Raw genomic sequence first — 57,671 nt, 5'->3', positions numbered from 1 at the left:
GATGTTTTGAGATTGGTTAATACAAATGGGAAAACGTTTCGGTACGAACAATCGCCTTCCTATCAAGCCACTATTAGCCCATGTAAAAAAGAACACGAGGCCAAGTGCCATTATATTTTTTCGGCAGAAAGTTTAGATGCGCAAGAGGATAGGGTTGTTCCCTTTTGGAAGCCCGGAAACAACCCCTTCAATCTGGATGAAACACCACATGTCTATTCTTCTCCGCTCTTTAATGAAGACAATTATGAGAAAGATATCACTGGTAACATTGTCATTAACATGCTATGGATTTCTATTACCCATTTTGGTAGAACAAGGGTCAATCTACACAACATAGATCAAAACATGGTGGATTTTTATCGCTCGCAATCCCAACAGCAGCAGCAATTTGGGCGTTTTGGGCCAGGAGAAATGCCCAATGCTATTACGCATCTGGCGGGTGGTGTAGGGATATTTGGAAGTTATAGCACCCTGACCAATGTCATTGAAGTTCATCCATAATAAATCAGATTATGAATCTTAAAAAAAGATTAATAAATCTTTTGTTTGAAAAAGATTGTATGGCATTATGGGGGAAAATAATATTCCCTAAAGATAATAATTTTGTTTTGTTGAAAAATGTAATAATTTCTACAACATGTATGCTTGTGGTTATTACAATTATAGATTATAGTTTATTAAATATTTCTATTTATGCAGTTATTTTATTGTCATTTGTGACATACACAATTGCTATTTTAGCAGGAGTTGTTAATAGTCTAGTATTGTTTTCTAAATATTATTATAAACATAAGTCATTAATATTGTATGTTCTTGGGGTAATTATTCTATTATGTGTTTCACTGTCTTTATTAGTTAGTATAAATAGTTATATTGCAAAAAAATTTTCATTAGATATTGTTGATTATTTTTATTCTAATCGTTATATCTTGTTAAGATTTATTACAATATTGATTACTGTTTTGATAACTTTTTTTTATGATATGATGGCAGTTTTTATCAATAAAGTGCTTGTATCAAATGAACAGAATATACAATCATTGTCTTTGTTAAGAACACAATTAAATCCACATTTCTTCTTTAATGCTCTAAACAATATATATTCGTTCTCTTTTGTTGGAGATTCTCGTGCACCTCAATTAATTCTTCAACTATCTGATTTAATGCGTTATATATTATATGAATCGAATACTAGTTTGATAACTTTGGAAAAAGATATTGATTTTCTGAAAAAATTTTGTGCATTGCAGCTTGTTAAATATGATTATTCAAATTTTGATTTTACTGTAAATACAACTTCAGCAGGTTTGATGGTTCCACCATTGCTTATACTACCGCTCATCGAAAATATGTTTATACACGGGACGGCTGGTGTTAAGAGCCCTTTTTTTAAAATAGAGATAAAAGAACAGAATGGACAAGTTGAGGTAACAACTGAAAATTTTATAGGGCGATCAAAGAGTACCAATTCTTCAGGAGTAGGCCTGGATAATTTACGAAAACGACTTGAATTGTTATTCCCAGGTAGATATGTTCTCTCGTTAGATAATAACAATAACGCCTTGTTTCATGCAAAACTTTCATTCTCTATAAATATATGAATGCAACTTGTGTCATCATTGAAGATGAATTCCCTGCTACACAACTTTTGATTAAATATATTGAAATAACGCAAGGTTTAACCTTGCTATCTATGTTCTCAAATGCCGATTTAGCATTGACATATTTGCAAAAGAATCAACCAGATATCGTGTTTCTGGATATTAATCTTCCTGAAATGAGTGGCTTAGATTTGTATAGAAATTTAAATATAAAACCTTACACAATTTTAACAACTGCATATAACCAATTTGCGATAGAGGGGTTTGATTTAGGGGTTGTTGATTATTTGTTGAAACCCTTTAGCTACGACCGTTTCTTGATGGCTATAACTAGAGCAAAGGAACGTATGGGTAATAAGGTCAATGGACGTGTACCAGTAGAAGATGATTTGTTTTGGGTAAAATCTGGTTATAAAACTGTTAAGATTAAATATAATGATATTCTTTACATAGAGGGTTTAAGGGAATATGTAATGTATCACCTTGAAAATGGAGAACAAGTTATTTCCTTAAACGCCCTGAAATCCCTTGAAGAATTATTAGCAGAAAGACATTTCATTCGAATTCATAAATCATATTTGGTTAATGTAAAGAAGATATCTATGGTTGAAAAAAAAATGTTAAAAATTGGTATGAAAAGCCTGCCGGTAGGGAGTACATATCGCGATAACTTAACAAAAGTTATTAGGGATAATAAATAACTTTTTAAAATGCTTTTTTAAAATGAAGTTAAATTGCGGAAACAGTTATAAAAAAGCGAAATCTACATAAGTAGATTTCGCTTTTACAGCTTATTTAATTATTATATTTATTCATTCATTTGTTAAATACTGTCGAATAAACTGGATGGTGGAATAGAACTGAAAGTCCACATTGTTCTTTTTTCGGAAGCCATGTCCTTCATCTTTGGCTTCGAGGTACCAAACGGGGCTATTATTTTTGCGGACGGTTTGTACCATTTGTGTCGCTTCGGTGCGTGGCACGCGTGGGTCGTTTCCACCTTGTACCACAAAAAGCGGCTTGGTGATTTTTCCGGCGTTGTTCAGCGGGGCCATTTCCTCGAAAAACGCGGCAATGGCAGGGTCTCGTTCATCGCCATACTCGGCGCGTCGGAGGTCTCGGCGGTAGCTTTCGGTGTTTTGGAGGAAGGTTCTGAAGTGCGAAATCCCCACCACATCGAGCGCACAACGGATTCGGTCGTTATAATCTACGGCAACAGCGAGCGTCATATATCCGCCATAACTTCCGCCTGTCACCATAACACGGTCTTTGTCTAAGTCCGGCTGAGTGGCGATCCAATCCAAAAGCGCCCCAATGTCTTTCACCGAGTCTTTCCGTTTTAGTCCATTATCCAGTTGGACAAAGTTCTTGCCATAACCTGTTGATCCTCTTACGTTTGGATAAATAATGGTGATGCCCATTTCATTCAGGAAATAATTATTCCTCCCTAAAAATGAAGGAAAAGATTGGCCTTCCGGCCCGCCATGAATATTGATAATTACGGGTCGTTTTCCGGTAAAGCGGGCGGATGGTTTGTAATAAAAACCGGAAATTTCTAAGCCGTCAAAACTTTTCCATTTGATCAGGGACGGCTCGGAAAGATCGGTAGCCACCAGGCCACCCAGCTCACTTTCGGTCCAGCGTGTGAGCTTGCTGGTTGTGGTATTCAAGGAATAGACATCCGAGGTAGAGCGTGCAGAATTCAGGCTTATGGCCAAATCGGTATTGTTTCGATGCCAACTCAAGCCGCCAATAATGCCCACAGGAATACCAGTAATGGGTTTGTAGGAACGGTTTGCGGTTTGCAGAAGGTAAAGCTTAAAAACCCCCGCTTCGTTGGTTACAAAAGCCAGCTTTTTGCCATCGTGCGAGAGATCGAACCCTGATACATCCCATTTTAATCCTTTGGTGAGATACGTTATTTCTTTGGTGGTCAAGTCCATATATGCCAGACGCTGAAAGTCGTAATCCTTGTCGGTAGTCAGAAAAACCCCTTTTCCATCTTTACTAAAAGCCACTCCGCCATACGAAATGCCCTTTTCCGAACGTGGTGTGAGTTCGCGTTTTTGCCCAGTAGCCACATCCACCAACCATAAATGGCTTTCATTGACCGAGATATACTCACTCAGTAATAAGGATTTGCCGTCCGGACTCCAATCGGCCACGCCCCACCCACCACCGGTAACTTCCAAAATCCGTTTGTCGGAGGCCGGATTCATCGGATCCATCATATATACATCGCGGTCGCCCCCATTCCGACGGGTGGAACCATACACAATTTTGTCTCCCGTCGGACTCCACACCATGCCGCCGTTTTGCGACCTTCCACCGTCTGTGAGCATCGTCACCCGACCATCGGCGACATCGTAGCGATAAATTTGTCCAAATTCATTCCCGCCGACATCTTTGGTGAAAAGAAAATACTTTCCCGTTTTGGGTTCATAGCTTGCACCCCCCACGGGTTCATCAAAAAACGTGATTTGTGTCCGTGCCCCTAAAGGCGTAGCAATGCGGTGCAATTGGTTGGTATTGCCAAATCGGGTACTGATCAGCATTTCCTTTTTAGTGGGATGCCAAGCCGAAAATCCGGCAGAGCGGCTTTCGGTATAACGCCGAACTTCGGTGGCGAGCGAGGCAGGGATTTCGGGAACACCTTCTACAATAAGGTTGTCTCCAGGACGTATGATGCTTGAAGGTTGTGCCTGTAAGAAAGACGCAACCCAAAACAAACTCCAAAGCAGTAATATTCTGGATTTCATTGATTTAGGATTTGGGTGAAAAGAAGTTTGAAAAATACATATTCTTTGTCGGGAAAAACAGGTCGTACACGCATTGGGGCGACAATAATGCCGTTTTTCGTATCGAAGTTTGTTTAACCATAAGAACTTATTTGGTTTTTATAGCTCCTAAGTCATTGAGCGTGTTTAGGAGGTGTGCTCTTTGGTGATCTATGTTGTAGATTTGGTGCGCTAAACGAGGCTGTTTGCATGGAACGGATGCAAAATGAATTGCTCAATACAGAATGTGTTTTTGAACCATTTTATTCCATCCATAGATTTTTCTCGGATATTGTGGGGAACAGTCCCTGCTCGGAGGCGATGGGAAAAATGGGTAGCGTAGGGCTTATATTTCAGCTGCTTGATGCAGTTGAAATACTATTGCTGTGTTAGTTGTATAGTGCCTTATGCACGGGGTGTTTGTACCTATCCAAGAACGTACATAGCCGCAAAAAGGAGCATTGAAGCTATACGTCGGAAGTAAAATGGCTTATCTTATGGAGGTCTATTACCCCTTGAACGAGAAAACGCTCATACAAACGGTCCTATGCCTGGAGAAATCACCCGCTTGGTTTTGCAAAAGAAGAATACAGAACGTGTTTCGGTGTTTATTGAGGGTGAATTTGCATTAGGTCTTTACAAAGAGACCGTATTGAAACATGGGCTACGGAAAGGAAAAGTGCTTTCTGGTGCAGAAATAGCACAGTTACAGGATGAAGATGGTTTTTTGGCGGCCCGCGCATATGCCTTCCGATTGTTAAACATGCGGGCACAAACCACTGCTGGCTTACGAAAAAAAATCTTGGGAAAAGGGTTTCCGGAAGACGCCGCAAATCAGATTGTTGCTCAGTTGGAGGAACGGGGGTTTCTCAATGACGCCACTTATGCCCAACAATTTGTGACAGAGAGAAGCCGCCTCAAAAAGCATGGCGCAGCCCGAATCCGGATGGACTTACTGAAAAAAGGGGTTCGTCGGGAGGTGATTGAAGAGGCCCTTCAAAAAATGCTCCAACCAGACGAGTCGCTGGAGGCCGCGTGCGCATTGGCGCGCAAGCAGTGGAAAAAAACGATGCGCGAACCCGATAAGCAAAAACGTCGTAAACGCTTGTTTGATTTTTTGATCCGCCGTGGGTACGATGCCCATATTGCGGGAAAAATTCTCCGAGAAGGGCCTCCGGAAGACGAAGAACCAAACATATAGCATACAAACCAAACACGTAGTCGGCAAACCTGTGAACGATAATCCATATCAGCCCCTTGCTTGTGGGCTATACGATCAATTAGAACATTTGGCAGTGCGGGGTAAGAGCGTAGATCTGGTTTTCCTCGAAAACGAATCGCCTGTAGTCCTTCATGCCTGCATCACCGACCTGTTCTCGGAGGCCGAGGCCGAGTACTTAGGTACCGATACCGGAGAGGTAATTCGGCTGGATGCCTTGTACATGGTGGACGCAATACCCTTTCGATGAAAGGGGTCACTAAGGTTTTGGTGGCCAATTTTCGGCGAGAAAGGCAGCGGTTTCGGCAAAAGGCCGTGCAAGATACCCCAAGGCGGTTTCTGCTTTCTGGGTGCTGTATCGGTATGTGCCAATAGAGGCGCGGGCACTTTCGCGTGTGAGTAAGGGCTGTGTGCCTGTTAGGGTTCCAATGGTCTCGGTGATGGTGGCGGCAATCAGAGAAAGGGTAGGGTGAAGCCTACGTGTGGGGGCTTTAACGCCAAAAGCTGTTGCTAGGTGGGCCACAATTTCGTTCCACATCAGGTTTTCGCCGCCCAAGAAATAGCGCTCGCCAGTTTTGCCGTGTTGACGGGCCAAAAGGTGTCCGGCAGCCACGTCACGTACATCCACCACATTCGTTGCACCCCAAGGAACAGCGGGCAATTTGCCACTTTTAACCTGATGCACAATTTTCATGGTTCCCTCGCCTAGGCGCCCAATCCCAAAAATAAGGGCTGGATTTACGATAACAGCGTCCAAGCCTTCGGCAATTCCCCGATAGACCTCCAATTCTGCGTCGTATTTAGAAAGGGCATATCGGGTGTTAAGCTTGGAAGGCATCCATAGCAGGTCTTCCGTTATTTCCTCGCTTTGATTAGCCGGGCGGCCAAAAGCCGCCATGCTGGATGTAAGTACCAAACGTTTTACCCGCTGGTCGAGGGCACTATTAACCACATTGGCGGTTCCTAGCACATTCACCTCACGGAGTTTTTCGGCATCTTTTTGCCCTCCAAAACTCACAAAAGCGGCTGCATGATACACAGTTTGGATGTCCTTCAAGGCATCCCGCACCGAGAGTGGATCAGTAACGTCTCCGGTTGCAATCTCAAATTGCCCAGCAACCTCGTTCAAGAGATCAAATTTAGCAGATTTACGTGCCAAAACCCGGACCGATTGCCCTTGTGCGAGTAATTGGCGTACCAATTCTGAGCCAAGAAAACCCGTCGCACCGGTCACCAAGACTTTTTCTGCACCCATTTTTAAAAGTGTTTCATTAAAAGAGGCGATCCTTATATATGCAGTACCGCCCCTTCAAAAATCATGCATTAGAACAGAATTCCAGCGACGGTTGCCGAAAGACACGTGGCCATTGCACCCGCCAAGACGGCCCGGAACCCCAGATTCGCAATCTCGGAACGGCGTTCGGGGGCAAGTCCACCAATCCCGCCAATCTGAATGGCAATGGAAGAGATGTTGGCAAAACCACAGAGGGCATAGGTAGCCATAAGGATTGATCGTTCGGTCATTTGGGCCTTAATCCCGACCAAAGAAGAATAGGCCACGAACTCATTAAGGATAATCTTCTCGCCCAGTAGCCGACCAAACTGTAAAATATCCCTTGACTCCACGCCCATCAACCAAGCGAAAGGCGCAAAGAGGAATCCCAGTACAGACTGCATGGAAAGAGCATCAAAACTACCCCAAGAAACGTTCTTGATCCAAGCATTTAGGTTGTACAATTGAAAGGTTCCAAAAGTAGGAGCACCCAACCAGCCAAGCAGTTCATTGGCCATAGCAATAAGAGCAATAAATGCCAGTAGCATCCCTGCCACATTTGCGGCCAATTTGAGACCATCTGCAGCCCCACCAGCCGCTGCTTCGATCACGCTCTCGGCATTTTTGGCCATTTCTGGCTTAAAATTTGCACCTGTTAGTGGGGTCTCTGTTTCTGGAATGAGCATTTTGGAGAAAAGAATGGCTGCTGGGGCATTCATCATAGAAGCCGAGAGCAGGTGGACCGCAAATTTGGTTTGCTCGGCAGGGGTATCACCGCCCAACATGCCCACATAAGCCGCCAATACGCCACCAGCAAGGGTAGCCATTCCACCCGTCATCAAAGTTAGTAACTCGGAACGTGTCATGCCCGCCACATACGGACGGATAATCAACGGGGCCTCGGTCTGTCCTACAAAGATGTTCGAGGCCGTTGCGAGTGACTCTGCGCCGGATATTCGCATCACTTTGGCCATAAACCATCCGATCCCTTTTACCACAGGTTGCATAAGACCCAAGTAATATAGAACGGCCATTAGCGAAGCAATAAAGATGATGGTTGGTAAGATTTGAAAGGCAAAAATAAACCCGATACCATCCGCTTTTGAGAGTGGTCCGAAGACAAATTCGGCACCAGACGCCGTATAAGACAACAACCGCGTGAACATTTGTCCGACTAATTCAAAGAAATAATAGACGGGTGTTCTTTTGATGATCAGAATGGCCAAGGCCAATTGTAACCCTATGCCAATTCCCACCAAGCGCCAATTAATGGCTTTGCGGTTCGAGGAAAAGGTGTATCCAATCGCGAGAATGGTGGCCACACCAAGCAGCCCGCGCAAAAGGTGCATTGCAAAATCCATAAAATTGCAGGGTTCAGGTTAATGGAAAAACGGTGGAGGCGCAATATACAAAGGAACCACGGGATTTATTCTGGAGTGCTCCGATCTTTTTTGCCACATTTCAGCCGTAGGGTGGTGACGGGCTTCTGAAACAAAATACCTTTCCCTTTTTGACCCCGAACACGCACCAATTGACCGTGATACATTTGTACGGTTGGGCGTGCGGTTTCATCCACCAATAGTTGAATCAGATTGCCTTCTTCGGTCCGTAAAATCCATTCAGAAAACGGTTCATTTCCAACCACTTCCAACATCCCAACATACTGCGTGGTTTTGCATCCTTGAAGGAAGAGCAGCGGTAGAAGCGATAAAAGCAGGATTCGGATGGTTCGTTGCATGATGTTGTAAAATTATGGATGGACTCCTTTGTGTGTGGGCTGTTGAGAGGCTGAGCAACGGAGGGATTTGGGCAGTCACAAGCCATTGCGAGGCATAGATTTTAAAGGTACGAAAAACCAAACACCTTTTGAGAACTTTGCCCGATTCTTGTGTTTGCATGAGAAAAAAAGCGTCATCAGAGGTTAGATGACGCTTTTGCTGTGCTGTTTTACATTACATATTGATGGCGTGGCCATATGCAGCGCGTGCGGCTTCCATAATGGCTTCGGAAAGCGTGGGATGTGGATGAACGGCTTCCTGAACCTCATGATAGGTCGCTTCTGCTTTGCGGGCGGTAACAATCTCGGCAATCATCTCGGTAGCGTCCACCCCAATGATATGACAGCCTAAGATTTCACCGTATTTGGCATCAAAAATAATTTTGACAAAGCCTTCGTTATGGCCAATGGCGGATGCTTTTCCAGAAGCGGTAAAGGGGAATTTACCTACTTTTACCTCGTATCCGGCCTCTTTGGCCTTTGCTTCGGTGAATCCAACCGATGCGATTTGGGGCTGGCAATAGGTACAGCCGGGAACATTGCCGTAATCAAACGCTTCCGGATGATGGCCAGCAATCTTTTCTACGCACAAAACCCCTTCGTGCGAGGCCGCATGTGCCAGCCAGGGCGGGCCATTGATGTCGCCAATCGCATAAATACCAGGTACATTTGTGGCATAAGATGCGTCGTCGCGGCGGGCAACAATCCAGCCTCGATCCATTTGAATGCCTAATTTTTCTAAGCCCAAATTTTCGGTATTGGGTTGTACCCCAACCGCTGAAAGCACCTGATCCACCTCTAAAACTTCTACGCCTTTTTTCGTTTTAACGTGTACTTTACAGCCCGCACCACTGGTGGTATCCACCGACTCCACCACCGATCCGGTTAGAATTCCAATTCCTTGCTTCTTGAAATTACGTTCTAGTTCTTTAGACACTTCGGCATCTTCAATGGGCACAAGGCGATCCATCATTTCTACAATGGTAACTTCGGTTCCCATTTGGTTGTAAAAATAGGCAAACTCCACTCCAATGGCGCCTGCACCCACAATCAGCAATTTTTTGGGTTGCTCGGTTTGAATAAGGGCCTCCGTGGAACCGATAATTTTCTTCCCATCTATCGGAAGGTTAGGCAGGATGCGGGTTCTTGCACCCGTGGCAATGATGATGTGTGCTGCTTCTATGGCTTGAACAGTGCCTTGCTCTTTACCATCCATGTTGACAGCGGGCGCAATAGATACTTTTCCCACAGCCTCGATGGTTCCGTGGCCATATAAAACGTCAATCTTGTTCTTTTTCATCAGAAACTCGACGCCTTTGTTCATCTTGTCTGCCACTCCTCGGCTACGTGCAATCACTTTCGGGAAGTTAATCCCAATCGTTCCCGAAAATTCAATGCCAAAATCAGCCATGTGTTTGGTATAATCCAATACTTCGGCAGATTTTAAAAGGGCTTTGGTGGGAATACAGCCCACATTCAGACAAACACCGCCAAGTTTGTTCTTTTCGATAATGGCGGTTTTAAGTCCTAATTGAGAAGCCCGGATGGCACATTCGTAGCCGCCCGGACCCGATCCGATGACCACGACGTCGTATTTGTTCTGAGCCATAAGGTTAAATCGTTGAAATGAAACAAGCTTAGGTTAAAAATGAAAAGTTAGGGTCATGCTTCCAAATTTCCAATCAAGGGCGCGTGAACTTTCTTGCATTAACAGGGTCTTCTAAGGTGCGTTTCGGATTTGCAAACCATCTTACATGCCCCTATATTCCCATAAAGCGGAGCAGGTCTTTCTTGCAACGGCTTATATGGGGGTATTGAATTACCCATTCATCTTTAGCTCGAAAAGTAATATGATCCAAAAAAAGGTTTGCATGCTCGGTTCATTTGCCGTCGGTAAAACCAGTCTTGTTAAGAGGTTTGTGAACAGCATCTTCTCGGAAGAATACTTGACAACGGTTGGGGTAAAAGTGGATAAGCGTCTTGTGAAACTGAATGAAACCGAGGTCAATCTGATGCTCTGGGACTTACATGGGGAAGACGAATTCCAAAAATTGCGTCTCTCTTATCTAAGGGGGATGTCTGGATATATTTTGGTTGTGGATGGTACACGAAAGATTACATTAGACCGTGCCCTTGCCTTGCAACGAAATACCGAAGCAACGTTTGGTCCGGTCCCTTTTATTTTGGTCCTTAATAAAGCCGACCTTGCGGGCGAGTGGCAACTTTCCGAAGAACAGATAGAAGGCCTTTTGTCTCAGGGGTGGTTAATCAAAAAAACCAGTGCGCTCACTGGCGAAGCAGTGGTCGAGATCTTTGAACTATTGACCGAACGCATGCTCCAAGAGACCTCATGAACCTATTGCCTGTCTCCGTTAAAACTTATCTGGAATCCATTTCCATCGAACGGTTCCGACCAGCGTTTGTTCAGGCCGATCCTGCCGGAAATATCGTTTTGGTTGGCGGAGATTGGTTCAACCTGGGTATCCCTGAACCTTTGCCAAACACCATTCTTGAGATGGTGCCCCTCTTGGTGGGATTGTTGCCGCTGAATGGGGAGTCTTTTCTGATTTCAGATGTACACATGAATAATGGTCGCATTGCAGATGCACACTTTTTTCATGAGCCAGATGGAGATTGGGTAGTGTTTGTGGATGTCACCCTGCAACACATCGAGAAGCAACAATTGTTTCAACAGGCAAATGAACTCCAGTTGATCAAGCAAAATCTTGGAAAACTCCGAATAAATGGTCATGGACGGATGGCCAGTGCCCTACAACAGGAGTTGATTCATCGCTACCGAGAGGGTGCCCAAGCGCAAGTGGTGGTATTAGAGGTGGTGTTCGATGTTGATACTGCGGTAAAAGATCCACAAACCATACAAGTGGCTTTGGGAGGCATAGGGGTGTTGCTTCAACAGATCGAGAAACTCCTCGGCGAAGCCTTGGCATGGCCTGTTTTTGTTGCTGCTGCCGGATTTCAGGCCGTATTAGGGATCATTCCTACCGATAAAGACTTGCAAGAAGTGACGGGGGAACTTACCGAAAAACTGCTCGCTTTGATGCCCTTGGCCCCTACCTATTTTGATGCAAAAAGTGGCCTACGCCCCGTCATATTTTTGCGTGGTGGAATCTCACGAGGGGGCGCATGGATTGCCAATGTATCCATTTATGGCCAAAACCGACTTATGATTCTGGGGGAAGCAATAGACAAAGCACGTGAATTAACTTCAAAAGCCAAACCAGGTCAAATTTTAAGCGAATTCTTAGTACATTAATCCCTCTTGTGGGCTTATTTTTCAGTGCTATCCTGTTACGTGTGCCTTCACGCAACCAGTTCCAAATCACTATCCGCCATGAAACAAGAAATAACTGCCCATAAAGCACCCCCGATAGACCAAACCTTGCTGCCAGCCTTGCTAAAAGCGATGGATACGGTAGTTTTTGAACGAAGAAAGTTGGGAAATTTTGTGGTTGTAAGCGAGGTCCCTGAATGGTTTCCTCGGTTGTACCCCAACTTCGAACAATATTTGCAGAATCACCAGCTCGGACAACTTTCTCCGGTTTTGGACAACTTCCTGATTGATGCGGAGCGGCTGTGGCAAACCCATACCCACCAACAACTGCAATCTGGCGTTTGGGAAGAAACAGATGGGCAAGACGACGACTATTTTTTGGAAGCAACGGCCCTATTTGTACAAAACCGACGTATCCTACTGTTGAGGTCTATGGGGAGTACCTTTGCCGAACGCCAAATGTTGCTCCAAAAAGCACGCGAACACACGCTGGAATATCGTCGGGTGCGCGATGAAATGGAGCAGAAAGATGTATTATTACATACCATCGTACATGATATGTCTGGGCCTCTTGCGGGCCTAAAAGGTTATCTGGATCTGTTGGGGAAAGAAAGTCTGAGTGCAAATGGCCGCGAGTTTATTGAAATCTGTCAGAGACAAGCGGCACGTCTTGATAAATTGGTGTTGGAGATTTTAGACTCATTTTCTGCGGAACTGGATTCCGGAGATTTTGCTGCACCGACGCCCAATGAAGCGCCAGATATGCTGGTTATCACGTTGGATGTTATTAAGTCTGTTTTATCCACAGCCCTACTTAACAAAGTAAACTTACTGTTGGATCCTGAAACAGACCAAGAAATCAACTGGAAGGTAAATGCAGATAAATTGCGGTTGGAACGGGTAATGTTTAACCTAATTGGAAATGCCTTGTGGCATAGTAGTGAAGGCGGAACAGTTCTGGTACGCATGACCGACGTGGGAAAAAACATTCGCGTTCAGATAGAAGATGAAGGGCCGGGTATTCGTCCGGATTTGGTAGAGGTGGTCTTTCAAAAATTCCAGCAAGGCAAAGAACGTCGTGGAAAGTTGGGTTTAGGGCTGTATTTCTGTAAGATAACCGTAGAACATTGGGGCGGGAAGATTGGATATCTGCCACGCGAGGGCGGCGGCTCGGTATTCTGGTTCGAGTTGCCCCGCCCAGCCCTGTTTTGAAACTGTTGCTGAAACAAGATGGCTGTTGATCATTCGCTGACGTACCGCACCTTGCGCTTTCGGAACTTGGGTCATCGGAGTCGCTAGGACAGGCTTCGTGGGTTTGTTGTCTCGAAACTTTAGGGCACACGGGCAATCTGGAAAATGCCCTCCGCAATTGTACTTTTGCATGTCGCGCCAAGTGGCGTGGCGCTTCTGTCAGTCCCCATCGAAATTGGGGTGATTGGTCTGATAAAGTTCCTTTTAAAAACATTGGTCTATCGCGACTCGTTGGACGAGTTGCCGGCTGTTTCTTGGAGTAGATACATGCGCCAGTTGTTGTCTGGCTAGTCAATTGCTGTTTTTCGAGACCAAAGAACGGCTTGGAGTACCCATTTGGGCTTGGATTGGCATGGAGTGGCCGGCTTACTCCAGACGTGGGGTATCAACTTTCAGGCAAAAAATAAGGGAACGGCGCGTATTTACACCATTCCCGGCACTTCTATCCAACCCTTGCAAGAACCCGTTATCGTGTGACGGTCATCAGTGAAGTAGCCTGTGCCAAACTGCCAAAAACACCTGTTCCACCCACAACATTGGTGACGGCATTTGGAATTTCGCCGGGTGAGAGGGTGGAACCGCCTAATTGAACCGATTGTGTGCGGAAGAAGTTGTAGGTCGCATCGTCTAATACGGTGGTTGTAACGCGGTTTCTCCCAAAATACACCACCGTTAACCAAGGCAGTTGTACCAGTAGATTGCCTTCGGGCGTGCGGTAGTTGGCTTCATTCAAAATGGGCGAAGCATACACCTTAGGGGGCTTGCGGTCTCCGCCAAAACCATTCTCCGGATCCCAGAAAGGTACCAGATTGGCCGTAGAGGGGGTTAGACCCTCTACCGAGAAGATAAAATATGCCTGACGATTGGGGTTTAAGCTGGGACTAATCAGTTGCTCAAATTGGGGCTGCTGCTGATACTTAAACGTGTCTCCATTGGTTCGGATTACACGCATGGTATCAGGAACCAAAGTTTTTGCACTGATCACTTCAGGGTGGTCTGGAAAGGTAATACGTAGTGAATAGGTGCGATTGGGCATTACCAAGGATGTGGTATCTAAAGGCTTGAACATACTCACCGAGTCTGGATCGGCCACATAAATAAACGTTTTTTCCGGCTGGCCCTGTGTATTTAATAGCTGCACCTCCACTGTTGCATTTTTTACCGCTGTCGCTTCTAAACTATATACTTCATTGAGCGGTACGGTAGCAGAGACCGAGATAGGACTCAACGGCTCAAGCGCGATGAGATACCCCTGTACCACATATTGTTTTTTATAGGCGTCTTGCTGGTAGGTGTCGCATCCGTTCACCAAACCGATGAGCAAGAGGAGAGATATGATTTTTACTGGACGAAAAAAGGTATTCATAAGAAAAAATGATTTAGAACCGGATGGTGTAGGCTATATTAGGAAGGATCGGTAGTTGAAGGGTGTCTATACGCTTGACTGGGTTCGCCTCGAAGTCATATTGATAAAACCAGATGTTTCGGTGCGAATATGCATTGATCAATTGTAGCTGTAACTCCGATTTCCCCCAGCTACCTACGTTGCCTTTACGGGTAAAACCCACATCCAGACGATGGTAGGCAGGTAAACGGCTTGCATTGAGTTTACCTACCGTCAGCACATCCCCGCCGATATTGGCAGAGCCTTCCCCAAATGGGCTATTGATATAGGTTCGTCCCAAAGGCTCGGTATAGGCTTGACCAGTGGCATAAGAAAAAACAGCCGTTGCCGTCCATTTGGAAGACAAGTCGTAGTTGGCGGTCACATTTAGGTCGTGTGTTCGGTCGTACTTGGGTGGGTAATACGCGCCATTGTTGATATTGGGAAACTTTCGCCAAGTTCGTCCAAAGGTATAGCCTACAAAACCATTCAACCGACCCGCATATTTTTCCAAGAAGAACTCGGTTCCCCACGCATATCCTTGTCCAAATCGGAAGAGTTTGTTATAGGGCAATCCGGCGGTGTCACTCAAAAAGGGGTCTAAGTCGAAGAGGTCGTTCATATTGCGATAATACCCTTCTACATCCAAATTCCATCCCTTGAAAGGTTTGGTTTTAATTCCCAATAAAAACTGGTCGCCCCATGCAGGCTTAACGCCGTCGTCTGCCGTTACCCAAACATCAAACCCAGAGAAGGCTTCGTTGGTGATAAGCGATAAAAATTGGTAATAACGTCCATAGGCGGCTTGGATGCGAAGCCATTCGCTATATGTAAAATCGGCAGAAAGGCGTGGTTCGAGGCGTAAATAATTCCCATCGCCAAAATAATTGGCCCGTAGTCCAGCCTTTAAAGACCACTGGATATTAGGACGCCATGTTTCTTGTGCGTAGCCCGATACATAAGGCGTTTGGATGTCTAGCACCTCATTTGTGATCTCATTAAACGAGTCTTGCAGGAAAATGGTCATACGCCCGGCCCAAAACCCCACTTGCACTTGATGTGCCGGATTAGGAATATATTCAAAATCTCCTTTGGCAGACCATTCCGTCACCTCATTCCGGCGTTTGAATTCGGTGGAGGCAATTTTTCCACTCGGACTACTAAAGTAGCGGGATCCAGTAAACGTAAAGTTGGAAAAAAGTTGGGGGGAGAAAATATGCGTCCAATTCGTATTGCCCGTTACGTTCCCGTACCGTACCCTAAACGCCGTTTGCTCGCCAACCGGAATGCTCACATTATCTTGTCCGGCATAAAAACCTAAGCTCACCTTGTCTTTGGGTGTAGAGTCATAGGTAAACTTCCCATTAAAGTCGTAGAAATAAAAATTGTCCGGAATGCCTTGGAACCGTGGCTTGCCGTCTTCATCTTTCAGGTTGCGCAAGACGGCCAAAACAGGCTCGGTTGTAGAGCGCCGCGCAGCCAGCATCCAACTGCTCTTCTCTTGTTGAAGGGGCCCCTCTAACGCAATGCGGGAGGATAATAAACCCAAACTCGCGACGCCTTGCACCTGCTTGCGGTTCCCCTCTTTATTGTAGATATCCACCACCGAGCCCAGACGCCCGCCATACTCTGCCGGATAGCCGCCTTTGTAGAGTTTTACATCCTTAATGGCGTCGGGGTTGAAGGTGGAGAAAAACCCGAAGATATGGGTGGGGTTATAGACCGTTGTTCGGTCTAACATAATCAAGGTTTGATCGGGACTGCCACCCCGAATGTACAAACCGCTGGAGAAATCCGAAGAACTCTTAATCCCCGGTAATAATTGCAAAGACCGGAAAACATCTGCCTGCAAAACCGATGGCAAACGGGTGATCGTAGAGACCGACATTTGGGTAACTCCCACATTGCGTTGTTCCGCCTCTTCGCGGTCTGAGGTTACGGTTACTTCCACCGAGGTATCTTCCGGTTCTAGACGAATGTCTAAAGTAAGGGCTTGCCCTTCAGATAAAATCACAGAAAAGCGGTTCGTTTTGTAACCTATATAGGAGCAGGAAACGGTATAAGTGCCTGCTTTGAGTCGGCTAAGGGTATAGTATCCACTGGTATTGGTAACCGTGCCAGTGGTTGTGCCTTGTATCAGAACGGTAGCTTGAATCAATGTTTCGCCCGATGAGGCGTCTCGCACATATCCGCTTAGAGAAGCATTTTGGGCGTATGTTGGCGCCAAGGAACAAAGGAATAGGAGGATAACAAAACCCAAAAAACGATGTAGCATACAAGAAGGGGTTGATGACAGGGCCGCTGCATTGGCCTAAGATGTCTTGTTAAACGTATCCGCTTCTCTGGTTGTTTCTGAACATGCCATGAAGTATCCAGAAAATATTGGGTGAAAAGGTTTTGCTCATACAATATTCTTACCATCTCTTTAATAAAAACAGGATGGTTTATGAAGGGGAGGAATGTATTTTTTACTATTATGCAAATTCATTTTTTCTTGTTCTACTTAAACCTGCATCACCATGAAAACCTACCACCATTCGGTGCTGCTGGCCCTTTTCTTGCCACTATGGGCCTTTGCACAGCAGTCATCTCCAAACGTTCCATGTAAGCCGGGAACACCTACGGAACAAGCCCGGTGTCTCTTGCGTCCTGTGGGCAAATATGGCTTGCTCGGACCCACCCGCATTGCCTTGCCCGATCCACTGGAAAATCTTGTCGGAAAACGGGTTGGGCTTACTGCGCGTGAATTGCGGGCTTATCTCGCCAAGCAGAAAATGGATGAAGCAGATCTGGGCGGCTCTGTCTTTGCAAAGGTTTCGCAAAACGACCAAAAAATCCCAGCACGCTATTTTGTTATCCACGATACAGGCACGCCTACTTTAGAGAAAGACAGTTCTTTTCCTGTGGATATGAATGAAGCCGGATGGTCTTACAATGATTTTGGATTTTATCCGACTCTTGCACATGTTATCATTAACCGAGTAGGGGCATCAGCCACAAAAGCGACCTTTGATATACCACTGGCCACGACCCAATATGAAAAGGAAAAAGAAGATCGCGTGGGGCTTTTTTTAAGTGTCTCTTTGATACAACCTCGGATGCGCGATGAAACAGGCTTGGATGCCCTTGCGCCAGAAGAAGGGTTTACCTTGGCACAATATGATCGTTTGGCACTGGTCTATATAGCTGCAAGTGTGCGGAAGGGCTATTGGCTGGTTCCTGCTTTTCGTGCATCGGTGGATGCAGGTTTGAGCGAAGCCCATGATGCCCCCCAACGCTTTGACCTTAGCCTCTGGGCGGAGCGAATGGCGCAATTGGCAAATGAACTCAAAATCAATACGAAAGCTACTCCACGAAATACAAACCGGACGAGGCCCAGAAGCACTTCCTCTACCAAAACACAGATGAATGAACGAAAAAAGCCACAGACCCCAAAAAGCACACGTTCGTCTTCCGGAAACACCCTCTCTAATCCCAAAAACAAACCTTCTAATGTTCAAAACCAGAACAGCAAAAAACCAGCGGCCCGCACCAACAATCGGTAAAATCGGGAACCATTTGCTGTTTGGGCGATTAAGAGGGTTAATATATACTTTAATCCATTCCGTTCATATTCATTCAGACCTTTGGGCTATGCGTAAAATAATTCTGCTGCTACTGGTTTTTTTGGGTACCTTTGTAGGTGCTGCTCAGGCGCAATTGCGCAAAGATACCGCCAAGTTACGCCCCACCAGTTCCGTTTTTAATTCGCAGGGTCTTTTGTCTAAAGTCTTTGCGCCAGATAAGTTTCGGCTTTCTCATAGCTACGAACTCAGTACGGGCGCTTATGGAGGCTTGGGGTTAACGACTGGTATGTACACTGCCAGTATGAACTGGAATTTGGGGCAAAAATTAGATGCGAATGTGGATGTAAGCGCCTTGCACGCGCCTTTTGGAAAAACCACACTCGCCCAGCAATTAATGGGGCAAGACAATGTTAAAGTCTTTGTACGGAATGCCTCCTTGTCGTATCGTCCCGCTAAAAACCTAATGCTAAATCTCTCCTTTCAACAAAACCCGTATGCACCTTATGGTTATTATGGATATGGCTATGAAGATGCTTCGCGATTTGGATACACCCCGCCCTTTGGAAATCGTGTGGGACTACGCGTTGGAACAGGTTCTTTAGGGGATGGAAATTGGTGATTACACTGGTAATTCTCTATGTGGGCGCAGGGACAACTGGAACTTGCGCCTATTTTGTTTTAAACTTGTCAATAGACCTGCAAAATAAACTATCTTCCGACAAAAAATGCGCCCACGGACATCAGGCTCGTCCGAAATTGATTTGACTCGAAACATTACTTAACCAGCCACCTTTCTGACTTGGGAATGGAACCTTCCGCTTTACAGTCGTTTTGGCGAGACCAAAAATTAAATATCGGTCTGGTATTGGCCATTCTTTTGATGCTCGTCTTGATATGGGCATTGCTTTCACGGCTAATCACGCCCAGTACCAGCCCCGAACGTGTTGCCAATCCGCTAAATCTGATGGGGCAACGTATTCAATTGGAAATACGGAATGCTACACAAGTAAAAGATGTGGCTGCAAATGTTCGGACTTATCTGGAAAACTATGGTTTTGATGTGGTAGAAAGCGGGAACGCAGAAAAAAAAGGCGAAGCCTATACAGTGGTCATAGATCGGTCTGGGGTGAAGGAACATGCCGAACGCATTGCCTATTTATTGGGCGTCCCCACTAATCGTATTCGGCAAGAAGTGGTGCCGGATGCCTTTTTAGATGTAACGGTCGTGCTTGGCGACGACTACCGAAACCTAAAACCCTTCCAACCGAAATAGAAGAATAAGGCATCCAATGCTTGAAATAAGTTGCCCCACAAGGGAATGGAAACGATTCATACACAGGCATAATTTTTACGAAGTTAGAACTGACGATAACTGAATGGAAACATTGAATGATTTATCCGGGCAACCGGAGCGTAAAAAAATGGAAAATGCAGCCCCGGCAAAAGATATTGCACGAGAGGCGATTTTTGCGGCCTTCGGAAAAAAAGCAACCGATGTCGTGGTCATGGACATTCGTGAGGTAAGTGGCATTGCGGATTATTTTGTGGTCTGTACAGGCGATTCACCGCGCCAGATCAAGGCCATTGCCGATGGTATCCGTGAAGAAGTACGGGAAGTACTGGATGAAAGGCCTTGGCGTAGTGAAGGATACAAACAGCAGGAGTGGATATTGCTCGATTACGTTGATGTGGTCGTACATGTCTTTAATGAGGAAAAACGGACCTATTTTGGGTTGGAACGCTTGTGGGGAGATGCGCCCAAAGAAGCAGTGCAGGATGGGACAACGCATATTGCTCTCCTGAGTTAAGGGTACTTCCGTACAGCCATATTTTTTGCCTGTTCAAGAGGGAAAAGAAGCCATTCGCCCGATCGTCGTGCCTCTTTAACGCGCTATTTGTTAGGTTCCTTTAAAATATAACCTTAACACGTTTGCGTCATGTTTCTCCGTTTTATCAGTTGGTTGAGTATGGGCTTTATGGCGGTCTTGATTGCCGCTTGTAGTGGACTTCAGCCCACCGCATTAATACCCGCTTCAGGGCGTCCGGCGGAAGAGGCTTCCCAAATCGCCACTATCAAGCCGATTTCTCCAGATGCAGCCTCTGCCTATCGGATAGGACCCGCACCCGTAGATACAGTTCAAGTGCGGGCCGAAGATGCCAGCAGCCAAGGAGCCGCCGTAGAAGTGTTGGTCAAAGGGTATCTGGCAGACGGCTGTACCGAACTCCATGAGGTTGCACAGACACGAGATTCCGCAACCATCCGGGTGGACTTGCTTGTACGCCGCAAAACCCAAGTCATGTGTACCATGGCCGTTCGTCCGTATAGGTTCTATCTTAAATTGAATGACCGACTGACTTCCGGCGCCTACCAATTGGCCTTAAACAACCAAGTGTACTCGTTTCGGGTAAAATAATACCGTTTGCCATGCCCATTCGCCTCTTGATAGCAGATGATCATCCTTTGATGCGGCATGGAATTCGTAACCGAATGGCCGAGGAAAAAGACATTGAGGTGGTGGCAGAGGCAAAAGATGGTATAGAAACCATCCAACTCGTTATGGAGCATGAACCGGATGTTTTGTTGCTTGATTTGGACATGCCGGAAGCTAATGGTATGGAAGTACTCGAAAAATTGTTTCAGCTGCGGTTCAAAACCAGAATTTTGATCTTAAGCGCTTATATAAGTCCCCATTATGTGAAGCGGGTACTTACTTTTGGGGTAACAGGCTATCTAAGTAAACGGGAATCCCTTGATACGATTGTTGAAGCGGTACGGGGCGTGGCATCAGACAATAACGGGTGGTCTCGTCCCGATATTGCCCAACATCCGGCAAGCCAAATCCGAAATAACTATACAACGCCAGAAAATTCGTATAATGTATTAACAGGCCGTGAGCGCGATGTTCTGATTGCCGCAGCCAAAGGCTTGTCTATAGAAGCGATGGCCGATGCACTCTGCATCTCTGTTCATACCATTCGCAAACACTTGTCTAATATTTATGAAAAAATTGGCGTTTCGGATAGATCCGAAGCTGTGGCGTGGGCTTGGAAGATCAAACTGATGGAAACTTGAATGAAGAAAAAGTTCCGATACTTTTTTTGTAGCTATAGACTTGCGATATGCCCAATACAACTGTATATTATGAATCCATTTAAGCCCGAATGGCGGAATTGGTAGACGCGACGGACTCAAAATCCGTTGGCAGCGATGTCGTGGGGGTTCGAGTCCCTCTTCGGGCACAATAATAAAAACCGAGTAAATGCTATTTTTTACTCGGTTTTTTGTGTTTCGATAGAGCATTGAGGGATAAAACTTCTTAGAATAAGTGTCAATCCCAAATCTGACAAAGAAAAAAGCCCACTTCGCATGAAGTAGGCTTTTGAATCCGGAACAGAGTAAGCCTCTTTACTTTGCCGCCTCGGTTGGCATTGCTTTAACGAAGCCATCGAAGCCTTTCAGTTGTAAAAATGCTAGGGCGATCTTGGCTTCTTTTTCTGATTCGTAGCGATTGTAGTTCACCCGATTCATGGTGCTGCTCCCCACAATCGCGGTTTCTAGCCAAAAACCTTCTTGAAAGGTAAGGGCCCGTTGCGCCAATTGGGGGTCTTTCAGGTTAAAAACTTGTATCGTGTAAACCCCGTCGGGTTTGTGTGGAGGCTCAATAACCGGATGGCCATCGAAGGTTTCTTCCACCTCGACCACCTCTTTTCGGTCTAAGCGATACAAGTGTACTGTCCCTACACCGCCAATACCTAGTTTGCGGGCTGCAGCGGCAGAGAGGTCTATGACCCGTCCGCGGACAAAAGGACCGCGGTCATTGATGCGAACCACAACCGATCGGCCATTTCGGGGGTTAACCACACGGACCATCGTTCCGAAAGGCAGGGAACGATGTGCAGCAGTGAAGGCTGTGTTATTGAATCGTTGACCACTGGCGGTACGCCTGCCATTAAATTTGTTGCCATAAAAACTGGCACCGCCCGTCTGAAACGCCTTTCCGGCCGTTTTTCCAACGGCTTCGTAGGTTTTTCGTCGGGGGGCGGAAACCAATTTGTCTGTTTCGATTGGCTTATATATGTCTTCGGCTATAACATGTAGAATAGTTGTTTTTTTTACCCTTAGTCTTTCCGAAACAGCCGGGGTAACCCAATAGTCAAGTTCGGATTGTGAAGACACTCGGTCATTTACCACGACCTGTAACGTATCTTTGGTTGCTGGGTTTACCAATCGCAGTTTGGTCTGAAAGGGATATATGCGATGGGCAACAGTAAAAGCATTGGGGTTATAAGCAATGCCGCTGGCGGTGGACTTTCCGTTTACGGAGTCTGGATAAACAATGGCCCGTCCTTTTTCAATAACAGCATATTGTTTAGATGCGGACTGGGCAGTTGCAACAGGTGCAGGATGGAGGAAAGTGAGGAGGGCTTGGAGGATAAATATGTTGAATAAGCTCATATATAAAGGGTTGGTTGAACATAGGGGACCCCAGTAGGTGCCCTTGGTGTGGGACATAGATGCGCACGCCCGAAAGGGTGGTTGGCCCATTCTTTGTTTGCATAGGAAGTGCCCCAGATCAAAAAAACTACACATAGGAATATTGTTTCATCTGATTCTTGTTGTAGTCTTCAAGCAGACCACATGGTTTCTTTGCAGACGAAGGAAAATGTGCAGACTCTTGATAGTTCTTGCGATAAAAATTCATTTTAGGCGCAAGTGCAATGCGTTTTGGGTGGAAAGTCAGGAGGGCTGGCGGAGCAACAGGGTGGGTATAGAGAATATATCAAATAATCTGTGGTACCGCAAGTAGCTGATTTTATTACCCATTTCGGCCTTGTTTGGGGCATACACACACCCTTAAGGATGTGATTGTCGTATTTTTGGATGGAGACTTGGGATGGATTGTTTAATTTGGGTAACAGCAGGCCCGACATGTTATATTTATCCCGTAAAAAACCGACTTGTTTATCCTTTGAAACTTTTCGTCTCTCGGTGACGAAATATTGTTTGTTTACGATTTTTCTATTGAACAGCCACCGATAAATAAGTATCATTCGGATTAGATGCACGTAAACTTCAATTCATTATGCAAGATACATCCCGTCGCCCCAGTGCCCAAGAAATTGTGGATACGGTTGCCGAAGCCATGAAAAATGGTGCAGAACCTTTTGATAAGGAGGCTTATTTGGTTCCCATTCACTTTCAAGTATTGCTGCATCCTACGGCGTATAAAGAAATTGCGCCCACTTTTTCGTATTTGAATGAGCGTATTCGGGCGCGGTTAGACAAAGAACTGCGGGCCATGAACCTGCGCCAAAACAAAACACCTCTTTTGAGGATGGCACGATGGATTAGTCGCTTCTGGGGAAAGCCCGAACCTGCAACCATTGGGAACGTCAAGGAGGTGTATCAGCGCACGGTGGCAGCATGGTACTTGGATATTCATCCGGTGTACGATGCGGATACCCCATTGGGCTATATTGGCGTAAAAGCGAGCCTTCATCGAGACAAAGCAGAGGAACGTTTGGGAGAGATGGCCCATCAACCTACCCGTAATATTGTAGCTCCTTTAATGGCACCAGCCCGTTCTTCGGGCAATACAACGCCCTCCGCACAAGCTATGCTTGCTTCACCTGCCATCCCCTCTGCATTTTTAGAGTATGCCGATCTTGCAGGAAGGCAAACCTACCAAATTGTAAAACAAGATTTTATTATTGGTCGTTTAGATCCCGGAAGCCGTCGAGTAGATTTGGCCCTTCAAACGAATGGAGAGGTCTCTCGAGAGCATATACGGGTTCACTTTACGCCCGAGACCAATACGTTTTACGTTAAAGATACGAGCCGTTTTGGCACGTATCTTAACCATCATCGCATGGAACCGGGGCATTGGCACCCCCTCCAATCTGGCGATGAATTATCTCTTGCAGGTCAGGTACAACTCATCTTTCGGATGTAGTTTTATCCTTTAGGTCTTATGTTTAAGTTGTTATTTTTATTCTTTTTTGTTTTGTTTGCGGTTTGGTTGTTTATCCAGCAAATCCGGGACTCGAACGCATAGCCCATGTCAACCTTTACAGAGCGCACGGTTACGAACGCAAAAATGCCCTTTCGTCATGAACTGCGGAGCCAAGAGGCTCTTTGGCTGGCTTTTGCAACCCTGGCCATGGTTTTTGGTTTTGCCGCCTTGTTTTTTACCAAAACAGAAGCATTTGGCGAGACAGAACAGCTAATGGTCCAAAAAAAGGTGATTAACCTAAATGCGATGAACAATCCGGCTGAATTGCGAGATGTAATGCGAAGCCTGTATCCGGATGCAAAAGACCAGCGTTTTGTTGCAGATGCCATCTTTAACCGCGCACAGACAGGTGAAATCCCGAATGTAGGAACGCTGAACAAGTTAAAAGTGCCTGCACGCGAAATTGAACAGAAAGGAGGTGAAAGCCTAAAAGCGCGGTTAGAAAATTCTTGGAAACAAATAGGTCTCTCCGCCAAATTGGTTGCACAGGAACGGGGACGCCCCAAATCATATCCATCCGTTGTCCGACACCGAGGAGGCCCCTTTCGTATTTCCGGCTCTGTTCGCGATGCGACGGGCAATCCACTTTCAGGGACATTGGTTACCTTGGATTCCGAAGTGCGTCGTGATACCGTCCGGACCGATGCATCAGGCGAATTCGTTTTCGAGGGCTTAGGTGCCAATCGCGACTACTACGTGCTGGCCATGAAGCCGGATATGGAGTTTCGCCGTGTCCGTCATCTAACCCTTCGAGACCATGAAGAAGCACATTTTACGGCCCAACCCCATACCATAAGATTGATTGAAGCTGCTGTTTTTTCAAGGCTTAAGCCCCAAGTTGTTGTCCGACACCCTAACGATTTTACCTATGCCCTTTTTCTATTTGGAGGCTTGTTTCTGGCCTTGTTCTGGCTTGTGCATGTGGTATGGCGTTTTCGGCAGTTTAATGGGGATCCTTATATATTGTCCGTTTTAATGATGTTAACAGGGCTGGGGTTGTTGATGATGTTTGCCATTCCGGATCCTCTGCGGGATTTGTTGAGGGGGTGGGATACTGTTCTGGCCATCGGGGCAGGGTTGGTTTTCTTTACGGCCTTGTCCCTAATAGATATCCAGCATTGGGGGTATGATTATAGCGAAACGGGGAATCGGAGTTTTTGGTGGTTAGGGGGGGCTGCGCTGATTTCTCTTCTGCTACTCACCATTGGTTTTGGGCCAGAAGGGAGTACGGCCAAAGTGAATTTGCGGTTGTTCCTGTTTTTTGGGCCAGAGATCCAGCCTGTCGAAATCATTAAATTGTTCTTGTTAATCTTTTTTGCGGGGTATTTGGCCAGAAAATGGCAGTTTATCCGCCAATTAGATGCGCACCTACCGATATGGGTGGAGTGGGCCGGCATCCGCTTGCCCAATCTAAAGGCGATGTTGCCCATCTTGTTTGGTGTAGCGTTTGCCCTTTTGTTTTTCTATTTACAAAAAGACCTTGGTCCGGCCCTGGTTATTTGTACCACCTTCTTGGTACTCTATGCTTTTACTCGGCATCATTGGGCGGCATTAGGGCTTGGTTTAGTTTTGCTTATCGCCGGATTTTGGGTGATGTATCAGTTAAATCCAACGGTGGGTTCGCGAATTGAGATGTGGCTTTCTCCTTGGGATAACGAAGCAGACGGCGGAGATCATTTGGCATATTCATTCTGGTCACTGGCTGCGGGTGGCTGGTTGGGGCAGGGTTTAGGGGATGGCTCTCCAGCAGATACACCCGCTGCCCATACAGATATGATCCTTTCTGCGATTGGCGAGGAATTGGGGTACTTTGGTTTGGTGGCGGTGGTTTTGCTTTATGCCATATATTTTCATCGTGGTTTAGCGATTGCTTTAAGGACCGATGCCCGCTTTAGTCTTTTTCTAGGATTGGGTATTGTGGCTTCAACGATGATCCAATTGGTGTTGATTGCGGGAGGGGTTTTTGGATTGTTGCCCCTAACAGGTGTTGTGTCACCCTTTCTCAGTTATGGAAAGGTGGCTGTGATCATGCACTTGGTTTTTGCGGGATTGTTGATGAGCCTTTCCAATCAAAACCCGTCGGAGCAATTTCGGCAAATTCAGGAAAAGGATTTCGGAAAACCGATACAAACTTTACGGTATGCGTTCTTGGTGCTGGGGTTGCTGGTCTTGGGACGTGTTGGGTATCTTCAATTAATTCAAGCAGATGAGGTTTCGCTTAAGCAAGCACTCGTCATACAATCCGATGGCCTTAAAAGTTATACGTATAACCCACGTATGCTGCGCATTCGCGACGCCCTGCCTTTAGGGAATATATATGACCGGAATGGGATCCCGCTTGCTGCCTCGGATACGAGTGCTTTTACTTCTTTTAAAAAAATATATCGGGAACTTGGATTTCCACTAAGTAAAAATGAGTTGCTTTCACCTAAGCGTCATTATCCTTTTGAGGCACTCACCTTTTATTTACTGGGGGACCTCAATAATCGGGTAAAGTGGAATGCTCCGAATGGCCTGTATGCCGAAAATAGATACCTTTCTACCTTGAGAGGGTATGATAACAAGCCCGTGGCCCGGAGGATCACCCATCGGCTGGCAGATGGCACCGATACGACCTATACGGTGGTTAAGTTCGATTATTCGCCGTTATTACCTTTCTTGCGGGGAGCGGATCCGAAAAATGCAGATAAAATTCTGAATACAAAGCGTGACCTAAAGCTGACCATTGATGTACGGCTTCAGCAAAAAGTGGCGGAAGTCTTGCGGCTTAAAACTGCTCAAATGGGGTTGCAGAAGAAAAATCAGATTGTTTCGGCCGTGGTGTTGGATGCCAAAAAGGGCGACTTGCTGGCTTCGGTATCGTACCCATTGCCCCACGAAGTCTTTATTTCCCCCAGTCTGGCCCAGTCTAAGGTGTCACTCTTCGATCATGCACTCTATGCGTCTAAGCCTCCAGGCTCTACCCTCAAAGTGGCGACAGCCATGGCGGCCTTCCGAAGAGGAGGTGATGGTGCTGCGAATTGGACGGTGTTGGTAGATCAACGGAACCGTTGGGGACGATATTTTAGGTCAGGAGAGCCAAGTGGTGTGGTGGATATGGAAAAAGCGGTTGTATATTCCGGAAATGTCTATTTTGCAAGTTTGGCAGCCGATCGTGTGGGACCTGAAGGAATGTTATATGTTTTGGATGCGTTTGGTTTTGTGGTTCGAAACAGCGCATTTGAAAAACAACAAAAATTAGAACGACTGTATGCAAACAGCCTTCATAACTTGGCACAGGCTGGATTTGGACAAGGGGAAGTTGTGGGGGCACCTATTAATGTGGCGCGGATGGCGGCGGCTGTTGCCAATGAAGGCAAAGCAGTAGAACCGCGATTTTTTCTTGAAGAGACCACGTTTGTAGGAGCGCCGAAGACCATTTTGACAACTGGTCAGGCGGCTTTGCTTAAAAACATGATGCGAAAGGTGGTAACTACGGGAACGGCAAAGTCCATTGCCGGAAACCGTTCGCCCATTTCTGGAAAAACCGGAACAGCCCAACAAACCGGACATCTTGATCATGCTTGGTTTGTCGGCTTTGTTCCCGACGGCAAAGGAAGCCATCTGGTGGTGGCAGTGCTCGCCGAAGATTCCGGAAAACATGGAGGGGATGTTGCACCCATCGCAGGTGCCATCATAGATGCTGCCCGTAATTTGGGCCTAATTAAATAAGCCTATTATCCCACCCAATAGCGTGTACTGAGCCATGATGAATGAGCCTAAATCTAATCAAGATGAATCCTTAGACGAAGAGCCTGAGACCTTGGTTCTGAATCCGGCAAGTGAGCCACCGACAGACGAAATAAAGGCGGACGAAGGAAAGAGGCCAGAGCAGGTCCCTGCTGCCGTTGTGATGAACCCATTGGAACCGCCTATACCTCTCACGCCGAAAAGCCAAGAAGAAGGTGGTTCACTTTTTAAACGGTTGTTTGGGAAGTTAAGCAAACCAAAAGATGTGGTGGAAGCCATCGAGAACTTAATTCCTCAAGAAAAATCTACGCTTGAGATTCGGTACGAAATGGTAGAATTGGTGGAGCAGACATTGCGGCCACATCGCAGGCGTGGTGTGGTGTTACCATATAACTTGGCCCTGATACATATTGTGGCGGAAACTCCGCAAGAACAACAAAAATATGTGGCGGCCATCTCGGACCTGTCGCCTTCGCTCCAAGATGCCGTGCTTGAAAAACTGATTTCCGGACGGTTTAATGTTCCGGAAGATTTTCAGGTGGATGTACTCATCTATCCGGAAGTACCCGCTAAAATTGCCGATGCTTTTACCGAAAACCGGGTCTATGTAGAGTTGGCAAAACGCACCGCTGCCACGTTAGTGGGTTTGTTGACCGTGATCAAGGGTCTTTCTGGCCAGACTGCCTATAAACTCCAAACCAATCAGGCGTATAATATTGGTAGGCTAGAGGAAATCATGAATCCACGTGGACATCTTGTGCGCCAGAACCAAATCTATTTCTCCGATCCGAACGCTTTACCTCTTGGCGACGCAAACCGTTCGATTAATGATACGGTATCCCGAATGCACGGCAAAATCCAGTTCGACAACAAGAAGAACAAGTTTGTATATTATAATGAGCAAGGAACAACCAGCTTTTTTCGGACAGGATATACTTCCAGCAAGAAATTAGCCACAGGGCAGTCGGTGGCCTTGGAGCCGGGAGATGTGCTCTATTTAGGCTCGGCCTGTATCCGTTTTGACGGATGATTATCCTTGAATTTCGGTGACTAATTCGATTTCTTTCAGAATCATCTGTACCCGAAAGCACTGCTCGAATTCTCCTTCATATACATTGGCTTTTCCTTTGGTATGCACCTCCCAAGCCAGTTGTTCACCACGTTCCATCGAACAGCCCGTTGCTAGTTGAAGTTGATAAATAACCTCGTCGAAGGTATGCACATTGTCGTTATAGAGGATTACGCGCCACGGGCGATCCAGTTGTACATCGGTGACTTCTAAGATGTCCTCTAAAGGAGCGTTGATACCAGAGGCCACTATATATGCAGGAGAAAGGCTTTTCATGGTGTTTAAACAGGCTGTAAAGCAACCGTGTAGTTTTCCATCACGGGGTTCGAGAGTAGTTTTTCAGCAGCATTGCGCACCATCAATTCGGCGTCCAAAGCGGAGTCTGCCTGCACCAACAATTCAATATGCTTTCCAATGCGGACATGGGAGAGTTGTTGGTATCCCAATTGCTCCAGTGCATGTTCTGCTGCTTTGCCCTGTGTGTCTAAGATAGAGGGCCGCAACATGACGGTAATAAGTGCCTTAAAGGTCATTGTGTTGGGTTTTAAAGGGTGGTTTCCGGTTCTGTCTCGACCCAAAGGGTGCGTACAAGGGTGACGAGTGCGTAAATCAGGTTCGCGATCAGGTACAATACAATGGATAAAAAGATGCCTATATCTTGTAGGATCAGAATAAGGATGAAACAAATACCGAAGCCAATCCATAGCCATGGATATGTCCGAATTGAAGAAACAGTAGGTTTGGGAATGGAAGCAAACCGAATGGTACTGACCATAAAAAGGGAAAGCGTAACGACCAAAGGAACCAGAACAGACTTGCTACCAAACTCGAAATGTGCGGCAAAATTAAAATCGTGAAAGGCCAAAATAAAAGCAACAATTGCCAGTGCTTGCGCAGGAATGGGTAATCCTGAAAAGAAAAAACTTTTCTCGGAGGAAGCATTGGTGTTAAAACGTGCGAGCCGGATGGCGCCACCTAATGCCGGAAGCGCAGCAACAAGCATACCTACAACCCCCAGCGTGTGCAAGTCGAAGGCATATACCAAAAATGCGGGAGCAGCGCCAAAAGAAACCACATCGGCCAGTGAATCCAACTCGATCCCAAATTCACTGGTGGCGTTGGCCATTCGTGCCACCATGCCGTCAAATAAATCAAACAAGCCAGCAATGATGATCAGCCAACAAGCCGCCAACAGGTTGTTTTCGTGTACCTGCACAATGGCTAAAAAACCACAAAAGAGGTTTAGAAGCGTAAGGGAGGAAGGGGCCACGGAGCGTGGAATTTGTTTCCGTGGTCGGTCGGAGCGGTTCTCTCGATAGATTATAATCCGTTCTCGTAACTGCGGTTTTTTTCGCGCTTTTTGAAAACGGCGTCGAAAGCGGCTTTGTGGCATAACGTACTCCGGTTATTGAGGGATGCGGCCCAGAATGGTGATTCCAGCATAAACCTGCTGGCCCATTTGGACGTCCACCTGCACATCTATTGGCATTAAAATGTCCATTCTCGAACCAAATTTAACGATTCCAAAACGTTCGCCTGCTTCTACCTGATCTCCTGGGCGGATGTGGTACTCGATGCGGCGTGCCACAAAACCAGCAATTTGTTTAAACAAGAACTTGCGTCCACTTGGGTGTAAAACCCCAATTTGGGACCGTTCGTTGCGCTCACTGGCTTTGGGTTCCCAAGCCACTAAATACTCGCCGGGGACGTATTGATCAAATTCAACAAGCCCTTTTACGGGTGAGCGGTTTACGTGAACGTCTAAGGGAGACAGAAAAATAGATATTTGGCGGGCTTCGCCTTTAAGATAGAGCGGTTCCTGAACGATTTCGTTCACCACAATTTTACCATCGGCTGGGGCCATTAATAAGTATCCGTTTTTGGCTTCCTCTGGCGGGACTCGTTTCGGATCTCGGAAGAAATATAGGGTGAACAAAACGGAAAAAAGGGCCAATCCATAAAAAAAAGCGCCCACTACACCGCTGAGTCCAATTCCGACCAGTGTTAATAGCAGTGCCAGGACACATGAAACGGCAATAATGCCATAACCTTCTTTTGCAAACATGTCTAACGTAGATGATTTGGGGTAAATTGATCCTAATTTAAGTTTGTTTGAGGAAGCAGATTGGGAATTTTGGGCAAGTTGAGGAAATAAGGTTGTGTCGTATGTATGCTTCTGGGTAACGCCAAAAGTGCTTGGCAAGATCGTTTGACGTAAGCCCCTTCTTTTTGTACTTTAAATAAATGCAATAAAGCAATGCTCAACTTTTTATTTATGGCAATCTTAAACCAAAAACAATTCATGCTCGTTCCCGTCCTTCTGGGCGTGTTTATGGGATGCATGTCCAAAAAAACGCCCACTCAACCTGAGGATGCTGGTGTGGTGGTTGCTTGTGGAAAAACCTTTACGGGCAAAGCGGGTGATCTGTTTTCATTGAGTCTGAATGCGAATCCTTCTACTGGTTATGCGTGGTATCCAACCGAAGAGAGCAAAGCCATAGCTGTTCAAGTGAACGACGGCGTTTTTAAGTCTTCGAATACGGATCCTATGGTGGTTGGCGCAGGTGGAACCCAAACACTTCCCTTTAAAGTGGTTAAATCGGGTGAAGTGGTGGTGGAATACCGTCGAAGTTGGGAAAAAGAAGTTTCGCCAGCAGAAACTTGTCGTGTAACCGTCCAACTGCTTTGATGGGATATTAATCTACCTCGGTTTGTCTCTTCGCAGTGCATCCGGGTAAAATTACGCTATTACGCTGAGTTTCTGCTTCCCGTCAGGGGTAGCCCATCCAGCAACGAAGCCAGGTTTTGGGTGAGACGCTGGCGGGTGAAGTTTTGCGGATATGGCCTGACCGACGATCTATCTGAGTCAGACAATAGTGTTTCTATGCGGTTGCGAATAGCGGCAACATCTTGGTGAGAAATCATTTCTCCGGCACCCGCCGCTCTTAAAACCTTCGCCGCATCCCCGTTTGGCGGCCCTATGGCCAGAATGGGTTTTCCTGTGGCCAAATATTCAAACAATTTACCTGTTAAAATTCCCTCGGTTCCAGCCTTTTCTTCAATAACAAGAAGCAAGGCATCTGCGGTTTGCATACATAACAACGCCTCTTCGTGGGCCACATAGGGTTGTTGTATCAATATATCATCTATGTGCTTTTTGTGCATATCGGCCAGTACCCGTTCATCTGTCCGGCCTGTGAACTGCAACCGAATGGTTGGCCAGTCTCTTCGGATATCGGCGATGGCCTGCCACAATCCACTGGGGTTCACAAATAAACTCCCTGTATAAGCAAGAGTGAACTGTTCTTTTTTCGTGGGAATATGTGGCATCGGCGGGAAATCATTTGGATCAAATCCATTCGATAGTAAGTGCATCCTTTCAGGATGTTGCATCCGCTCTTGCATTTGTCGAAGGTAATAGGGAGACACCATGGTCACCAAATCCGCTCCATTTAGTACCTTACTTTCGAGTTTGGCGTCCCACCAATGTGCTAAACGGGTATGGGGCAATGTATGGTAATAGCTGATGTCCGTCCACGGGTCCCGAAAATCGGCCAGCCATGGAATGCCCGTTTTTTGGTGTAATTTCAGCCCAATGAGGTGCGTAGAATGGGGCGGCGAAGTGGTAATGATGGCGTCGAAAGGGCGGGAATGGATCACGTTTAAGGCTTTTTGCAGGGCTGGTCTGTTCCACCCAATTCGGGCATCTGGGATAAAAAGATTGGCACGTAGCCACTGCATTAGGCGTTCTTTAGGGGTTGTTGCCTCGTGAAGCGTCCCTACAGTTACGGTTTGGTCTTTTCTTCCGGTGAAGCGTGCATAAAGCTCAAGTGGATTAAAAGCGCGTGTTCGGTGTATTTCTACTTCAGGAGGCACTTCTGCTATGAGCGAGGGGTCTATGGCGGGAAAGGCCGCATAAGCGGGATCAACGGTCAGCACGGTTGGCATCCACCCATATGTGGGCAGATATCGCACAAATTTCAAGCTGCGCTGAACACCAGGGCCGCCAGAAGGCGGGAAATAATACGCAATAAAAAGAACCTGTTTCATGCACGCTATTCAAACAACGTCCCTACTTGGAAATTGGTTTTTTTTACAGGCGTTTCGTGGCCAGTGGAAATGGAGCGTGTGGCGTTACCGTCTTTGACTTGAGGTGGTCGTTTAGGGGTTGGAGACGAGAGCGGTTTTTCACCTGATTTGGCCTTGAGGTCCATTTGTATGGCACCGTTTTGGTGAATAGGCTGGAAGAGATTACCTGTCGGGTCTGGTGAAAACCAGCGCTCTATCATGGGTCGGTAGTCCGGTTGGGTTTTATGAACAAATTCATTGGTGGTCGCTTTGTAAAAATAGTCTTGTGCCCATTCATGGTGGTTTCTAGCAATGGCATCTACGGCATCACACACATAATGGATCTCGGCATTGGTCATCGTAGGGTGTAAGGAAAGGCGAACCCAGCCCATTTTGGCGGAAAGATCACCTTGGTCTATGCGGGAAGTCATCTGATGTGATACTTCAGGGGCTACATGTAGCAGATAATGCCCATAAGTTCCTGCACAAGAGCAGCCTCCGCGCACCTGAATGCCAAAACGGTCGTTCAGGAGTTGAACCACCAAGTTGTAGTGAATGGGTTGTAATAAAAAAGACATCGCACCGAGTCGGGTGGTGTGGGCATCTGCCAGAAGATATACCCCGGGAATTTTACGAAGTCTTTCAAAAGCGATCGCCAAGAGTTCATGTTCTCGGTTTCGGATATGGTCTGTTCCCATTTCTTCTTTCAGCAAGACAGCCAAGGCGGCACGCATGGCCTGTAGGAAGCCTGGAGTTCCGCCGTCTTCTCGTGCTTCGATATCATCGAAATAGCGGTGCTCGCCCCAAGGATTGGTCCATGCCACTGTACCTCCTCCGGGCTGATCTGGTACATGAGAACGATAAAGTTGACCATTAAATACCAAAACGCCAGGTGTTCCAGGCCCTCCGAGGAATTTATGTGGCGAAAACATGATGGCGTCTAGGGCTTCCATCGGGTCTTCCGGGTGCATGTTAATGTCCACATAAGGGGCGCTCATGGCGAAATCCACAAAACACACGCCACCATGCTCATGCATAATCCGCGCCAGTTCGTGATAGGGTGTTTCTATGCCAGTGACATTGGAACAGGCCGAAAATGCGCCAATCTTGAGTTTCCGGTCTTTAAACTTGGTAAGCGCATACCGCAATTGGTCCGGATTAACCAGACCCTGTTCGCATGGCTCAAGGCATACAACATCCACCAAGCATTCTAACCAAGAAGTTTGGTTGGAATGGTGTTCCATGTGGGTAATAAATACCACAGGCCGATCTTGTGGATGGATCTGAATCGCTTGGTTGAGTGGGTCGGGGACACGTAGTCCGAGTATGCGTTGAAACTTGTTGATAACACCCGTCATCCCGGTCCCACTCAGGATTAGGGCATCATTGGGGCCAGCATTGACATGTTTTTTTAGGATGTGTTGGGCTTTATGGTAAGCCATGGTCATGAGGGAGCCTGTAATACTGGTTTCCGTATGGGTGTTGGCAACGTATGGTCCGAATTGTTCCAGCATTTTGCGCTCAATAGGGCCATATAGACGGCCACTGGCAATCCAGTCTGCATAAACTATTTTTTTACGCCCATATGGAGACTCGAACATCTGGTCTATCCCAACAATGTTTCGGCGAAAGCGCATAAAATATCTTTCTAAAGGGGTCTGCGCCTCGGTACTTGCACCGAGCATATTGGCCAATTCGTTCATTGTGGTATTTTATTATTTGAGGGCTGGAAGTGTTTCTTAAGATACAAAATATTGGTCAATTGTTTATCTGGCTGTTGCAAATAGTTCGGCCCATGATTGTTGTGGGAAAAAGGAAACAGATATCCGGTATCTGGATCGTTTGAGGGGTCTCTTTTTTAACGTGCTATTGAAGCGTATTGCTGCTTATGAGGTGCTTCCGACGAGGGAATATTTTCCGTTCTTTTTGTTTGGTCATTCTGTATCTTGAAAAAAATAGACATCAATCCTTGAAGCGATGATTCATAAATGGCTTTTTCTTGTATCTAAATGGGTGTTAGGCATCTTCCTGACCTACGCACTGGTGCTAAGTACACTCGTTCAAATGTATCCGCAGAAGAGCCGAAAACTGGGAGATATGTATCTGGAGCGTCCCCAAAATGCTCCGGAGAAGGTTGTGATTGGCCAAAAAATTGATGAAAATATAAAGAATATTATATCCTTAACGGAAGAGGAAGCACGGGTAGTGGGCCAACTGATTCGGTACGAACTGCCAGATACGAAGACGTTCCTCAATATTGATCCGAGTGGAAATATCATCTTGGGTATATATGTCCCCTATCTGATTATAGTGTGTCTGTTGGTCTTATACACTTACGATCGCCGAAAATCAAAAACTGAACTTCAACTACGTCTGATTCTTCTGCACGAACTTGAAGAACGCTTCAGGATACGCGGGAGCAACTTACACGATGTGGTTATCAACCCTATGAAACGATTTGCCGAGGAATTGCCTCATACATTAATGAAACACATCACAAGGGTGATTCCGGATGAGGACGAAGCCTTAGAAGTAGCTGTACAACTCCATGAACCCCTCAAAGGTCTGTCGGAGCGGGTAAACTTGATGGCAGGTCTGGCGCATGATATTTATCGGGATATAGCCCCCCCCATTCATCTGATTGGACTAAAAAACACCATTCAAGCGTACCTCGGCGAAGTCCAAAAGCATCATTCCACGTTGACAATACAAACGGAATTGGAAGCAACCCCTTATTTAGAAGGCAATCTTGGTATCCAATTGTTCCGTATGGTACAGGAAGCAGTCGGTAATGCACTGCTACACGGGAAAGCCTCTAAGATTCAGGTAGAGCTATTGGAATACGGTGGGTATGCTTTTCTGACCGTCCAAGACAATGGTTGCGGCTTTGATGTGCCCAGTGATTTTAATGCTCTGGTTAGAAGCAAACACACCGGACTTGCCAATATGAAATACCGCGCCGAGGGGATTGGTGCACGGCTGTTGGTCACGTCTCGACCTAACGAAGGCACCCGTATCGAAATACGGCTACCAGCTCCTCGAAATACAGAGAAGTGGCTGCCATGAAAAAAAAACGCATTGAAGTGATTATTGCCGACGACGGTTCCTTCTTGGAAACCTGTAGTCGCTACTTCGACGGTACGGAAATACAGGTGGTTGCTACAGCCACTTCGGCGGAAGAAGCCGTGATGCAAGCCATTGTTCATCAGTATCGGGCGGATATTTTGATTCTGGACGTGGACTTGGGCGTAGGCCGCTATGCCACCGATGTATTGCGCGAACTAAGAAAACGCAGTATTCGCATTAAAACATTAATTATTTCTGGTTTGGTACATGAAGTGGCATACGTACTCCCCTTTAAAGGTTTGGTGGAAGGCATTCTACATAAAAATGAAGACAAGGCCCTCATTAGAAAAGCGGTAAGGGGAATTGCTTCCGGCCAAACTGGCTTTTATTCCCCTGAGTGCGCAGATATTTTGGTCAATAGGGATTTTCGCAAATTCTATTCGCTTTCCGAAGATGAAGTAGAAGTGCTTTATCTCTTAACAAAGGGTTTTACGAATACCAGCCGATTGGCCGGATTTTTTGCGACACAGCATATGGGGTTGATAGATGATGACTTATTGGCCAATATTCGACGCACCAAATATTTGTTTCAGGAAGATGTTCCTGCCTCCAAAGCAAAAGACAAAAGTGTAAGCGAGTACATCAAGCAGTTTGTGCAATCGGAAGAAGGTAGAAGTCAGAAGTTTGCACTTGATCTGGGTACCATTCGTAAACCCGTCTTGCAAGACGATGGAAAAGTGCGGTATGAAAGAACCACAGGTGATCATTTGCCTTTCGAGGAACAGCTAACCCTGTTATTAAAACGAGAAGAAGGCCGGGTGAGACGAGATATCCTGCCAAGAATATTTTCGGAATTGGAAATTGAATCTACCATAGAAGCTTTGCTTTGGGCGCAAAAATGGGATTTACCTAAGTATTATGATCTATCCCATATATGAAAACCCGAAGTCAATCACATATAACATCCTTAAAAAAACCTTGCCCAGTATGAACAAATTTATTTACCCCAAAACCTTGCTCTGGGTTGCACTGGCTGCAATAGCGGGTTGCGACCAATCATCGTTAATGTCTTTGCGAGATGAAACCACATCTATAACAAAGCTATACACCGATTTGCCTGCTAATTTCTCTGTATTACCGCTTAATACCACCTTGCAACTTTCTAAAAAAACTTCATTACAGTTCCCAATGCTGGTCTCAAAAGACCAAGCGAATGCAGCAGATCCTGCATTTGGGGTGATTTTTGTCTCGGATGGTACGATAAGCAACCCGCATCTTGAATTGGTAGATCCATTGGAAAATATTCAGGAGGGGGAGACGTTGAGCAGTTACGAAGCCGATGGCCCTACCCGACAGGTTTCTAAAGTGAGCGTTACCCTGAACGAAAATGGGTTTACTACCCAAGCCCTTTTTTACGATAATTCGTATTTGCCCGAGGCCAACACCGCCACACACGTATTGGTAGCCTTTTATGACGAAAATGCCTTAACGGAAGAAGCCCAATACTTCAGGTTATTCAATCGGGCACAATTGGCCAATGGCATCACCAACCTACCGAACTCTCCCTTAGGACAGTGCCTCGGCAATACAGAACAAGTTCAGCGTTGCGAACAAACAACGGCCACAAGGGCGCTCAAAAATAAAGGGCATTCGGGAGCGACCATATCTGCCGCACCGATTTGCCTGCCAGCTTCAATTGGCAGTGGGGGAATCAATTATTATTGCTTTGGTGGTGGAAGTGCGGCTTTGTCCAAATCTACGTCCATACAAAATGCAGATGCTCATGTGCGACTGGATTTTCATTTGGTACTTGATCCTCAAAATCCACTATCCTTCACCCAACCCGAGAGAATGATTGCGGCCTATGTGATGGAAGGCAACACGGCCTTTGGGCTTGCAGGGTACAAACGCCCGCCTTCACAATTTACAACACCATTCCCGGTGGAGATAGACCGATTCCGGCAAACTTCAGGATTAACCATCCACTAAGTATAAAAAACACTTCTTATTAACCTACATTTCTTTGTATGTTACCTGCCCAAAGCCATGCTCTCCCAGGGTGTGGCTTTTATTTTATTCGTGTTTGAATGATGATCTGTGTTACTTCTTTTACCTCCAATAGGGGAATTTCCCAAACGGATTTTATGGGATTATACTGGCCTTTAAGTGGAATGGCCTTGATAAATTCAAATTCCTGTTCTGGAGTGATGGGGATGTTTAGCCGGACTTCTTTTGCAGCGTCTGGGCCTTGGTTTTCCAGCGCCACTTTGGTCCAAACTGTGTATCCTGGTTGCATGTCCTGTGTTTCTGTTCCGTCCGGTTTAAAAACTTGTACAGTATGTTTTACTTCAACCTGGGCTACAAAGGGCCGGAATCCTGCGTCTAAGCGAATCACTTTCTGCGGGCATCCGGGTAGGAAAACGCGCATTTCCGGAAACCCCTGCTCATTATTGAAGGGGGGCACGGCATCCGAGTTAACGTCTGGGGAGGTTGCCTCAACTTCGGTCAGCCGGACATTGGCCAGCGGTCCTTTAAAGTCTGCTACTTCGTTCAGGATAACTTTTAAGAGATTGAACTTCGGGAAGTCCGATAACGTAAAGCGATATTGGCCACGCCCATCGGTGCGTTGGGTGTCCAATAGGTTTTGGTCGTCCCAAAGTTGTAAGGTGAGAGACGGGAAGCCGGATTCATCAGGGTCTTGAATGCGGTTAAAATTGGCATCTTTCCAAACCCGCCCGACTATTTGTATGGGTTTTGTACAACGGGTATTGGCCTCTAAAATCGGGACTGAGAAATATGCCAAGTGATCTTGCGCGTAGGTGTGGAGTACGTCAGCAAACAAGATGGAAAAAACGAATAATGCACGATGAAGAAAAAGGAATTTTTTCATGGTTATGTGGATTCTAAAGCCAAGCGATCTGTTTTTTTAAGAGAGGCGACCACCAATTCATAAGAATGATCTATCAATTCGAGTACCAGAGAAAGGGGCAAACGTCCATCTACAGTAAGGGTATTCCAGTGCTGCTTGCTCATATGGTAGCCTGGCATAATTGCATCATATTGGGTACGAAGTTCTACTGCCCGTGATGGATCGCACTTCAGGTTGATGCGTGTGGGTGTCTCGTCCAAGGGGAGTAGGGCAAAAATCTTTCCCTTTACCTTCATCACCAAAACATTCTCACCGAAGGGAAACGTCTCGATAGCCCCATTTTTTTGAACTAAATAATCGTATAGAGTTGCAAATAAATTCATGATGCGGATAAACAAATCAAACAGATGAAAATTAAGTATGCCCGCCCCGTTGAAGTGCAAGAGGGAGTGAATCCGAAAGATAAATTCGTTACTTCGCATTTCAAAAATTCTTTTACAGTTTTTATCTCTTTGTAATTGTTAAGTTTGGCGAGTTCAAGGTTTGGTTTTGGCATGAAAATTTATTTGGTGTCCTAAGTTCCAGCGCTTAAATTACCTGATTATGAGAAGAACCAAATTGAAATTCGGCGTAGTAGTCTTGTTATTGCTCTTTCTGGGCGGTGGCGTGGCGGTGCCGTGGGTTCATCTCGTACACCATCATTCAGACTTTTTCTGCTATGAACATCCTCAGCACAAAAACCACGAGGGTGAGGCAGATGATTGTTCGCTGTGTGATGCGATCAAATACCAGACGGCGCTCCCAAGTATCGGTCTGACGATCGCACCGCAGATAGCGGTATTTTCGGTTGAACGCTATTTTATCTCCGAAACCCCGCCTTTTCGTTCCGAATTCCATTCTCGGCCCTCTCGCGCTCCTCCGGTAGGTTAATTACCCTTTCTTTTTCCAACCTGAATCGTTTCCCCCAATGGGCCTTCAATGGCTCGTGGTGGGTGGCGGTGTGCATGGCACCTTCTTGTCGCATTCTTTAATGAACCACGCGCAGGTAGCCCCTTCGGAGATCGGGGTGATAGACCCGCACGAAGCGCCCTTGGCGATGTGGACGCATTGTGCAAAGAACGTCGGAATGTCGGTCTTGCGCTCCACCATTGTTCACCCTACCCATCAAACACAGCGTTTTCAGGAGCAACAAGCCATCTTTAAAGCGACTTACTTAAAACAATTATAAACCATGACCAGAAGCAAACTTCCTGTAACGGTACTCTCCGGCTACCTTGGTTCCGGAAAAACAACCTTGTTAAACCATATTCTGCACAACACACAGGATAAGAAGATTGCCGTAATCGTCAATGACATGAGCGAGGTAAATATTGATGCCGCGCTTGTTCGGAACGATGAAAAAGCCATTACCCGCACCGATGCCAGTTTGGTGGAAATGACCAATGGCTGTATTTGTTGTACCCTTCGCGAAGACTTATTGGTGGAAATCCGCAAATTGGCCTTGCAAAACAAGTTCGAGTACCTCGTAATTGAAAGTTCTGGCATCTCCGAACCGATGCCTGTGGCGGTAACATTTGCCTTCGAGGATGAAAATGGCCAAAGTCTGTCTTCTTTTGCACAATTGGATACTATGGTGACGGTGGTGGATGCCCATAACTTTTTGTCAGACTTCAATTCTGCGCAAACCCTCAAACAACTGGGACAAGAAGTGGGCGAAGGCGATGAACGCACCTTAGTGGATCTACTAACCGACCAAATTGAGTTTGCAAACGTTATTATACTGAATAAAACCGATACTGTAACGTCCATGAATATCCATTATCTGAATAGTATTTTACGAACCTTAAATCCTGATGCCCAAATAATTACTTCGACTTATGGCAAAGTTGACTTGGACGAGGTGCTGAATACGAACTTATTCAATATGGAGGAGGCCGAGAACGCTGCCGGATGGGCCAAAGAATTGGCAGGGGAACACATTCCGGAAACCGAAGAGTACGGCATTTCGAGTTTTGTTTACCGATCCCGCCGCCCATTCCACCCGAAACGGTTCTACGACTTCTTTAATGCAAGTTGGAAGGGGGTGATTCGGGCCAAGGGCTTTTTTTGGCTGGCAACTCGCAATACCGATGTGCTTTCCCTCTCGCAGGCAGGCAGAATCCGAAATTGGGAAACCGCTGGTTATTGGTGGGCGGCAGTTCCTAAAGAAAGACGACCCAATACATCAGATTTTAGACAATACTTGCGCACGATTTGGGATGAAAAAGTGGGAGATAGGCGACAAGAATTAGTTTTTATTGGCCAAAAAATGGATGAGAAAAGGTTCCGGACCCTGTTGGATACCTGCCTGATCACGGACAAAGAGCTGGTTGAGCACATTACCAATGGAAAGCCATTGGATGACCCTTGGCCCATTCAGTAGTTTTTTAAGTTTCCCCGCATGGTTGCCCTCGTATTGCTTTCTTGGGATTATGCGGCACGAGGGCAGGGGGAATATACCTACCATACCTGACGCTATGTCAATGGTAAATTTAAACCCAAACTGGGTTTTCCGTTTTTCCCCGCATAACTGTCCTCGTGTTGCTTTGGGATTGTGCGGCACGAGGGCAGGGGAAAATAATCTAATATGTGCAAAAAAGAAGTTATATCACACATGAGTAAGTCTTTTTTATGGTTCCTTGCGGGTCTTGCCTTAGCGCTTGGTGGGTGTCGGCACCTCAAACCCACTCATCCAGCAGAGACCTGTAATGATTTTTCTGGATGGTTGCCTTCGGAACAAAAGGTGGCTCAACATATTCTGCTGCATGGGTTAGACCACGAAGCCCTTTATACCTTGGCCGCAGACCTCAAGCCGATGAGTACCATAGATGATTTTTCGTTTCATACCGATTCGCTCCAAGCGGCCATTCCACAACTGACTCTGTGGGCTAACATTGGGGCAAAGCTATCTTGCAACGGAAAAAAAGTGGTTCTTGTACCTTTTAAAAATGAATTTGATGGCCGGAAATATGTGGAATTATTGGCCTTAGATGTTAATCGTGTTCAAAAAGAAATACGCCGCCATCCATTGTTTTGGGCAAAATTGGGTATCACGGAAGCCACGCCTGTCGAGTTGATTCCACTTTTGGTAGAGTCCGCTGCTAAATATGATCGTTGGCGCGGCTTTGGATATCTATTTGGTTATCCCGATTATGCGGTGGATTTTTTTGTGCAAGCGGGGCAAGAGCAAGACAGTACCAAACAATTTGTGAAACGAGACTTTTTTCAAATTCCAGTTTTTGCCGCCGAAAAAGGCCATTTTACCTATGCCATGCCCAAAGGTCATACACCCGCCTTAGACGACTCTACACGCTACGTTGCTGCCCAGAAAATCCTCGCTCGGTATCGCCTGCTCCGAGCAGAACAACTCCGCTCTGGAACCATTGATGCCAAGAAACTCCTTCGCAATTTGCAAAAAAAACCATAGCACGACCATGAAAATCGGTCTGAATGCCATACCCATTTGGGTCAAATCGTTGCTCACAGGATTGTTGATGGTTGTAGTTACTTCTTTGGTGATGGTCACCAATCTGCAAAAAACCCGCCATACCAACAGCGAAGTCTGGAAACTGTTGCTCAAAACCCAATATGACCGAGAAACCTACCGTCCTACCTTTTCTGCCGAACACCAGAAATTAGAAAACAAAACCATTACCTTACAGGGATATTTGGTTCCGATCGAATTGGCTTTTTCCACCGATCATTTTGGTCTTACACCCGACCCTTCCGACTGTCAGTTTTGTGTGGGTGTTGGACCCGAAAAAATTGTAGAATTGAACTTGGATCGTAAAATTCGCTATACCGATCAGCCTGTAGAGGTGCAAGGTACGTTTAGCCTCTTGCCAAACTCAGATTTATTGCTGTTCTACCGCTTAGACCGCGCCTCTGTTCGTACCGTAGGCCAATAGCTTAGGAAGCCAAAGATGGTTACTCCATCTGTTACACAATCGTTTTAGTGTATTACTCCGTTAGCGACCAAAAAAGCCACACCCATTGTAAAAAGTGTGGCCTTTTGTATAGCCAAACGGATACTTTAGACCTCTGAAGTGTCCTCTAAGGCGGTTTCTGTTTTTTCTGGGGTTGTTTCTTCTTTTTCTTCCTCTTCCTCCTCGTCCGCTTCTTTTTCTTTTACCTTTTTATGTTTTTTTGCGGGGTCTTTGCCATAATCCAAGATATAACCGTCCTCCCGCACCAAAATTTCGCGCTCGCCTTTTCCGGTAATCAGGTCAATTTCGTATTGTACATCGCCATTGGAGTACAAGACGCGCTCTACTGAGTGAATAATCGCACCTGGGAACTCGGCCTCGATGTGGTTGCGGATACCTTCTGGCAAGGCTTCGGTACGCATGTAAATTTCGGAAAGCAAGTGGTGACCCGTCACCGTAATTTCTACTTCGTAAGAAAAGCCGTCTTGCTCGAAGGAGGCTTCATAAATTTTATGGGGAACTTCCCAAGACCACGAAACGCGGCTTACGTCCACTTTTGGAAAAACTTTTTTGAATGCCCGCAAGATTTCGGCGGGAACCACCAATGAAGAATGTGCCATGTGTCTCTTTAAGTAAATGGGGTTACTATGTCAAAAATTTGCCCCTAAAGTAAGAACTTATAGACACATGTGCAAGATGTGTGTAAGTTTTAGAGGATGTTTAATTTGCTTATAATCCCAATGCACGCACAGTCTCCATATCAACTTCACGTTTTCCATTCTTACGGATGGCCACACCAAAGCCCTCGGAGTAGTCCCACATCGTCCAAGGAATTTGATAGCGCTCTAAAATGGTGCGTACATCTCTAATCCAGTTCAGGCGGTCTTGTGGCGGGGCAACCAAGCGATACACTCCAAACTCAGCACAGATCACAGGAACCCGGAACCGTTGACCCCACAAAAAAGGTTTGGCCAAACGGGCTTGTACCCGCGAGCGATCCCACTTTTCGGCGGCATATGCACGGGCAAGTGGCTGGGCAATTGCCGGAAGTTGTGGCAAAAGTTGGTTCATTTTGTTAGCATCGTATGGATATGGAATTTCCCGCAAATACGGCCATGCTGCCACCGCCCAAGTAGCGCCTTGATGGGTAAAGGTGCCCGGTTCATAAAAATGAAACGCATAGACCACATTGGGGTCCTCCACGGGTTGCAACAAATTCAATTGATCCAAACTGGAAAACATGTCTCCAACCGCCACCAGTGTATGCTTGGGTGCGCCCGACCGAATGGCTACAAGTAACTGATTTTGAAGCACTTGCCATTCACGTGAACTGTTCATTACTGGCTCATTGAGCGGTTCTAAGAACAGAAATTCAGGATTGGTGTCGGATACTTTACCCGCCAAAGCGTGCCAAAACCGCGTAAAGACCGCGCGAAAGGCCGCTTCGGTCTCTAATCGTTTTTTGAATGCGGTATTGCCATGCATCTCCAGCGTTACCGCCAAGCCTTGCTCCATCATCATCTCCAAAGCCCGCCGAACCTCGTGCCAATTGGATGCCACAAGGCGTTCGGGTTGCTCCTCGTCCAAGAGCAACGTCGGATCTACGGGAAAGCGGACGTGTTGGAATCCGAGTGCTGAAAGGGTCTGGAAGTCTTCTTCCGTCATAAAGGTGCGCATCCGTTCCGTTGTAATGGTGGTTTGTGCAAACCAATGGCTTAGGTTAACCCCACGGTTCATGCGTTCAAGACGGGTCTTAGGCACTTGAGAGACTGGATCAATATCTACCTCCATCGGGTTGTCGCACGAAGGAAGCAACCACAACGCCCATACCCACAAAATCCTGTGGTGAATATGCTTGAGGATAATGACTAAATCCTTTGTTTTCATCTTTGTAATTGGATTAAGAACGGCCTGTGTAATTATTACAACCTGAACATGAGAATGCCAAATTCTTCAAATCGTCCGAGCCACCGCCCACAACGGGAATAATGTGTTCTATTTAAAATGTATTTGTTGTGAACCATTGAGTCGTTATGACGTGTTGCATATGCTTTTTCCATAATTAAGTATGTTATCAGGAGTGTAACTTTCTGTTGAAATGGCTGATGCACTTATGCAAAAGCCAAAAGGGTTGCACAAAAGCAATCCGAAACCAAAAATCATTCACGAAATTGCCGTCGTACTTCATGTTTTGGATAAAGCATCAAAACTGGTCATTCCGGCCAGTTTAAAACCTACCGCCTTTCGATACAAGCCATCGCAAATACCTTTGAGGCACTCTTGACGGCGCTGGTGAAAAGACCCACTACCGAATTAACCATGAAGGACGATACAAGGTGATTAGGCCGGAGAAGAAGTAAGAAACTTTACCGCTACCTTGGTCTTCTTGTCGTATCTTACGACACTTTTAGACTAACCGTATCGTTGTACATGCGCATTATTGCCGGAAAATTTAAAGGTCGTTCCTTGAAATCGCCCAAGGGCGAAATTACCCGTCCTACCACCGACCGCGTGCGGACTTCTGTGTTCAACTTGTTGTATTCTCGGATGGAAATGCGTGGTGCGCGTGTCTTGGACATGTTTGCCGGAACAGGTGCACTGGGGATAGAGTCTATGAGCCGGGGGGCAGAAAGTACTACCTTTATCGAGTTGAACCGTACTGTTTTAGAACTTACAAAGCAAAATGCAAGCATATTTGGCATAGAAAAACAATGCTGGTTTCAATTAGGCGATGCGGTAGGGTTTATCCAAAAATACCGAGGACCACAGTTTGATGTGGTGTTTGCAGATCCACCTTATGAGTTAGAAGCCATTCCTCAATTACCGGAATGGGTTTTTCCACAGCTCAAGCCAGAAGGCTTGTTTGTTTTGGAGCATGATGCCCGTCATAGCTTCGACGAACACCCGGCGTTGGATACGAGCCGGGCTTATGGCCGTACCATCGTCTCCGTTTTCCGACCTGCTCTGCTAAATGAATTGGACGACGACTGATGTATGCGGGTCTCTTATCATGAAGCCTATTATGTACCTTTGCCGGAAAAACATCCGTTTCCGATGGGGAAATATCCGGCATTGTACCACTACTTGGTTTCCGAAAACTTGGTAAAGGCCAGCGACGTCGTACAGCCCAACGAGACAGAAATACAAGACCTATTATTGGTCCATACAGCCGATTATGTACATGGGTTTATGCATGGAACCCTACCTCCGGCCGCAATACGTAAATTGGGCCTGCCTTGGTCGGCGGGCTTGGTACGACGCTCCTTATTGGCCTGTCAAGGAACCATCAATGCTGCTCTAATGGCTTTGCATGACGGCTTGGCCGCGAATTTGGCAGGTGGAACGCATCATGCTTTTCCGGGACATGGCGAGGGGTATTGTGTCTTCAACGATGTGGCCATCGCTATCCGTGTTTTACAGCAAGCCAAGTGGATTCGTCGAGCGCTGATTGTAGATTTGGATGTGCATCAGGGAAATGGAAGCGCCTATATTTTCCGGAATGATCCAGTCGTATTCACCTTCTCGATGCATGGCGAAAAAAATTATCCGTTCCACAAACAAACGTCGGACTTAGACGTGGCCTTGCCGGATGGTTTGACCGATGACGAATATATGGTTTATTTAAGACGGTTTCTACCTCAATCCATCAGACTTGCTCAACCAGATATGGTCTTTTATCTGGCAGGAGTAGATGTTTTGGCAGGAGATCGTATTGGGCGCTTAAAGCTATCGCCTTGGGGTCTTCGCCAACGAGAGCATTTTGTTCTCGAAACCCTGCATTCCGCACAAATTCCCGTTTGCCTCACCCTCTCAGGCGGATATGCGGCTTCTGCTGAAGAAACGGCGCGTATGCATGCCATCTGCTACCAAGAGGCCCGGTCTATTTTTGGATAGGTGGTTGGTGTTTTTTACTACGTAAAATGCCATCCGGCTTGGGAAAAGACACGTTTAGTGCGATCCTTTTGCCGGATGACTGTCCTCAAAAACGTTTGTGTTAGAGAAGAGGCCTATTCTTACTTTACCGAAATTGCCAGGCTATATGTACCGGAAGTAGGAAATCCATTGTAAATCGTTCCTTGAACCGAGAAGTTTATGGTTTGATTGTTTGAACTTGCCGTCCATGATTTACGCAGGGTGTAGGTGGTTGTGGTAACGTCGGTAGCCTTTACATTCACCCCTTCTTTGTAGGCTGGTAGGCAAGAACCTTTTTGGGTATTGACCGAAGAGGTGTATGATGTAGAGCCGCCAATCATAAGTGCTACGCCACTGTAGTTGGTAGAAGTTTTCGGATCGGTTGTGCTTTCGGGATTGCAGCTATATGTGGTAGTTTTTTTCGTGGTAATGGTGTATTCCACCGTCACGGTTTGTCCGGCATTCAAGAGGATGGAGTAATAATCTGGATCCGCTGTATTCGTTGTGCCTTCAATTGTATTGGTTACCGAAGAAAATTTGGTGGCTGTGCTGGCCGTATTATTGCTTTCTACTTCTACAACAAGGCTTCCTGCGGGGGTGGCGTAACAACGCCATTCATCTCGAACCAAAAAATAGACATAGTACCAGATTTGGTAGGCGTTGCCCCACCGATGAGCGTTGTGTAGAGGCCGCAATCGCTTCCCGATACGGGCGATTGGATTACAAACGTATTGTCCACATACTTCAACGAGCTGGAAAGTTGGTTTGCAGGAAACCTTTTTCCTGTCAGACTACCGCTGGTTTCGGTTGTCAGGTTAAGCGTTGCAGGTATTTTGCAAGATTTTCCGAGGTTGTATTTACCAGTATCCGAATCAAAACTACGCGTGCCGGTCTCGCTCATGGTCATGGCAATTTTAACGTTGCCGCCATCCAGCATTACGGGATCCATGTTGAAAGCCGAGAGGGTGAGTACATCGTTTTTTTGATCGAACGTTCCTCCAAGTTTTAAAATCGTCAGGGTTTGACATCCATCCAGCGCACTATTGTTATCATAACAGGCTTTTCCCTTTGTGGGGGTAAATTCGATTTGATTGGTCTGTGTGAAGAGCGGGCTAAATGCCAGTACAAGGAGTAAATATAGTACGGCGGTGCATTTGGTCATGTGTTTCATAAGATGTTGTAATTAATTGATTTGAGGTTTTGGGTTGACGGGTAAAAAATACCTGCTTCCCACCCCTTTATACATGACGTAAAAGCGTTATAAGGTCGCCGTGTTTACGGGATTTGCACAGAGAAGGGCAATACGTAAGATGGGTACTTCAATAGAAAACGGGTTCAAGGCACGACAGTGCCATAGAGGTACTCCCGCTTTCGTTTGTTTCACAGACGATCTAAAAAATGGCCAAAGGCATGATTCTTCCAGCGGACAAGCACCCATTTTTGTCTGCCTTTTTCCAAAAGTGCTCCACCGGCAGATGGGTTCTCGTTGCGAAGTAGAATGCCTTGGAAACACTCCCAATCGCCCTCTAACTCAGCTGGAAACACCATTTTTCTTTCAAAAAACGGCCTTAATGTTTCCACAATCTGTTTGGCTTCAGGATGTTTTTGCATGGCCACCATTATCCAGCCCAATAGCAATGTAGCCCTTGCAGAAGTGAGTGGCTCTTGTTGCATCCACTTTGTTTCGGAACCGAGCATTTGCTGGATTATTTTTTCGGATTGTTTGGGTTGGTTGTTGTAGAGATAGGTTTCTGCTGCCAGCAATTTGGCGATAAGGGTTTCGGGGTGAACGGGGCCAAAATTCTCTTCAAAAATATGTAAGGATTTTGTAGCTGGTTCTAATGCTGCTTGTGGTCGGTTAAGGTCCAAATATGTTTGGGCAAGTTTTCTATAGGTCAGCCCGACAGGAAAGGAGTCCTCTCCGGCAGCCTGCTTCTGAATCATCAGAATTTGTTGGAAGTGCGTGAGGGCACGTTCTTTATGCCCTTGCCTGCTTTCTACGCTTGCCATCCCCAGAAGGATCATCTGGCGGTCGTCGTGTGTGGATTGGAAATGCAAATCATTGATGCGCAATGCTTCTTTATAGTGTATTTTTGCACGTTCATAGTGCCCTAATTGGGTCAGCAAAGACCCCATATTGGCATTTGGGACCACAAGCAAAACATGATTTTCCCCTAACCTATTTTTGAGGGCTTGTAAGACTTCCTGATAATAGGGCAATGCTTTGTTATACTGTTTCTGATGGCTCCACAAATCCCCCAAATGCTGCAATACATTGAATGTGCCGATGCAAGGCCCGCTTACGCACCCCGCTCGACGATTTTGTAATGCGTGTTCCAATAGATGTTGGGCGCTCTGCCATTCGCCACTTTCACCCCGTAGTACCCCCTCGGCGATCATTACTTCGGTGGCAATTTCAGGATTTGGGTATTGGGCCAATAATTGTTTGGCCTGCGCTACATATGCCAGTGACTTCCGGGGTGGATGGCCTTTGTAAATAGATAAAACTGTTTTTTGTCCTAAAAGTCCGGCCATCAGATCCGGATAACGCGCCATTTGGGGTTCAAGACGCGCCATCATGTTTTCTACTTCCCCAAAGAGTCGTCTTTGCAGGGCGAAGTCTATCAACGACCGCCAAACGCTAAGTTGGGCACGGGGTATCTTTTGAAGGTCTTTCTCGATTCTAAACGTAGCAAGGTTTAGAAATTTTTGGGTCTGCAATGAATCGAGCTGTAAACCACTATTGATGCCCAATTGGTCATCAAAAAGAAATGAGGTGATGAATTGTTGAATGGCTTGGTTTTCTGCGAATTTGGCTTGTGTCTTTTGTGCCTCTTGATAAAGAAAATAAGCAAAGCCCAGACTGGTAAGCACCAGAACGGTCAAAACTGCGGCGATAGGGGCAAAGTGGCGGTTTACAAATCGGTGGATCCGATACCCAATTCCCGGAGGTCTTGCTTGAATGGGCTTTTGAGCGATAAAGCGGGAGATGTCATCGGCCAAGGCTTGTACCGAAGCGTATCGGTTGTTTACATCCCGTGATGCCGCTTTATCAACAATTCGTGTTAAGTCCCCCTTCACTTCTTTGGTCAATTTTCTTGGTGTGGTACTTCGTTGGGTGGCTACCCTGAAGGGGTCGTGGGAAACGGCTCCAAAAGTTTGCCAAACGGCTTGGTGCAGTTTCGGGAAGGGAGTTTGCTGAAAGACTTGCCACAACACGAACGGTGCGGCCTGTTCTAAACGATATGGTCGTTGTCCTACGAGCAAAACAAACAATAAAATCCCCAAGCTATACACATCCGATGCCGGCGTAAGGGTTTCTTGCTTAAACTGCTCCGGGCTCGCAAAATCGGGGGTAAATAGCCATTGAAGGGTTTGTGAGGGTTTTTCTTCTTCTAAAGAACGGGCGATGCCAAAGTCTAATATTTTCACCTGACCGCCTTCGGTTACTAGAATATTGGCTGGCTTTATGTCTCGATGAATAATTTGTTGCTGGTGTGCATATTGTAGTGCTTCACAAATTTGTAAGAAAAGCAATAATCGTTGCGTTAAATTTAGGTGTTTTGCATCGCAATAATCAGTTATTGGTATCCCTAGTACCAATTCCATAGCCAGATAGGGTTGTCCTAACAGTGTTTGTCCGGCATCTATGAAGTGAGCGATATGTGGATGATTGAGCCGTGCGAGGAACTTTTGTTCTTGTTCAAAATGCTTTGCCAAGTTGATGGAGTCGAATTGCTGGCGAAAAACCTTTAACGCAACAACTTGTTCAATATGTCCATGTCGTTGTGCTTTATAGACCTCACCCATACCGCCAGCGCCCAAAAAGGAAATAACTTCATACTTTTCAATAATTGTGCCTCTGGCTAAAGATCCGCCTGATGTAGCGGTTTCTTTTTCGGGCTTTCCGTCTTCAAAATGTGCAAATAGTGCATCTACCTTGTCACCATGTGCCAAAAATGCTTCCAGAAGAGCGGAGAGCGTGTCTTTCAATTCCGGATTTTCTTGGCCAAATCTAACCAATATTTGCGAACGTTCGTCGGGAGGAGCCGCTACCAACTGCTCTAAATAAGGCCCTAATTGTCCTAAGGTCTGTGTTACGGAAATCATATGAATCTTTTCTATTCAGTACAACGGTGGATCTTCATTCTGTCAGATATTTGGCCAGTAGTGCTTTTGCAAGGAGCCAATCCCGTATAATGGTTCGGGAAGATAGTCCTAATAGTTCAGCGATCTCGGATTCTTTCATTTTTAGAAAAAAGCGAAGATGAACGACTTGATACCCGCGAGGATGTGTTTCTGAAAGTAGTTCCAAGGCTTCTATTAATTTTTCAGTTCTGCCATCCATTTGCGGAGTAAAGTCTGTTTCGTCAAAGGGCACATGCTCGGCGTCGCCTCCACGTTTATACCGATTTTTCCCTCGTTGATGGTTAAGTAAAACGTATCGCATGGCTTTTGCAGCAGTCATATAAAAATGGAGGCGATTTTTCCATTCAATTTGCTGGCTATAAAACAAACTTAGAAACGTCTCGTGTACCAATGCTTTGGTATTGAGGGTGTCATTGGGTCCTTTCTCAAACTTAGATCGCAGGTCGGAAGACAATAAGCACAATTGAGGGTAGGTTCTTCGTAATAATTCCTCCCAGGCTTGGAGGTTGCCTTGGTTCAACTCTTTTAGCAGCAGGGTCAAATCTCCCTGTAAATTGGGATCAGGATTGGGATATTTCATACAACTGTATTAGCCATAACTTTTTTGTAAAATAAGATGACACATTGCAAATTCAAATTCAGGCATCATTTCCATAAAGTATTAAATTTTAAATTTTTAAACTAAATATTTTGCAGGTGTCATATTTAGAGGTTATAAAGGTAATATTGATGAAGCAGTTAAATACGTCGCGCCGTAAGGCATATTGTTTGTTGTCTCCAGGACTATATATCAAGCCCTATGTGGCTTTGGTTTTGTCTTTGGTTAAAATCAGCAATACGTATGAAAAGAATTAAACACATTGTTTCAAAAAAACAGTTGTGGGCTGTCATCGCCTTCTTGTTTATATATAATGAGATTGCGTTCGGACAAATCACGGGAACGGTGTTTCGTGATTTTAACGGCAATGGCACAAAAGAAAGCGCCGAGCCATTGGTGGCGGGGGTTGAGGTAAAAGCCTATGATACCGCAGGCAGCCAATGTGGCACCACCCAAACGACAACGGCGGCGAGTGCGCCCAACTACAGCCTTTCGGGTTGTACAGGGGCCGTGCGGGTGGAATTTACCATACCCACCGGGACTTGTTTTGCGGATGATGGCATAGACTATGCGGCCCTCGGTGGTGGAGCACATGGTACATCGGTGCAGTTTTTGGCCAATACATCGGCAGGTACACGCACGGCAAACTTCGCGCTGTTTTATCCAGGAGAGTATGGCGGAGAGGCAACCTTTGTACCTGATTTATACAATGTGATCCATCGCGCAGGTAATCCAACACCTACTCCAGCGGCGCCATCAGGAGATGCAAGTTATACGGCAAACAAATCGGCTGTAACCTCAACTGGATACTTTGAAAATGGATTGGTCATTACCAGTTTTGCGCAAGGAGGGGCAGCCTCGATTCCGCAGCGACAAGTGGGACATACAACGCTGGCCTTGGCTGGGCAAGTGGGGACCTTGTGGGGCAATGCGTATAGCAAACATGCGGAGCGCCTTTTTGTATCTGCTTTTCTTCGTCGTCATGCAGGAATGGGGCCGGGTGGGCCAGGCGCGATTTATATAATCAACCCAGCCTCACCAAATCTAACCGGCAATTTGATATTTGCAGACTTAGATGCTTTGGGCTTTTCAACCCATGCCGCTTCGGGCGCATATAATATTAAAAGCAATACCGCTCGCAATTTAGTTGCTCAACCGCTTTTTAGCCCCAGTACCGATGCCGATGCCTACGACCAAGTCGGTAAAACTTCTTTAGGCGATTTGGACATTAGTGAAAACGGGCAATTTTTATTTATCACCAATTTGTTCGATCGGAAGTTGTACCGAATAGACCTCCAAAACCCCATTACCCCCCAACCCCCAACTGCTGCGCAGATTTCTTCTTACACGATTCCCGATCCTTGCACAGGCGTTGCCAATGCAGGAGAATACCGGCCATTTGGCCTCAAGGTCTTTAAAGGTAAACTCTATACGGGAGTCATGTGTAGTGGGCAAGATGCCACCAACAATGAAATTGGTACCAGTGCAACCATGAGCTTGCACCTATTGGCTTTTGATCTTGGAACAACCAATACGCCAGCAACTCCTACCGTGGTATATACTCAAAGTATGGCGTATAGAGATAATGATGCTATTCGAGGGACAGGAGCAACGCCCACCGTCACGCATAGCGCCCGTTGGCGGCCTTGGAAAAATGAGTTTGTAACAACCGAAAACCACCCCATGTTTACGGATATTGAATTCGACAATAATGGTAATTTTTTACTTGGATTAACAGACCGAAACGGTTTTCAGACAGGGGGCGGACAATATAACCTAAGTGGTAGTGGGCCTCATACCAAGTATTATGCCAATGGAGATATCCTTAAGATTACCAAAGACGCTACCTGTTCACTTAGTATGGCGACAGGTAGCTACTTTCAAAACGACTTGTATCAAGATCAATCAAGATGGGGCACGCCTTTAACGGGAAACCCATATTCTCATGCCGAAATGACACTGGGCGGCGTGACAAGCCACCGATTTGGTGATCGAGATGAGGTTGTCACCACGGCCTTGAATCCAGTAAGTTTTACCTCTAATGGATATGTGGCGTTTAATAACACCAATGGTCAACAAGAACGAGCCAACGAGCTTTGGTGGGATAGTTGCAATCTGAGTACAGAGGCTTGTATGGACAAAGCAGGAGGGCTTGGAGACTTGGAGTTAATGAGCTTACCCGCCCCCATCGAAATTGGCAACCGTGTATGGTTAGACACCGACAACGACGGCATCCAAGACGCAGGCGAGACAGGCATTTCCGGTGTGACGGTGGAACTGGTGAAAAGTGGTACGGTGATTTCTACCGCCACCACCGATGCCAACGGGAACTATTACTTTTCCAGCGCCACCGGAACCGACACCGCCAGCATCAAATATGGCCTTACGCAACTTATGCCCAATATGGCCTATACGGTGCGGTTCCCGACCACCACCACTGTTGCCGCAACAACTTATAACCTCACCACTGCCGCCGCAGGCAGCAACCGCCTCATTGACTCCAACGCCCCGGCCAACGGAGAAGTGACCGTTTTAGCGACCGATATTCCGGTTTCCGGCGCCAATAACCATAGCTTTGATGTGGGGTATAGTGCTGTTGCGTGTAGCATCAACACCTTCACAGTCACGCCCGTGTGTAACAACAATGGCACTGCCGCGGATGCCAGCGACGACTACCGCACGTTCTCGGTGACGGCATCTGGAACTGGTGTGGCCACAACCTATAATGCAAGCGTCAATAGCGGCGGAACACTCACTCCCACTTCCGGTTCGTATGGCAGTGCCACCAATTTCCGTCTGCAAAATGGCTCGGCGGGCAATGGCACCACTTATACCCTCACCCTCACCGATGCCACAACGAGCAGTTGTAACCAAACCGCTTCGGTCAGTGATCCGGGAACCTGTTCCACGCCAGGAACAGGTTCTCTTACGGTTCAAAAAACCGTGACAGGTGCACCCGGCGGCTTTGTCAGTCCGAACTTTTCGATTTTGGTGGATTGCTCCGACAATAGCTTTGACCAAACCCTCACCCTTGTAAACGGGGGCAGCCAAACCATCGCGAATATTCCCACTGGCACAACCTGTACCGTGACCGAGCCTACACAACCTGCACCACCATCGGGGTATAGCTATGGTGCCCCTACAATTTCGCCCAGCGGCGTCCAAACCATTACTTCAGGCGCCACCGTGAGTGTGACCGTCACCAACCCACTATCAGCCAGCCCTGTTTGTGCCATCAATGCGCCCACTGTCACCCCCACCTGTAGTGACAATGGCACCCCCAGCGATCCGGCAGACGACACGTTTACCTTTACCATTAGTACAACCGGGAATAATACCGGAGCCAGCTATAAAGTTGACAAAGTCACCCCAATACCCACCTCCACTGTTTTTGCCAGCGTGAACTATGGAAGCACCAGTGCCGCCAGTACGGCCTTCCCGATTTCGGGAGGGAACCTAACGCTCACCCTAACCGACAACACCACTTCCACCTGTACCCGCACACCGGTGACCGTCACGGCGCCCCCTACTTGTTCAGGGGTCGTCCCGCAAGCCGATCTTGAGTTGAGAAAAACCTCTAGTAGTTCCGTTGTTCGGCCAGGAGATGCGTTCTCATACACCCTTACATTAGTCAATAAAGGTCCGGGGACTGCCAATGGCGTGGTCGTCCGAGATCTATTGCCGTCAGGACTTACGTTTGTAAGTGCAACCACTTCCACAGGTACATACAACAATACCACCGGGCTGTGGACGGTTGGTAATATCGCACCAGGAACCTATACCCTCACGATTAACGTGACCGTAAACTAAAAACCCTTCCGCTGATCCCTCCGAAAAGCACCTTGTTACCTTCCGTTACAGGGTGCTTTTCCTGAGGAGTAAAGATCAAATTTCATCTCATAAAAATATTTTTAATCATTTTGCTATTGAATAATATGACTTAAAATTTAAAATCATTTCACTACACTTTATTAAATTTAAATCCTTATCTATAATACTTTAATTAAATATTTTAAAATGATTTATTTAGTTATCTCTAAAAGGATATTTTATTTAATATTGTTTATAGGCCCACCCTCGCTTTTAGGACAATCCCTGAATACCATACTCTATGACATGGTTGGGCCTATATACAGGAGTGGTGCGTTTGGGGCACCTTGGGGGAAACATGAAGCCCCCTTGAATGGCGTGCCACTCTCTTATGACTGGGCCGATGGGGCACGTCCTGGCGCATGGATTTCAGGCGTGCAGAGTGGTACTTATTTAGGAACCACCATGTGGGGCCAGGTTTATGTGCAGCAAGGAGGCTCTCCCGAAACAGACTTTCGGGTCCAAATACGAAACCTCGCATATTATGCCTACCGTAACAACCAATGGGAACTGATCCTATCTACCCCCAATAATATCGGCGGAACCTATTTTTTGGAAGACTTTACGGCGAATATCAGTCCAACAGGGATACGCGATGAATCAGCGAACGGAGGTGGAATTAGTGTTGAAATGATTCCGAATTACACCTTTCATTGGTGGAACGACCGATGGCCAAGGGCCGAAATGCCTCTCACGGCTACTGCGGTTTTCGCTCGTGCAGAAGTGAGGGTTATTCACAATGTAAACCATAGTGTTGACCTGACCAACGTGAAGGTACTGGCTGCAACGGGCATTGATGCCTACCCTACGGTCACTTCCACTGGGCAGTTTATCACCTCGCTTGGGATTCCAAGACACAAATTTGTTACCCCCGATTGGCAATATTTTACGTTTTATGTTGCAGGAAATCCGATGCCAGCAACGCTAAATGACTTTATTAATGAAGTAAATAACCGACCATTACCCCCCAATGTCTCGGCTTCTTGTGACATTGTTTTACCAACTACAACCATTATTTCTACTTGCAACAACAATGGAACGATTGGCGACCAAAGCGACGATTATCGCACCTTCTCGATAATAGCCACAGGCACGGGTGTTGCGCCAACATTCCAAGTGACCGTGAGCAATGGTGGCACCCTGACCCCCACTTCCGGTAACTTTGGTAGTTCCAGCACTTTTCGGTTACAAAACGGCTCGGCAGGCAATGGAAATACCTATACCTTAACCCTTACAGATACGGCCACTTCTCCTTGTACAACGACCGCCACGATTAATGACCCCGGATATTGCTCAAGTGGCCCCACTTGTACCACCATTACCAACGTGGCAACCATTATTGCCAGCAGTGCAACAGATCCTGATGCCAGCAACAACGAAGACACCGCAGACGTTTCTTCGAATTGCACCAGTTGTTCCATCAACACGCCCACCGTTACCCCCACCTGTAGTGACAACGGCACACCGAGCGATCCGGCAGATGACACCTTTACCTTCACGATCTCGGCGGCAGGAACCGGCGTTGGGGCTAATTACAAGGTGGACAAGATCAGCCCTGCCCCAACCGCTACACTTTTCCCGTCTTTGACCTATGGGACGACACCAAGCGCGGCAAGCCCTGCCTTCCCGATCTCCGGTGGGAATCTTACGCTCACATTAACAGACAACACAACGGCAACCTGCACAAACACGCCCGTCACCGTCACGGCCCCACCCACCTGCTCCAACATAACACCACAAGCCGATCTTGAACTGACCAAAACCGCCAGCAGCCCAATTGTCCGTCCGGGTGAGGCCCTTACCTTTACGCTTACCTTGGTGAACAAGGGACCTGGAACCGCCAATGGCGTGGTCGTCCGAGATGTGATTCCGCCCAGTCTTACTTTTGTGAGCGCCACCACCGCCACAGGCTCCTATAACAACGCTACTGGACTTTGGACCTTGGGCGACCTGCCTCCAGGAACTTATACCCTGACGATTAATGTGACTGTGAACTAACATCTTAACGTTTTAGTTTTCTGGTTAAAGTTGTATATTTTGGTGTTTTCCACAATTTCAAAATAACGCCTTCGGGGAACTCTGCTACACCAAAGGGTAACACCACCCAACGTTTAGGACTCGGCAGCACCCAGACACGTTAAGTAGGCTAAATAGATTCCCGTTTTCGCGACCATGACGTACTCGGCACTTAGAAGCCCGCCATGCCCAACTTGTTTGGGCAT

The 57,671-nt window shown here is 46.4% G+C and carries 54 protein-coding genes and 1 tRNA gene (1 of these 55 running past the window's edge); 32 read left to right on the top strand and 23 right to left on the bottom strand.

The window, feature by feature from the left end; all coding sequences use genetic code 11:
* The 3 genes in view from JNN12_03895 to JNN12_03885 are tightly spaced (at most 11 nt apart) and all read left to right on the top strand, a layout consistent with a single transcriptional unit that may run on beyond the window.
* Positions 1-501: the 3' portion of a DUF4249 family protein gene (locus JNN12_03895; GenBank protein ID MBL7977458.1), read on the top strand. 402 nt of this gene lie to the left of the window's left edge; only the last 501 of its 903 coding nucleotides appear in the window; its start codon lies off the left edge, out of view; its stop codon occupies positions 499-501.
* Between the two features lie 11 nt (positions 502-512).
* The gene (locus tag JNN12_03890) at positions 513-1,601 is read left to right on the top strand and encodes a sensor histidine kinase (GenBank protein ID MBL7977457.1); all 1,089 of its coding nucleotides are present in this window, start codon (positions 513-515) and stop codon (positions 1,599-1,601) included.
* Positions 1,598-2,302: a response regulator transcription factor gene (locus JNN12_03885; GenBank protein MBL7977456.1), complete on the top strand. Its 705-nt coding sequence runs from the start codon at positions 1,598-1,600 to the stop codon at positions 2,300-2,302. The genes JNN12_03890 and JNN12_03885 overlap by 4 nt, the downstream gene beginning before the upstream one ends.
* A 111-nt stretch (positions 2,303-2,413) precedes the next feature.
* On the opposite strand, the gene JNN12_03880 is transcribed toward JNN12_03885, so the two are convergent.
* On the bottom strand, positions 2,414-4,360 hold the full coding sequence (locus tag JNN12_03880; GenBank protein ID MBL7977455.1) for a S9 family peptidase: 1,947 nt from the start codon (positions 4,358-4,360) through the stop codon (positions 2,414-2,416).
* A 565-nt stretch (positions 4,361-4,925) separates the two neighbouring features.
* Between JNN12_03880 and JNN12_03875 the strand changes: the two genes are divergently transcribed.
* Positions 4,926-5,579, top strand: a complete 654-nt coding sequence (locus tag JNN12_03875) for a RecX family transcriptional regulator (protein ID MBL7977454.1) — start codon at positions 4,926-4,928, stop codon at positions 5,577-5,579.
* Positions 5,580-5,610: 31 nt separating this feature from the next.
* Positions 5,611-5,847, top strand: a complete 237-nt coding sequence (locus JNN12_03870; GenBank protein MBL7977453.1) for a hypothetical protein — start codon at positions 5,611-5,613, stop codon at positions 5,845-5,847.
* A 9-nt stretch (positions 5,848-5,856) separates the two neighbouring features.
* Here JNN12_03870 and JNN12_03865 read toward each other — a convergent pair whose 3' ends face one another.
* The 4 genes from JNN12_03865 to lpdA form a co-directional block, all read right to left on the bottom strand.
* On the bottom strand, positions 5,857-6,852 hold the full coding sequence (locus tag JNN12_03865; protein ID MBL7977452.1) for an SDR family NAD(P)-dependent oxidoreductase: 996 nt from the start codon (positions 6,850-6,852) through the stop codon (positions 5,857-5,859).
* Positions 6,853-6,920: 68 nt separating this feature from the next.
* The gene (locus tag JNN12_03860; GenBank protein MBL7977451.1) at positions 6,921-8,231 is read right to left on the bottom strand and encodes a NupC/NupG family nucleoside CNT transporter; all 1,311 of its coding nucleotides are present in this window, start codon (positions 8,229-8,231) and stop codon (positions 6,921-6,923) included.
* A 65-nt stretch (positions 8,232-8,296) separates the two neighbouring features.
* On the bottom strand, positions 8,297-8,608 hold the full coding sequence (locus JNN12_03855) for a hypothetical protein (protein ID MBL7977450.1): 312 nt from the start codon (positions 8,606-8,608) through the stop codon (positions 8,297-8,299).
* Positions 8,609-8,822: 214 nt separating this feature from the next.
* Positions 8,823-10,256 carry a dihydrolipoyl dehydrogenase gene (gene lpdA / locus JNN12_03850; GenBank protein ID MBL7977449.1) on the bottom strand — a complete coding sequence of 478 codons (1,434 nt, stop codon included), beginning with the start codon at positions 10,254-10,256 and terminating at the stop codon, positions 8,823-8,825.
* Positions 10,257-10,518: 262 nt separating this feature from the next.
* On the opposite strand from lpdA, the gene JNN12_03845 reads away from it, so the two are divergent.
* From JNN12_03845 to JNN12_03830, 4 genes are all read left to right on the top strand, one after another.
* Entirely contained in the window at positions 10,519-11,001 is a 483-nt protein-coding gene (locus JNN12_03845) for a GTP-binding protein (protein ID MBL7977448.1), read from the top strand.
* Positions 10,998-11,921: a hypothetical protein gene (locus JNN12_03840; GenBank protein MBL7977447.1), complete on the top strand. Its 924-nt coding sequence runs from the start codon at positions 10,998-11,000 to the stop codon at positions 11,919-11,921. The genes JNN12_03845 and JNN12_03840 overlap by 4 nt, the downstream gene beginning before the upstream one ends.
* 78 nt (positions 11,922-11,999) lie before the next feature.
* Positions 12,000-13,151 (top strand): HAMP domain-containing histidine kinase, encoded by a 1,152-nt coding sequence (locus JNN12_03835; GenBank protein MBL7977446.1) that lies wholly within the window; start codon positions 12,000-12,002, stop codon positions 13,149-13,151.
* A gap of 144 nt (positions 13,152-13,295) precedes the next feature.
* Positions 13,296-13,481, top strand: coding sequence for a hypothetical protein (locus tag JNN12_03830; GenBank protein ID MBL7977445.1), 186 nt, complete (start codon positions 13,296-13,298; stop codon positions 13,479-13,481).
* Positions 13,482-13,656: 175 nt separating this feature from the next.
* Here the strand turns inward: JNN12_03830 and JNN12_03825 are convergent, their stop codons facing one another.
* On the bottom strand, positions 13,657-14,556 hold the full coding sequence (locus JNN12_03825) for a DUF4249 family protein (protein ID MBL7977444.1): 900 nt from the start codon (positions 14,554-14,556) through the stop codon (positions 13,657-13,659).
* Positions 14,557-14,569: 13 nt separating this feature from the next.
* Entirely contained in the window at positions 14,570-16,849 is a 2,280-nt protein-coding gene (locus JNN12_03820; GenBank protein ID MBL7977443.1) for a TonB-dependent receptor, read from the bottom strand.
* 244 nt (positions 16,850-17,093) lie between these two features.
* Between JNN12_03820 and JNN12_03815 the strand changes: the two genes are divergently transcribed.
* The 7 genes from JNN12_03815 to JNN12_03785 all read left to right on the top strand — a co-directional run bounded on the left by JNN12_03815 (position 17,094) and on the right by JNN12_03785 (position 21,380).
* Entirely contained in the window at positions 17,094-18,119 is a 1,026-nt protein-coding gene (locus JNN12_03815; GenBank protein ID MBL7977442.1) for a hypothetical protein, read from the top strand.
* A gap of 88 nt (positions 18,120-18,207) precedes the next feature.
* Positions 18,208-18,759: a hypothetical protein gene (locus JNN12_03810; protein ID MBL7977441.1), complete on the top strand. Its 552-nt coding sequence runs from the start codon at positions 18,208-18,210 to the stop codon at positions 18,757-18,759.
* Between the two features lie 186 nt (positions 18,760-18,945).
* Complete coding sequence (locus tag JNN12_03805) at positions 18,946-19,413, top strand: LytR C-terminal domain-containing protein (GenBank protein ID MBL7977440.1); 468 nt, start codon at positions 18,946-18,948, stop codon at positions 19,411-19,413.
* Between the two features lie 148 nt (positions 19,414-19,561).
* Positions 19,562-19,948 (top strand): ribosome silencing factor, encoded by a 387-nt coding sequence (gene rsfS / locus JNN12_03800; GenBank protein MBL7977439.1) that lies wholly within the window; start codon positions 19,562-19,564, stop codon positions 19,946-19,948.
* 129 nt (positions 19,949-20,077) lie between these two features.
* A complete protein-coding gene (locus JNN12_03795) occupies positions 20,078-20,554 on the top strand; it encodes a hypothetical protein (GenBank protein ID MBL7977438.1) in 477 nt (158 codons plus the stop codon).
* 11 nt (positions 20,555-20,565) lie between these two features.
* On the top strand, positions 20,566-21,213 hold the full coding sequence (locus tag JNN12_03790; protein ID MBL7977437.1) for a response regulator transcription factor: 648 nt from the start codon (positions 20,566-20,568) through the stop codon (positions 21,211-21,213).
* Between the two features lie 83 nt (positions 21,214-21,296).
* Positions 21,297-21,380, top strand: a tRNA-Leu gene (locus JNN12_03785).
* A gap of 166 nt (positions 21,381-21,546) precedes the next feature.
* Here the strand turns inward: JNN12_03785 and JNN12_03780 are convergent.
* Positions 21,547-22,596 carry a septal ring lytic transglycosylase RlpA family protein gene (locus JNN12_03780; protein ID MBL7977436.1) on the bottom strand — a complete coding sequence of 350 codons (1,050 nt, stop codon included), beginning with the start codon at positions 22,594-22,596 and terminating at the stop codon, positions 21,547-21,549.
* 628 nt (positions 22,597-23,224) lie between these two features.
* Here JNN12_03780 and JNN12_03775 point away from each other — a divergent pair.
* From JNN12_03775 to JNN12_03765, 3 genes are all read left to right on the top strand, one after another.
* Positions 23,225-24,094 carry an FHA domain-containing protein gene (locus JNN12_03775; protein ID MBL7977435.1) on the top strand — a complete coding sequence of 290 codons (870 nt, stop codon included), beginning with the start codon at positions 23,225-23,227 and terminating at the stop codon, positions 24,092-24,094.
* A gap of 105 nt (positions 24,095-24,199) precedes the next feature.
* Positions 24,200-27,865, top strand: coding sequence for an FtsW/RodA/SpoVE family cell cycle protein (locus tag JNN12_03770; protein MBL7977434.1), 3,666 nt, complete (start codon positions 24,200-24,202; stop codon positions 27,863-27,865).
* A 34-nt stretch (positions 27,866-27,899) separates the two neighbouring features.
* Positions 27,900-28,913 carry an FHA domain-containing protein gene (locus tag JNN12_03765; GenBank protein ID MBL7977433.1) on the top strand — a complete coding sequence of 338 codons (1,014 nt, stop codon included), beginning with the start codon at positions 27,900-27,902 and terminating at the stop codon, positions 28,911-28,913.
* Here JNN12_03765 and JNN12_03760 read toward each other — a convergent pair whose 3' ends face one another.
* The 4 genes from JNN12_03760 to JNN12_03745 are packed head-to-tail and all read right to left on the bottom strand — an operon-like array spanning position 28,914 to position 31,017.
* Positions 28,914-29,228 carry an ATP-dependent Clp protease adaptor ClpS gene (locus JNN12_03760; protein ID MBL7977432.1) on the bottom strand — a complete coding sequence of 105 codons (315 nt, stop codon included), beginning with the start codon at positions 29,226-29,228 and terminating at the stop codon, positions 28,914-28,916. It abuts the gene before it with no gap.
* A gap of 5 nt (positions 29,229-29,233) precedes the next feature.
* The gene (gene purS, locus JNN12_03755; GenBank protein MBL7977431.1) at positions 29,234-29,485 is read right to left on the bottom strand and encodes a phosphoribosylformylglycinamidine synthase subunit PurS; all 252 of its coding nucleotides are present in this window, start codon (positions 29,483-29,485) and stop codon (positions 29,234-29,236) included.
* Positions 29,486-29,496: 11 nt separating this feature from the next.
* Complete coding sequence (gene pssA, locus JNN12_03750; GenBank protein ID MBL7977430.1) at positions 29,497-30,345, bottom strand: CDP-diacylglycerol--serine O-phosphatidyltransferase; 849 nt, start codon at positions 30,343-30,345, stop codon at positions 29,497-29,499.
* Positions 30,346-30,357: 12 nt separating this feature from the next.
* Positions 30,358-31,017, bottom strand: a complete 660-nt coding sequence (locus JNN12_03745; GenBank protein ID MBL7977429.1) for a phosphatidylserine decarboxylase family protein — start codon at positions 31,015-31,017, stop codon at positions 30,358-30,360.
* Between the two features lie 237 nt (positions 31,018-31,254).
* Between JNN12_03745 and JNN12_03740 the strand changes: the two genes are divergently transcribed.
* Positions 31,255-31,641: a protease inhibitor I42 family protein gene (locus JNN12_03740; GenBank protein MBL7977428.1), complete on the top strand. Its 387-nt coding sequence runs from the start codon at positions 31,255-31,257 to the stop codon at positions 31,639-31,641.
* A gap of 59 nt (positions 31,642-31,700) precedes the next feature.
* Here JNN12_03740 and JNN12_03735 read toward each other — a convergent pair whose 3' ends face one another.
* Together JNN12_03735 and JNN12_03730 are read right to left on the bottom strand one after the other, a co-directional pair.
* On the bottom strand, positions 31,701-33,002 hold the full coding sequence (locus JNN12_03735; protein ID MBL7977427.1) for a glycosyltransferase family 4 protein: 1,302 nt from the start codon (positions 33,000-33,002) through the stop codon (positions 31,701-31,703).
* Between the two features lie 5 nt (positions 33,003-33,007).
* Positions 33,008-34,723, bottom strand: a complete 1,716-nt coding sequence (locus JNN12_03730) for an aminotransferase class V-fold PLP-dependent enzyme (GenBank protein ID MBL7977426.1) — start codon at positions 34,721-34,723, stop codon at positions 33,008-33,010.
* A 274-nt stretch (positions 34,724-34,997) separates the two neighbouring features.
* Here JNN12_03730 and JNN12_03725 point away from each other — a divergent pair, with 274 nt between their 5' ends.
* From JNN12_03725 to JNN12_03715, 3 genes are read left to right on the top strand one after another with little or no spacing between them, the layout of a single operon-like run.
* Positions 34,998-36,086: a hypothetical protein gene (locus JNN12_03725; protein ID MBL7977425.1), complete on the top strand. Its 1,089-nt coding sequence runs from the start codon at positions 34,998-35,000 to the stop codon at positions 36,084-36,086.
* Entirely contained in the window at positions 36,083-37,024 is a 942-nt protein-coding gene (locus JNN12_03720) for a response regulator (GenBank protein ID MBL7977424.1), read from the top strand. Before JNN12_03725 ends, JNN12_03720 begins: the two co-directional genes overlap by 4 nt.
* Positions 37,025-37,073: 49 nt before the next feature.
* Positions 37,074-38,075, top strand: coding sequence for a hypothetical protein (locus JNN12_03715; GenBank protein ID MBL7977423.1), 1,002 nt, complete (start codon positions 37,074-37,076; stop codon positions 38,073-38,075).
* Positions 38,076-38,154: 79 nt separating this feature from the next.
* On the opposite strand, the gene JNN12_03710 is transcribed toward JNN12_03715, so the two are convergent.
* Positions 38,155-38,976, bottom strand: a complete 822-nt coding sequence (locus tag JNN12_03710; protein MBL7977422.1) for a hypothetical protein — start codon at positions 38,974-38,976, stop codon at positions 38,155-38,157.
* A gap of 2 nt (positions 38,977-38,978) precedes the next feature.
* A complete protein-coding gene (locus JNN12_03705) occupies positions 38,979-39,338 on the bottom strand; it encodes an MmcQ/YjbR family DNA-binding protein (protein ID MBL7977421.1) in 360 nt (119 codons plus the stop codon).
* Positions 39,339-39,558: 220 nt separating this feature from the next.
* Between JNN12_03705 and JNN12_03700 the strand changes: the two genes are divergently transcribed.
* From JNN12_03700 to JNN12_03680, 5 genes are all read left to right on the top strand, one after another.
* Entirely contained in the window at positions 39,559-39,885 is a 327-nt protein-coding gene (locus JNN12_03700; GenBank protein ID MBL7977420.1) for a hypothetical protein, read from the top strand.
* A 37-nt stretch (positions 39,886-39,922) separates the two neighbouring features.
* Entirely contained in the window at positions 39,923-40,183 is a 261-nt protein-coding gene (locus JNN12_03695; GenBank protein ID MBL7977419.1) for a hypothetical protein, read from the top strand.
* Positions 40,184-40,186: 3 nt separating this feature from the next.
* The gene (locus JNN12_03690; GenBank protein MBL7977418.1) at positions 40,187-41,377 is read left to right on the top strand and encodes a GTP-binding protein; all 1,191 of its coding nucleotides are present in this window, start codon (positions 40,187-40,189) and stop codon (positions 41,375-41,377) included.
* 231 nt (positions 41,378-41,608) lie between these two features.
* Entirely contained in the window at positions 41,609-42,421 is an 813-nt protein-coding gene (locus JNN12_03685; protein ID MBL7977417.1) for a hypothetical protein, read from the top strand.
* 7 nt (positions 42,422-42,428) lie between these two features.
* A complete protein-coding gene (locus JNN12_03680; GenBank protein ID MBL7977416.1) occupies positions 42,429-42,902 on the top strand; it encodes a hypothetical protein in 474 nt (157 codons plus the stop codon).
* 125 nt (positions 42,903-43,027) lie between these two features.
* On the opposite strand, the gene JNN12_03675 is transcribed toward JNN12_03680, so the two are convergent.
* The 3 genes from JNN12_03675 to JNN12_03665 form a co-directional block, all read right to left on the bottom strand.
* A complete protein-coding gene (locus JNN12_03675; protein MBL7977415.1) occupies positions 43,028-43,540 on the bottom strand; it encodes a PepSY-like domain-containing protein in 513 nt (170 codons plus the stop codon).
* Between the two features lie 109 nt (positions 43,541-43,649).
* A complete protein-coding gene (locus JNN12_03670) occupies positions 43,650-44,807 on the bottom strand; it encodes a cellulase family glycosylhydrolase (GenBank protein MBL7977414.1) in 1,158 nt (385 codons plus the stop codon).
* 13 nt (positions 44,808-44,820) lie between these two features.
* Complete coding sequence (locus JNN12_03665) at positions 44,821-44,919, bottom strand: HNH endonuclease (protein ID MBL7977413.1); 99 nt, start codon at positions 44,917-44,919, stop codon at positions 44,821-44,823.
* Positions 44,920-45,350: 431 nt separating this feature from the next.
* On the opposite strand from JNN12_03665, the gene rsmD reads away from it, so the two are divergent.
* A complete protein-coding gene (rsmD, locus tag JNN12_03660) occupies positions 45,351-45,911 on the top strand; it encodes a 16S rRNA (guanine(966)-N(2))-methyltransferase RsmD (GenBank protein MBL7977412.1) in 561 nt (186 codons plus the stop codon).
* A 3-nt stretch (positions 45,912-45,914) separates the two neighbouring features.
* Positions 45,915-46,814 (top strand): histone deacetylase, encoded by a 900-nt coding sequence (locus JNN12_03655; protein MBL7977411.1) that lies wholly within the window; start codon positions 45,915-45,917, stop codon positions 46,812-46,814.
* 119 nt (positions 46,815-46,933) lie between these two features.
* Here JNN12_03655 and JNN12_03650 read toward each other — a convergent pair whose 3' ends face one another.
* From JNN12_03650 to JNN12_03635, 4 genes are all read right to left on the bottom strand, one after another.
* The gene (locus JNN12_03650; GenBank protein MBL7977410.1) at positions 46,934-47,461 is read right to left on the bottom strand and encodes a hypothetical protein; all 528 of its coding nucleotides are present in this window, start codon (positions 47,459-47,461) and stop codon (positions 46,934-46,936) included.
* Positions 47,407-47,994 (bottom strand): hypothetical protein, encoded by a 588-nt coding sequence (locus tag JNN12_03645; protein MBL7977409.1) that lies wholly within the window; start codon positions 47,992-47,994, stop codon positions 47,407-47,409. The genes JNN12_03650 and JNN12_03645 overlap by 55 nt, the downstream gene beginning before the upstream one ends.
* Before the next feature lie 218 nt (positions 47,995-48,212).
* Positions 48,213-50,942: a serine/threonine protein kinase gene (locus JNN12_03640; protein MBL7977408.1), complete on the bottom strand. Its 2,730-nt coding sequence runs from the start codon at positions 50,940-50,942 to the stop codon at positions 48,213-48,215.
* Between the two features lie 34 nt (positions 50,943-50,976).
* A complete protein-coding gene (locus JNN12_03635; protein ID MBL7977407.1) occupies positions 50,977-51,561 on the bottom strand; it encodes a hypothetical protein in 585 nt (194 codons plus the stop codon).
* A 261-nt stretch (positions 51,562-51,822) separates the two neighbouring features.
* Between JNN12_03635 and JNN12_03630 the strand changes: the two genes are divergently transcribed.
* Together JNN12_03630 and JNN12_03625 are read left to right on the top strand one after the other, a co-directional pair.
* Positions 51,823-55,389 carry a DUF11 domain-containing protein gene (locus JNN12_03630; GenBank protein MBL7977406.1) on the top strand — a complete coding sequence of 1,189 codons (3,567 nt, stop codon included), beginning with the start codon at positions 51,823-51,825 and terminating at the stop codon, positions 55,387-55,389.
* A gap of 207 nt (positions 55,390-55,596) precedes the next feature.
* Positions 55,597-57,447 (top strand): DUF11 domain-containing protein, encoded by a 1,851-nt coding sequence (locus JNN12_03625; protein ID MBL7977405.1) that lies wholly within the window; start codon positions 55,597-55,599, stop codon positions 57,445-57,447.
* Positions 57,448-57,671 lie beyond the last annotated feature (224 nt).

This window comes from Bacteroidetes Order II. bacterium (genome assembly GCA_016788705.1).
GTDB lineage: Bacteria > Bacteroidota > Rhodothermia > Rhodothermales > UBA2364 > UBA2364.
The sequence above is the reverse complement of the archived record's forward strand: the minus strand, read 5'-3'. Positions and strand labels throughout refer to the sequence as shown.

Bases quoted from the DNA above. Each gene is read 5' to 3' on its own strand.
- JNN12_03725 (MBL7977425.1), top strand. From the start codon at position 34,998: ATGATTCATAAATGGCTTTTTCTTGTATCTAAATGGGTGTTAGGCATC.
- JNN12_03830 (MBL7977445.1), top strand. From the start codon at position 13,296: ATGCCCTCCGCAATTGTACTTTTGCATGTCGCGCCAAGTGGCGTGGCG.
- pssA (MBL7977430.1), bottom strand. From the start codon at position 30,345: ATGCCACAAAGCCGCTTTCGACGCCGTTTTCAAAAAGCGCGAAAAAAA.
- rsmD (MBL7977412.1), top strand. From the start codon at position 45,351: ATGCGCATTATTGCCGGAAAATTTAAAGGTCGTTCCTTGAAATCGCCC.
- JNN12_03730 (MBL7977426.1), bottom strand. From the start codon at position 34,723: ATGAACGAATTGGCCAATATGCTCGGTGCAAGTACCGAGGCGCAGACC.
- JNN12_03865 (MBL7977452.1), bottom strand. From the start codon at position 6,852: ATGGGTGCAGAAAAAGTCTTGGTGACCGGTGCGACGGGTTTTCTTGGC.
- JNN12_03795 (MBL7977438.1), top strand. From the start codon at position 20,078: ATGTTTCTCCGTTTTATCAGTTGGTTGAGTATGGGCTTTATGGCGGTC.
- JNN12_03710 (MBL7977422.1), bottom strand. From the start codon at position 38,976: ATGAAAAAATTCCTTTTTCTTCATCGTGCATTATTCGTTTTTTCCATC.
- JNN12_03715 (MBL7977423.1), top strand. From the start codon at position 37,074: ATGAACAAATTTATTTACCCCAAAACCTTGCTCTGGGTTGCACTGGCT.
- JNN12_03770 (MBL7977434.1), top strand. From the start codon at position 24,200: ATGTCAACCTTTACAGAGCGCACGGTTACGAACGCAAAAATGCCCTTT.
- JNN12_03765 (MBL7977433.1), top strand. From the start codon at position 27,900: ATGATGAATGAGCCTAAATCTAATCAAGATGAATCCTTAGACGAAGAG.
- JNN12_03840 (MBL7977447.1), top strand. From the start codon at position 10,998: ATGAACCTATTGCCTGTCTCCGTTAAAACTTATCTGGAATCCATTTCC.
- lpdA (MBL7977449.1), bottom strand. From the start codon at position 10,256: ATGGCTCAGAACAAATACGACGTCGTGGTCATCGGATCGGGTCCGGGC.
- JNN12_03685 (MBL7977417.1), top strand. From the start codon at position 41,609: ATGAGTAAGTCTTTTTTATGGTTCCTTGCGGGTCTTGCCTTAGCGCTT.
- JNN12_03790 (MBL7977437.1), top strand. From the start codon at position 20,566: ATGCCCATTCGCCTCTTGATAGCAGATGATCATCCTTTGATGCGGCAT.
- JNN12_03875 (MBL7977454.1), top strand. From the start codon at position 4,926: ATGCCTGGAGAAATCACCCGCTTGGTTTTGCAAAAGAAGAATACAGAA.
- JNN12_03675 (MBL7977415.1), bottom strand. From the start codon at position 43,540: ATGGCACATTCTTCATTGGTGGTTCCCGCCGAAATCTTGCGGGCATTC.
- JNN12_03630 (MBL7977406.1), top strand. From the start codon at position 51,823: ATGAAAAGAATTAAACACATTGTTTCAAAAAAACAGTTGTGGGCTGTC.
- JNN12_03885 (MBL7977456.1), top strand. From the start codon at position 1,598: ATGAATGCAACTTGTGTCATCATTGAAGATGAATTCCCTGCTACACAA.
- JNN12_03655 (MBL7977411.1), top strand. From the start codon at position 45,915: ATGCGGGTCTCTTATCATGAAGCCTATTATGTACCTTTGCCGGAAAAA.
- JNN12_03645 (MBL7977409.1), bottom strand. From the start codon at position 47,994: ATGACCAAATGCACCGCCGTACTATATTTACTCCTTGTACTGGCATTT.
- JNN12_03880 (MBL7977455.1), bottom strand. From the start codon at position 4,360: ATGAAATCCAGAATATTACTGCTTTGGAGTTTGTTTTGGGTTGCGTCT.
- rsfS (MBL7977439.1), top strand. From the start codon at position 19,562: ATGGAAAATGCAGCCCCGGCAAAAGATATTGCACGAGAGGCGATTTTT.
- JNN12_03760 (MBL7977432.1), bottom strand. From the start codon at position 29,228: ATGAAAAGCCTTTCTCCTGCATATATAGTGGCCTCTGGTATCAACGCT.
- JNN12_03805 (MBL7977440.1), top strand. From the start codon at position 18,946: ATGGAACCTTCCGCTTTACAGTCGTTTTGGCGAGACCAAAAATTAAAT.
- JNN12_03640 (MBL7977408.1), bottom strand. From the start codon at position 50,942: ATGATTTCCGTAACACAGACCTTAGGACAATTAGGGCCTTATTTAGAG.
- JNN12_03745 (MBL7977429.1), bottom strand. From the start codon at position 31,017: ATGTTTGCAAAAGAAGGTTATGGCATTATTGCCGTTTCATGTGTCCTG.
- JNN12_03815 (MBL7977442.1), top strand. From the start codon at position 17,094: ATGAAAACCTACCACCATTCGGTGCTGCTGGCCCTTTTCTTGCCACTA.
- JNN12_03680 (MBL7977416.1), top strand. From the start codon at position 42,429: ATGAAAATCGGTCTGAATGCCATACCCATTTGGGTCAAATCGTTGCTC.
- JNN12_03835 (MBL7977446.1), top strand. From the start codon at position 12,000: ATGAAACAAGAAATAACTGCCCATAAAGCACCCCCGATAGACCAAACC.
- JNN12_03740 (MBL7977428.1), top strand. From the start codon at position 31,255: ATGCTCGTTCCCGTCCTTCTGGGCGTGTTTATGGGATGCATGTCCAAA.
- JNN12_03825 (MBL7977444.1), bottom strand. From the start codon at position 14,556: ATGAATACCTTTTTTCGTCCAGTAAAAATCATATCTCTCCTCTTGCTC.
- JNN12_03700 (MBL7977420.1), top strand. From the start codon at position 39,559: ATGAGAAGAACCAAATTGAAATTCGGCGTAGTAGTCTTGTTATTGCTC.
- JNN12_03890 (MBL7977457.1), top strand. From the start codon at position 513: ATGAATCTTAAAAAAAGATTAATAAATCTTTTGTTTGAAAAAGATTGT.
- JNN12_03705 (MBL7977421.1), bottom strand. From the start codon at position 39,338: ATGAATTTATTTGCAACTCTATACGATTATTTAGTTCAAAAAAATGGG.
- JNN12_03695 (MBL7977419.1), top strand. From the start codon at position 39,923: ATGGGCCTTCAATGGCTCGTGGTGGGTGGCGGTGTGCATGGCACCTTC.
- JNN12_03670 (MBL7977414.1), bottom strand. From the start codon at position 44,807: ATGAAAACAAAGGATTTAGTCATTATCCTCAAGCATATTCACCACAGG.
- purS (MBL7977431.1), bottom strand. From the start codon at position 29,485: ATGACCTTTAAGGCACTTATTACCGTCATGTTGCGGCCCTCTATCTTA.
- JNN12_03855 (MBL7977450.1), bottom strand. From the start codon at position 8,608: ATGCAACGAACCATCCGAATCCTGCTTTTATCGCTTCTACCGCTGCTC.
- JNN12_03860 (MBL7977451.1), bottom strand. From the start codon at position 8,231: ATGGATTTTGCAATGCACCTTTTGCGCGGGCTGCTTGGTGTGGCCACC.
- JNN12_03635 (MBL7977407.1), bottom strand. From the start codon at position 51,561: ATGAAATATCCCAATCCTGATCCCAATTTACAGGGAGATTTGACCCTG.
- JNN12_03625 (MBL7977405.1), top strand. From the start codon at position 55,597: ATGATTTATTTAGTTATCTCTAAAAGGATATTTTATTTAATATTGTTT.
- JNN12_03810 (MBL7977441.1), top strand. From the start codon at position 18,208: ATGCGTAAAATAATTCTGCTGCTACTGGTTTTTTTGGGTACCTTTGTA.
- JNN12_03690 (MBL7977418.1), top strand. From the start codon at position 40,187: ATGACCAGAAGCAAACTTCCTGTAACGGTACTCTCCGGCTACCTTGGT.
- JNN12_03720 (MBL7977424.1), top strand. From the start codon at position 36,083: ATGAAAAAAAAACGCATTGAAGTGATTATTGCCGACGACGGTTCCTTC.
- JNN12_03775 (MBL7977435.1), top strand. From the start codon at position 23,225: ATGCAAGATACATCCCGTCGCCCCAGTGCCCAAGAAATTGTGGATACG.
- JNN12_03735 (MBL7977427.1), bottom strand. From the start codon at position 33,002: ATGAAACAGGTTCTTTTTATTGCGTATTATTTCCCGCCTTCTGGCGGC.
- JNN12_03820 (MBL7977443.1), bottom strand. From the start codon at position 16,849: ATGCTACATCGTTTTTTGGGTTTTGTTATCCTCCTATTCCTTTGTTCC.
- JNN12_03780 (MBL7977436.1), bottom strand. From the start codon at position 22,596: ATGAGCTTATTCAACATATTTATCCTCCAAGCCCTCCTCACTTTCCTC.
- JNN12_03845 (MBL7977448.1), top strand. From the start codon at position 10,519: ATGCTCGGTTCATTTGCCGTCGGTAAAACCAGTCTTGTTAAGAGGTTT.